The 57,671-nt window shown below is 38.8% G+C and carries 54 protein-coding genes and 1 tRNA gene (2 of these 55 only partly in view); 46 read left to right on the top strand and 9 right to left on the bottom strand.

What is annotated here, in order from left to right; genetic code table 11:
• Positions 1-781 carry the 5' portion of a chloride channel protein gene (locus CRN97_RS01960; protein ID WP_242961985.1) on the bottom strand. Its footprint begins 497 nt before the window's first position, so 781 of the gene's 1,278 nt are visible here — the first part of the coding sequence; the start codon lies at positions 779-781; its stop codon lies beyond the left edge, outside the window.
• 104 nt (positions 782-885) lie between these two features.
• Here CRN97_RS01960 and CRN97_RS01955 point away from each other — a divergent pair, with 104 nt between their 5' ends.
• The 19 genes from CRN97_RS01955 (at position 886) to CRN97_RS01870 (ending at position 21,298) form a co-directional block, all read left to right on the top strand.
• A complete protein-coding gene (locus CRN97_RS01955) occupies positions 886-1,827 on the top strand; it encodes a diacylglycerol/lipid kinase family protein (RefSeq protein WP_097075655.1) in 942 nt (313 codons plus the stop codon).
• A 140-nt stretch (positions 1,828-1,967) separates the two neighbouring features.
• Complete coding sequence (locus CRN97_RS01950) at positions 1,968-3,080, top strand: DUF5692 family protein (RefSeq protein ID WP_044937715.1); 1,113 nt, start codon at positions 1,968-1,970, stop codon at positions 3,078-3,080.
• A gap of 150 nt (positions 3,081-3,230) precedes the next feature.
• The gene (locus CRN97_RS01945) at positions 3,231-3,992 is read left to right on the top strand and encodes an MBL fold metallo-hydrolase (protein ID WP_097075654.1); all 762 of its coding nucleotides are present in this window, start codon (positions 3,231-3,233) and stop codon (positions 3,990-3,992) included.
• A gap of 1 nt (position 3,993) precedes the next feature.
• Positions 3,994-4,830, top strand: a complete 837-nt coding sequence (locus tag CRN97_RS01940; RefSeq protein WP_097075653.1) for a DNA-3-methyladenine glycosylase 2 — start codon at positions 3,994-3,996, stop codon at positions 4,828-4,830.
• Positions 4,831-4,833: 3 nt separating this feature from the next.
• The gene (locus CRN97_RS01935) at positions 4,834-5,763 is read left to right on the top strand and encodes a cobalamin biosynthesis protein CobD/CbiB (RefSeq protein WP_097075652.1); all 930 of its coding nucleotides are present in this window, start codon (positions 4,834-4,836) and stop codon (positions 5,761-5,763) included.
• 98 nt (positions 5,764-5,861) lie between these two features.
• The gene (locus CRN97_RS14080; protein ID WP_177175544.1) at positions 5,862-6,023 is read left to right on the top strand and encodes a hypothetical protein; all 162 of its coding nucleotides are present in this window, start codon (positions 5,862-5,864) and stop codon (positions 6,021-6,023) included.
• A 19-nt stretch (positions 6,024-6,042) separates the two neighbouring features.
• Positions 6,043-8,694, top strand: a complete 2,652-nt coding sequence (alaS, locus tag CRN97_RS01930; RefSeq protein ID WP_330400056.1) for an alanine--tRNA ligase — start codon at positions 6,043-6,045, stop codon at positions 8,692-8,694.
• A gap of 252 nt (positions 8,695-8,946) precedes the next feature.
• Positions 8,947-9,120 (top strand): 30S ribosomal protein S21, encoded by a 174-nt coding sequence (gene rpsU, locus CRN97_RS01925; protein ID WP_028236498.1) that lies wholly within the window; start codon positions 8,947-8,949, stop codon positions 9,118-9,120.
• A gap of 100 nt (positions 9,121-9,220) precedes the next feature.
• Complete coding sequence (locus CRN97_RS01920) at positions 9,221-10,810, top strand: peptide chain release factor 3 (protein WP_044937722.1); 1,590 nt, start codon at positions 9,221-9,223, stop codon at positions 10,808-10,810.
• Entirely contained in the window at positions 10,810-11,868 is a 1,059-nt protein-coding gene (locus CRN97_RS01915) for an acyltransferase family protein (protein WP_097075650.1), read from the top strand. The genes CRN97_RS01920 and CRN97_RS01915 overlap by 1 nt, the downstream gene beginning before the upstream one ends.
• Positions 11,869-12,035: 167 nt before the next feature.
• Positions 12,036-13,094 (top strand): recombinase RecA, encoded by a 1,059-nt coding sequence (gene recA, locus CRN97_RS01910; protein WP_044937726.1) that lies wholly within the window; start codon positions 12,036-12,038, stop codon positions 13,092-13,094.
• A 2-nt stretch (positions 13,095-13,096) separates the two neighbouring features.
• Positions 13,097-13,690, top strand: coding sequence for a regulatory protein RecX (locus CRN97_RS01905; protein ID WP_097075649.1), 594 nt, complete (start codon positions 13,097-13,099; stop codon positions 13,688-13,690).
• A gap of 160 nt (positions 13,691-13,850) precedes the next feature.
• Complete coding sequence (gene rny / locus CRN97_RS01900) at positions 13,851-15,389, top strand: ribonuclease Y (RefSeq protein WP_044937730.1); 1,539 nt, start codon at positions 13,851-13,853, stop codon at positions 15,387-15,389.
• 132 nt (positions 15,390-15,521) lie between these two features.
• A complete protein-coding gene (locus CRN97_RS01895; protein ID WP_097075648.1) occupies positions 15,522-16,328 on the top strand; it encodes a hypothetical protein in 807 nt (268 codons plus the stop codon).
• Between the two features lie 3 nt (positions 16,329-16,331).
• Entirely contained in the window at positions 16,332-17,057 is a 726-nt protein-coding gene (locus tag CRN97_RS01890) for a hypothetical protein (protein WP_097075647.1), read from the top strand.
• A gap of 24 nt (positions 17,058-17,081) precedes the next feature.
• Entirely contained in the window at positions 17,082-17,621 is a 540-nt protein-coding gene (locus CRN97_RS01885; RefSeq protein ID WP_097075646.1) for an NUDIX hydrolase, read from the top strand.
• 57 nt (positions 17,622-17,678) lie between these two features.
• Positions 17,679-18,017 carry a hypothetical protein gene (locus CRN97_RS01880; protein ID WP_097075645.1) on the top strand — a complete coding sequence of 113 codons (339 nt, stop codon included), beginning with the start codon at positions 17,679-17,681 and terminating at the stop codon, positions 18,015-18,017.
• 455 nt (positions 18,018-18,472) lie between these two features.
• Positions 18,473-19,117 (top strand): hypothetical protein, encoded by a 645-nt coding sequence (locus CRN97_RS01875; RefSeq protein WP_179670645.1) that lies wholly within the window; start codon positions 18,473-18,475, stop codon positions 19,115-19,117.
• Positions 19,118-19,156: 39 nt separating this feature from the next.
• Positions 19,157-21,298 carry a bZIP transcription factor gene (locus CRN97_RS01870; protein ID WP_097075643.1) on the top strand — a complete coding sequence of 714 codons (2,142 nt, stop codon included), beginning with the start codon at positions 19,157-19,159 and terminating at the stop codon, positions 21,296-21,298.
• 42 nt (positions 21,299-21,340) lie between these two features.
• Here the strand turns inward: CRN97_RS01870 and CRN97_RS01865 are convergent, their stop codons facing one another.
• Complete coding sequence (locus CRN97_RS01865; RefSeq protein WP_097075642.1) at positions 21,341-22,372, bottom strand: 3-deoxy-7-phosphoheptulonate synthase; 1,032 nt, start codon at positions 22,370-22,372, stop codon at positions 21,341-21,343.
• 24 nt (positions 22,373-22,396) lie between these two features.
• Positions 22,397-23,251, bottom strand: coding sequence for a shikimate dehydrogenase (locus CRN97_RS01860; protein ID WP_097075641.1), 855 nt, complete (start codon positions 23,249-23,251; stop codon positions 22,397-22,399).
• Positions 23,252-23,379: 128 nt separating this feature from the next.
• Between CRN97_RS01860 and CRN97_RS01855 the strand changes: the two genes are divergently transcribed.
• The 9 genes from CRN97_RS01855 to CRN97_RS01815 all read left to right on the top strand — a co-directional run bounded on the left by CRN97_RS01855 (position 23,380) and on the right by CRN97_RS01815 (position 33,723).
• A tRNA-Arg gene (locus CRN97_RS01855) sits at positions 23,380-23,453 on the top strand.
• A gap of 35 nt (positions 23,454-23,488) precedes the next feature.
• A complete protein-coding gene (locus CRN97_RS01850) occupies positions 23,489-24,748 on the top strand; it encodes an SH3 domain-containing protein (RefSeq protein WP_097075640.1) in 1,260 nt (419 codons plus the stop codon).
• Between the two features lie 63 nt (positions 24,749-24,811).
• Positions 24,812-25,546, top strand: a complete 735-nt coding sequence (locus tag CRN97_RS01845; RefSeq protein ID WP_097075639.1) for a pseudouridine synthase — start codon at positions 24,812-24,814, stop codon at positions 25,544-25,546.
• Between the two features lie 17 nt (positions 25,547-25,563).
• Positions 25,564-27,567, top strand: a complete 2,004-nt coding sequence (ligA, locus tag CRN97_RS01840; protein WP_097075638.1) for an NAD-dependent DNA ligase LigA — start codon at positions 25,564-25,566, stop codon at positions 27,565-27,567.
• Between the two features lie 52 nt (positions 27,568-27,619).
• On the top strand, positions 27,620-29,335 hold the full coding sequence (locus tag CRN97_RS01835; protein WP_097075637.1) for a GGDEF domain-containing protein: 1,716 nt from the start codon (positions 27,620-27,622) through the stop codon (positions 29,333-29,335).
• Positions 29,328-31,007 carry a GGDEF domain-containing protein gene (locus CRN97_RS01830; RefSeq protein WP_097075636.1) on the top strand — a complete coding sequence of 560 codons (1,680 nt, stop codon included), beginning with the start codon at positions 29,328-29,330 and terminating at the stop codon, positions 31,005-31,007. Before CRN97_RS01835 ends, CRN97_RS01830 begins: the two co-directional genes overlap by 8 nt.
• A gap of 68 nt (positions 31,008-31,075) precedes the next feature.
• The gene (metA, locus tag CRN97_RS01825) at positions 31,076-31,999 is read left to right on the top strand and encodes a homoserine O-acetyltransferase MetA (RefSeq protein WP_044937751.1); all 924 of its coding nucleotides are present in this window, start codon (positions 31,076-31,078) and stop codon (positions 31,997-31,999) included.
• Between the two features lie 512 nt (positions 32,000-32,511).
• On the top strand, positions 32,512-32,694 hold the full coding sequence (locus CRN97_RS01820) for a hypothetical protein (RefSeq protein ID WP_097075635.1): 183 nt from the start codon (positions 32,512-32,514) through the stop codon (positions 32,692-32,694).
• Between the two features lie 387 nt (positions 32,695-33,081).
• Positions 33,082-33,723: a PBECR4 domain-containing protein gene (locus CRN97_RS01815; protein WP_097075634.1), complete on the top strand. Its 642-nt coding sequence runs from the start codon at positions 33,082-33,084 to the stop codon at positions 33,721-33,723.
• Positions 33,724-33,788: 65 nt separating this feature from the next.
• On the opposite strand, the gene CRN97_RS01810 is transcribed toward CRN97_RS01815, so the two are convergent.
• The 4 genes from CRN97_RS01810 to CRN97_RS01795 are packed head-to-tail and all read right to left on the bottom strand — an operon-like array spanning position 33,789 to position 38,914.
• Entirely contained in the window at positions 33,789-34,952 is a 1,164-nt protein-coding gene (locus CRN97_RS01810; RefSeq protein ID WP_097075633.1) for a GTPase, read from the bottom strand.
• A 30-nt stretch (positions 34,953-34,982) separates the two neighbouring features.
• Positions 34,983-36,287 carry an Mbeg1-like protein gene (locus CRN97_RS01805; protein WP_097075632.1) on the bottom strand — a complete coding sequence of 435 codons (1,305 nt, stop codon included), beginning with the start codon at positions 36,285-36,287 and terminating at the stop codon, positions 34,983-34,985.
• Between the two features lie 12 nt (positions 36,288-36,299).
• Positions 36,300-36,965 carry a hypothetical protein gene (locus tag CRN97_RS01800; protein WP_097075631.1) on the bottom strand — a complete coding sequence of 222 codons (666 nt, stop codon included), beginning with the start codon at positions 36,963-36,965 and terminating at the stop codon, positions 36,300-36,302.
• Entirely contained in the window at positions 36,959-38,914 is a 1,956-nt protein-coding gene (locus CRN97_RS01795) for an EAL domain-containing protein (RefSeq protein ID WP_097075630.1), read from the bottom strand. Before CRN97_RS01795 ends, CRN97_RS01800 begins: the two co-directional genes overlap by 7 nt.
• 137 nt (positions 38,915-39,051) lie before the next feature.
• On the opposite strand from CRN97_RS01795, the gene CRN97_RS01790 reads away from it, so the two are divergent.
• The 8 genes from CRN97_RS01790 to CRN97_RS01755 all read left to right on the top strand — a co-directional run bounded on the left by CRN97_RS01790 (position 39,052) and on the right by CRN97_RS01755 (position 44,548).
• Positions 39,052-39,561: a GNAT family N-acetyltransferase gene (locus CRN97_RS01790; RefSeq protein WP_097075629.1), complete on the top strand. Its 510-nt coding sequence runs from the start codon at positions 39,052-39,054 to the stop codon at positions 39,559-39,561.
• A gap of 77 nt (positions 39,562-39,638) precedes the next feature.
• Positions 39,639-40,385 (top strand): ABC transporter permease, encoded by a 747-nt coding sequence (locus tag CRN97_RS01785; RefSeq protein ID WP_330400057.1) that lies wholly within the window; start codon positions 39,639-39,641, stop codon positions 40,383-40,385.
• A 4-nt stretch (positions 40,386-40,389) separates the two neighbouring features.
• Positions 40,390-41,208, top strand: coding sequence for an ABC transporter permease (locus tag CRN97_RS01780; RefSeq protein ID WP_143483227.1), 819 nt, complete (start codon positions 40,390-40,392; stop codon positions 41,206-41,208).
• Between the two features lies 1 nt (position 41,209).
• Positions 41,210-42,175, top strand: a complete 966-nt coding sequence (locus CRN97_RS01775; protein WP_242961983.1) for an ABC transporter ATP-binding protein — start codon at positions 41,210-41,212, stop codon at positions 42,173-42,175.
• Positions 42,176-42,177: 2 nt separating this feature from the next.
• The gene (locus tag CRN97_RS01770) at positions 42,178-42,693 is read left to right on the top strand and encodes a GNAT family N-acetyltransferase (RefSeq protein ID WP_179670644.1); all 516 of its coding nucleotides are present in this window, start codon (positions 42,178-42,180) and stop codon (positions 42,691-42,693) included.
• Positions 42,694-43,215: 522 nt separating this feature from the next.
• Entirely contained in the window at positions 43,216-43,527 is a 312-nt protein-coding gene (locus CRN97_RS01765) for a glutaredoxin (RefSeq protein ID WP_044937752.1), read from the top strand.
• Positions 43,528-43,586: 59 nt separating this feature from the next.
• A complete protein-coding gene (locus tag CRN97_RS01760) occupies positions 43,587-43,982 on the top strand; it encodes a hypothetical protein (protein ID WP_143483226.1) in 396 nt (131 codons plus the stop codon).
• A 284-nt stretch (positions 43,983-44,266) separates the two neighbouring features.
• Complete coding sequence (locus tag CRN97_RS01755; RefSeq protein WP_097075625.1) at positions 44,267-44,548, top strand: hypothetical protein; 282 nt, start codon at positions 44,267-44,269, stop codon at positions 44,546-44,548.
• Positions 44,549-44,641: 93 nt separating this feature from the next.
• Here CRN97_RS01755 and CRN97_RS01750 read toward each other — a convergent pair whose 3' ends face one another.
• Positions 44,642-45,265, bottom strand: a complete 624-nt coding sequence (locus CRN97_RS01750) for a hypothetical protein (RefSeq protein WP_097075624.1) — start codon at positions 45,263-45,265, stop codon at positions 44,642-44,644.
• A gap of 124 nt (positions 45,266-45,389) precedes the next feature.
• Between CRN97_RS01750 and CRN97_RS01745 the strand changes: the two genes are divergently transcribed.
• From CRN97_RS01745 to CRN97_RS01735, 3 genes are all read left to right on the top strand, one after another.
• Positions 45,390-46,802, top strand: a complete 1,413-nt coding sequence (locus CRN97_RS01745; protein WP_097075623.1) for an aldehyde dehydrogenase family protein — start codon at positions 45,390-45,392, stop codon at positions 46,800-46,802.
• A gap of 88 nt (positions 46,803-46,890) precedes the next feature.
• Positions 46,891-47,097 carry a hypothetical protein gene (locus CRN97_RS01740; protein ID WP_097075622.1) on the top strand — a complete coding sequence of 69 codons (207 nt, stop codon included), beginning with the start codon at positions 46,891-46,893 and terminating at the stop codon, positions 47,095-47,097.
• 38 nt (positions 47,098-47,135) lie between these two features.
• The gene (locus CRN97_RS01735) at positions 47,136-47,924 is read left to right on the top strand and encodes a nuclease-related domain-containing protein (RefSeq protein ID WP_097075621.1); all 789 of its coding nucleotides are present in this window, start codon (positions 47,136-47,138) and stop codon (positions 47,922-47,924) included.
• A 188-nt stretch (positions 47,925-48,112) separates the two neighbouring features.
• Here the strand turns inward: CRN97_RS01735 and CRN97_RS01730 are convergent, their stop codons facing one another.
• Positions 48,113-48,493: a PBECR2 nuclease fold domain-containing protein gene (locus CRN97_RS01730; protein WP_097075620.1), complete on the bottom strand. Its 381-nt coding sequence runs from the start codon at positions 48,491-48,493 to the stop codon at positions 48,113-48,115.
• 201 nt (positions 48,494-48,694) lie between these two features.
• Here CRN97_RS01730 and CRN97_RS01725 point away from each other — a divergent pair, with 201 nt between their 5' ends.
• From CRN97_RS01725 to CRN97_RS01695, 7 genes are all read left to right on the top strand, one after another.
• Complete coding sequence (locus CRN97_RS01725) at positions 48,695-49,351, top strand: hypothetical protein (protein ID WP_097075619.1); 657 nt, start codon at positions 48,695-48,697, stop codon at positions 49,349-49,351.
• Between the two features lie 140 nt (positions 49,352-49,491).
• Positions 49,492-51,369, top strand: a complete 1,878-nt coding sequence (locus CRN97_RS01720) for a DUF2075 domain-containing protein (protein WP_097075618.1) — start codon at positions 49,492-49,494, stop codon at positions 51,367-51,369.
• Positions 51,370-51,524: 155 nt separating this feature from the next.
• Entirely contained in the window at positions 51,525-51,824 is a 300-nt protein-coding gene (locus CRN97_RS01715; RefSeq protein WP_330372028.1) for a nucleoside triphosphate pyrophosphohydrolase, read from the top strand.
• Positions 51,824-52,948 carry an HNH endonuclease domain-containing protein gene (locus CRN97_RS01710; RefSeq protein ID WP_097075616.1) on the top strand — a complete coding sequence of 375 codons (1,125 nt, stop codon included), beginning with the start codon at positions 51,824-51,826 and terminating at the stop codon, positions 52,946-52,948. The genes CRN97_RS01715 and CRN97_RS01710 overlap by 1 nt, the downstream gene beginning before the upstream one ends.
• A gap of 183 nt (positions 52,949-53,131) precedes the next feature.
• Entirely contained in the window at positions 53,132-54,055 is a 924-nt protein-coding gene (locus CRN97_RS01705; protein WP_097075615.1) for a HamA C-terminal domain-containing protein, read from the top strand.
• A gap of 17 nt (positions 54,056-54,072) precedes the next feature.
• The gene (locus CRN97_RS01700; RefSeq protein WP_097075614.1) at positions 54,073-56,595 is read left to right on the top strand and encodes a DEAD/DEAH box helicase; all 2,523 of its coding nucleotides are present in this window, start codon (positions 54,073-54,075) and stop codon (positions 56,593-56,595) included.
• A gap of 28 nt (positions 56,596-56,623) precedes the next feature.
• A protein-coding gene (locus CRN97_RS01695; protein WP_097075613.1) for a DUF3800 domain-containing protein crosses the window boundary here: on the top strand, positions 56,624-57,671 show its 5' portion. 110 nt of this gene lie beyond the right edge of the window; 1,048 of the gene's 1,158 nt are visible here — the first part of the coding sequence; its start codon is at positions 56,624-56,626; the stop codon falls past the right edge of the window.

The raw sequence follows: 57,671 nt of genomic DNA, 5'->3' as shown, positions 1-57,671 counted from the left end.
TGATTTTGCCGCTAAGGAATTCTTCGTATTTGTGAAGCATAGTGCAGAACAAAATAGAAGCAAAACCACATATTATTGCAAATATACAGATGATAATTGCTGTTTTTATTGTAAACTTTGGAATAACTTCAATTGGGTAAATCTCAGCGCAAAGTCCAAAGTATGCAGCGATGTATCTTGCCACAAGAGAAGAAATAACGCATGGAACAAGTGCAGCGTAGTGCATGATTCCAACTGAAATAACTTCCATGGAGAAAATAGCAGCTGCCATTGGTGTGCCGAATAAAGCAGAAAATGCTGCGCTCATACCGCACATAATCATTGTCTTTTTGTTGGTATCACTAAGGTGAAGGACACGTCCAATACCATTTCCGATGGCACCGCCCATCTGTAAAGCGGCTCCCTCACGACCTGCAGAACCACCTACCAAGTGAGTAAGTAATGTAGCTATAAAAATAAGTGGAGCAAGTCTAAATGGAAGACGCTCATCTGACTGAATAGCAGCAATAACGGTGTTTGTTCCGCTGTCTTTTACCTTAAGAATCTTCTTATATATATATGTGATTATAACTGCGCCAACTGGCAAAAAATATATAAGCCATGGATTGGATTCACGGACAGATATGACTTTTCGCATGCTAAGTCCGAAGGCGGTAGCAAATAATCCTACTAGAACACCTATTATGATGGATGCGATTGTCCAGCTGAAAACAGACATTGCTCGATGACCATTGTGATCGATTTTGTGAAATAAAGTTTCTTTAAATTCTCTATTATCCATATTTTCCCTCTTTGAATTTTATATAATGTATGCTAACACAAATACATTGACTTTGCCTGATAAAATATACAAAATTATTATAGAAATATTTTTTGGGAGACAATATGGAAAACGTATTTATTGTAAACAAAGCGAGTAGAACAGGAAAAGCTGAAGGTGTTTGGAATAAGATAGAAGAATATCTTAAAAGTGAAGGCGTAGATTACGAGGTTCACTTTACAGCCAAGGCTTATGATGCAACTGAATTTGCAAAGAATGCCACATCTTCAGGAGAGGACGTTCATTTATTTGTTATGGGTGGAGATGGCACTTTAAATGAAGCACTTAATGGAATAGCAGATTTTGAACATACCTTATATACACCGCTGCCATCAGGCTCTGCCAATGATTTTGTTAAGGGCATAGGACTGGAAGGAAGCGCCATTGATATTTTAGAACGAGCCCTTAAGGATGATGGTTTCAAATGTATTGATATAGGAAAGGTTACTTATAATAAAGATGGAGAAGAGCAAAGCAGACTCTTTGGTGTTAGCTCTGGTATAGGAGTGGATGCCTATGTTTGCTTGCAGGCACTCACTAGTAAGCTTAAAACTTTCTTAAATAAATTTGGCCTTGGCTCAGCTACATACGGCCTTCTTACTGTTGGTGACATTTTTACAATGCCATTTTCAGATGCAGTTGTTACTACCTATTTTGATGGGAAAAAAGAGGAGCGAAATATTAAAAGCACCATCTTTGCGGCTGCTATGAATTGCCCGGCAGAGGGCGGTGGCATTCCTATGGCTCCAAAGGCTACAGCGGATTCGGGATATCTTACAGCATTTATAGCTCATGATATAAGTAGAATAAAATGCTTTGGATTATTACCATTTCTGGTTGCTGGAAAGCATGAAGGTAAGAATGGATTTGATTTATTAAAATTTAATAAATTAGAGATATCTATGGATGACCAAATGTGTGTACACGCTGATGGTGAACATGTTGGATTTTATAAAAAAATCACCTTTGAATGTTTGCCCTCAAAGTTGAAAATTAGGGGTTTTTAAGGAATACAAATTCTTAAAAATGTATTAAATTTTTATTAAGCAAATTATTGTTATTTTCTTGACGACCAAGTATAATAGAAACTGAGGGAAAGAGAAGAAGTTTCTCTTTTAATTTCTAATAATTATTAAGGAGGATGGATATGTTTTTCCAAATCACTAATCTTTGGCAGATCCTTGGCTGGTGCCTTGTATTTGCAGGATTAATTCTCATGAACGAACTCGGCCGTCGTACAAAGGTCGGCGGAATGATTATCTTTGTAATCATCCCATGTATTCTTACAGTTTATTTCATTCTTGCACACGTTGGTTTATTCGGCGGTGCAGCAAACCCAACTGTTGCTTATATGGATGGTTGGTTCCATTACTTCAAGCTCTACGCAGCAGATATCGGATGCGTCGGCTTCATGATGATCAAGTATAAGTGGGGCATTGGTAAAGAAAAATGGTTTGCTTGGTGGCCATGGTTCATCGTAGCAGCAAACATCATGATTGCTAATGTTTCAGATATGGAGTCTGCTCTTGCAGCATACTCAATCACAGGCGACCTTTCAGGTGCTTGGTGGTGCTCAAACGAAGGTGTATTTATCTACGGTGGATGGTGGAACGTTGTTAACGCTCTTGCTGGTATGATCAACATCTTCTGTATGACAGGTTGTGTAAAGCTTTACACATCAAACGACAAGAATCAGGCAGATATGATCTGGCCAGATATGACAATCTGGTTCATCATCGCATATGATGTATGGAACTTTGAGTACACATATCTTAACCTTCCTACACATACATGGTACTGTGGTGTTGCACTTCTTCTTGCTCCTACATTTGCTAACGCACTTTGGAACAAGGGTGCATGGATCCAGAACCGTGCTAACACACTTGCAATCTGGTGTATGTGGGCTCAGGTAGTACCTCTCTTCCAGTTAAAGGGTACATTCGCAGCTGTACTTCCACGTGTATACGGTGGCGCTACAGAGGCTGGTGTTACAACAATGGATCTTTATGAGAAGGCTATCGCTCTTTACAACGCAGGCCAGGGCAAGACAGCAGCAGCTAACGATGCTATCGCAGCAATGGGTATCACAGCTGATCCTTCAATGCAGGGATTCGTAGCTATGATGGCACTTGCAGTTAACGTTGTATGTATCTCTGTTATCATCAGAAACGCAATCAGAATCGGTGGAAACCCATATTCAAACTGCGTATTCGAAGGAACAAAGGACTTCGACGAGGCTATGGCTCGTGCAGCAAAATAATTCATGAGACTTTAAGGCATCCGCTCAGGCGGGTGCCTTTTTTGTGTTCATCAATATTTAGTGAATGGTATTTTAAATTCATCTAAATATAGGTATAATACTTACAAGAATATGAAAGACTGCGAGTGAGCAGCCTGTTGGGAGAGAATAATGTATAAAGTTTACTATATAATGCATAGTAGCTTCCTGGTGGAGCTTGATGATAGATATTTGTTATTCGATTATTTTGATAAGTCGGTGATGGCAGAGACTGTACAGTTTCATGGTTGCCTTCCTGAGCTTGATCCTGATAAATATCTTTATGTCTTTGCAAGTCATAGCCATAAGGATCATTGGTGGCTTGAAAATCTTCGTCTTGCTGATTCAAGAGATAATATCAAGTTTATTTTGTCGAAGGACATTAGATTAGGACGCAACTATCTTATTAGAAATGGCTTCGATTTATCCATAAAAGACAAGATTCAGTTTGTAACATCCATGAAGAAGTATCAGGTGGATGATATGACTATAGAAACCCTTCGTTCTACAGATGCGGGAGTGGCATTCGTAATCAGCGTAAAGGGAATGAACATTTATCATGCAGGGGATTTAAACTGGTGGAATGCTGAAGGTCGAGGGGAGCTATACGGCGAAGTATACGGTCGCGAGTACAAGCGAGCTTTGAAATCTATTTTAAATAAGCATTTTGATATAGGATTTGTCCCATTGGATTCTCGAATGGGGGAGGATGGATATTTCCTTGGCTTGGATTACTTCATCAAAAACATCGATTGCGACAATATCTTCCCGATGCATATGTGGGGAGATTACAAATGGATTGAGCGATTCAAAAGTCGTCCAGATATTGCAAATCTTAGGGAGAGAGTTGTGGATATAGACAGGGAAAATATGATTTTTGAGATAGAGGACTAGAATGGTTTTTAGCAAGAGTCTTACAGCGGAAGAATTTAATCCAGAGATTATCATGAATTCTGGACAGGTTTTTAGAATGAAGAAAGAGACTGCCGGTGCTGATGGCATGCCTGACACCTACAGTGCCTGCTCCGGTGATAACGATGTGTATTTCTACCTAAACAAGGAGAAGGACACATGGGATTTTGCCTGTGAAGAAAGTCAGTGGGATTTCTGGTGCAGATATTTTGATTTCGACACAGATTACACTTCTTACAACAATATCATCCGCAAAAGCGATGATAAGTTTTTAAAGGATTCATTGAAGGATGCTTTCGGAATGCGTATCCTCAGGCAGGATTTGTGGGAGGTTTTCATATCTTATGTGATTTCTCAGAATAACAACATTCCTAAGATAAAGAAATCCATCCAGATTCTGTGTGACAGATATTCAGATGGAATTCATTTTCCAAAGGCTGATGTGCTGGCGTTTATTCCAGAAGCTGAGCTGATGGACGGCACAGCCCTGGGCTATCGCGCAGACTATATAAAAGGAATATCGGAAAGAGTAGCAGCGGGAATGCTTGATATTCAAGCTATTAGCAGGCTACCTTACCAGGAGGCTATGGATGCCTTGCTTAAAATCAAGGGCGTAGGGCCTAAGGTGGCAAATTGCATTATGCTTTACGGATTCCATTTTATGGAAAGTTATCCAATTGACACATGGATGAAGAAGATTATCTCGGAAGATTACAGTGATTACACAAAAGATGCTTATCTTGATTATATAAATAAAGAGTATCCTGGTTTTCAGGGGTATGTTCAACAATTACAGTTTTATCATAAGAGAAAAGGCTGAGTAATGTTTAAATATCATATTATTGCACTTTTATTAGGAACCATATTGGATTATGTATTTGGAAATATATATTGCATGTGGAATCCTTTCGACACAATTAAAGATTGGGTAAAGTTTTTGGACAGAGCCTTGCTGGGAGATGAGATTATCCTTCTGGAGAAGTCAAAGCAGCGAAGCCTTGGGGCTTGGTTGATTATTCTCGTTATATTTCCAGTATTTGCCGGCATTACCTTTTTTACAATGCTTACATATGAAATCCACACATGGTTTGGTGTGCTTTTTGAGGCCTTGGCCACCTACTTTTGTTTGAATTTCAACAGATTATATTATGGTGGACTTGGCGTAGTTGCAGATTATTATGGAAACGGTGTAGCTGCAATGAAGCACACGGCCAGCATTTTGATTGGATGTCAGGTGGAAGTTGATACAGAAGAAGGCATAACATCCGATACTATCACTTACATTGCAAACGAAGCGTCGGATAGTGTGCTGTCACCATTGTTTGTAATGTTTTTGTTTGGTCCTGTTGGCGGATTCATCTACAGAGCCCTTGATATTATAGAAGGGCAGATTGGCACCTTCGAAACAGGCACATACAATGCTAGATACGATTATTTTGGTCAGCCTATTGTAAAGCTTAATTCAATAATTGATTATTTGCCATCAAGATTTAGTGGTGCTCTTGTAGTGTTTTGCGCAAGACATACTTTCGGCGGATTCAACGGCAAAAACGCCAGATTCATTCATCTGCGAGATAGAAAAAAAGCTATTTCTGCATTTGCAGGAGCTTTGGAAATAGGGTTGGATGATGGCAAGATAGGAGATTTTGATAAGCCAATCCAGGCATCAGATATAAATAAAGCAGTAAATCTACTGAAAAATAGTTTTATGGTATGCCAGGCAATTTTCGTGATTTTATTGTTATTTTTCTGAATTACGGGTGGAATTTAAAAATACTTTGGATTATAATCTAACCAAGTATGTAATATAGGTTTAATTGGCTATAAATATTGTGATTAGGAGGAATTGCTATGTCTGCATTTTTATCTAGTTTTGCAAGTTATCTGATTAAAATGATCATACTAGTTGCTATAGGTGTTTGTGGCGGTTTTATTGGAATTAAGCTCCGCCAGTCTAGCGACAGGAAGAAGGGTGTTTCTGAGCAAGTAACAGAGGCTTCTTCCGAAGAATAATATTTGGAGGACTATTGTTTTGAATACCGGTGTTAATGATTTACGACGCGCCTACTTGGAGTTTTTTGAGAGCAAGGGTCACCTTTGCCTCAATAGTTTTTCTCTTGTACCACATAATGATAACAGCTTATTGCTTATCAATGCTGGTATGGCACCACTTAAGCCATACTTTACTGGACAGGAGATTCCACCTCGTAGACGCGTTACAACATGTCAGAAATGTGTTAGAACAGGAGACATTGACAATGTAGGTAAGACGGCTCGCCATCTTACTTTTTTTGAGATGCTTGGTAATTTCTCATTTGGTGATTATTTCAAGCATGAGGCAATTGCCTGGTCATGGGAATTCCTTACAGAGGTTCTCGAACTAGACAAAGACAGACTTTATCCTTCTATCTACGGAGAGGATGAAGAAGCCTTCGAAATCTGGACAAAAGAAATCGGTGTAGCTCCAGAGCGCATCACTCGTTTCTATCGTGATCCAGAGACAGGCGAATGCGACAATTTCTGGGAGCATGGTGCTGGCCCTTGTGGTCCTTGCTCAGAGATTTACTATGATCGTGGAGAAAAATACGGATGCGGCAAGCCAGATTGTAAGGTTGGTTGCGATTGCGACCGCTACATGGAGGTATGGAACAACGTATTTACTCAGTTTAATGGCGATGGCCATGGCGGCTACGAAGAATTGGAGCAGAAGAACATCGATACAGGTATGGGTCTTGAAAGACTTGCTGTAGTTATGCAGGATGTTGATTCTGTTTTCGATATCGATACTATGAAGGCAATCCGTGACAAGATTTGCGAGATGTCAGGAAAGAAGTATCAGGTAGATGCTCTTGACGATGTTTCAATCCGTCTTATCACAGATCATATTCGTTCATCTACATTCCTTGTATCTGATGGTGTTACACCTTCAAACGAGGGTAGAGGATACGTACTTCGTCGTCTTATCCGTCGTGCTGCAAAGCATGGTCGTGCACTTGGAATCCAGGGCACATTCATGGCTAAGCTTGCAGAGACAGTTATCAATGAATGTAAGGATGGTTATCCAGAGCTTTGGGAGAAGAGAGAGTACATCTTCAAGACTCTTACAGCTGAGGAAGACCAGTTCAATAAAACTATCGACAAGGGTCTTGAGATTCTTGCTGGTATGGAAGAGAAGCTTGTTGCTTCTGGTTCAAAGGAGCTTTCAGGAGAGGATACATTCAAGCTTTACGATACTTACGGATTCCCTGTAGATCTTACAGCAGAAATCCTTGAGGAAAAGGGATTCAGCTACGATGCTGCTGGATTTGAAGCTTGCATGGAAGAGCAGAGACAGAAGGCTCGTGCTGCTCGTAAAGAGACAAACTACATGGGTGCTGACGCATCTGTTTACGATGATATCGATTTAAATGTTACTTCTGAGTTTGTAGGCTACGACAAGACTACATCAGAATCAACAGTTACTGTTCTTACAACAGAGACAGAAATCGTTGATACTATCGCAGAAGGAACAGTTGGAACAATTATCGTTCCAGAGACACCATTCTACGCTACAATGGGTGGTCAGATTGGTGATACAGGTATCATCAGCACACCAAACGGCGAGTTTGAAGTAAAGGATACTATCAAGCTTAAGGGTGGCAAGATCGGCCACGTAGGTCAGATGGTTTCTGGTATGATCAAGGTTGGCGATAAGGTTACTCTCAAGGTAGACGATGCTCGCCGAGCTCGTATCTGCAAGAACCACTCAGCTACTCACCTTCTTCAGAAGGCACTTCGTGAGGTACTTGGTACACACGTAGAGCAGAAGGGTTCTTACCAGGATGCTGACAGAACACGTTTTGATTTTTCTCACTTCTCAGCAATGACAGATGAGGAAATTGCAAAGGTTGAAAAGATGGTAAATGACAAGATTGCTGAAGGACTTGAGGTTACAACAGCTATCATGTCAATTGACGAAGCAAAGAAGAGCGGTGCTATGGCTCTCTTTGGTGAGAAATATGGCGACGAAGTTCGCGTAGTAAAGATGGGAGATTTCTCTACAGAGCTTTGCGGTGGTACACACGTTGCAAATACATCAGAGATCTCAGCATTCAAGATTCTTTCAGAGTCAGGTGTTGCTTCAGGTACACGTCGTATCGAGGCTATCACAGGTGCTGCTGTATTCGAATACTATGCAGATATCGAAGCTAAGCTTAACGCTGCAGCTGCTGCTCTCAAGTGTCAGCCAGCAGATGTTGAGGAAAAGATTGCACATCTTCAGAAGCAGCTCAAGGAGGCAAACTCAGAGCTTGAGTCTATGAAGGCAAAGGCTGCACAGGCTGCTGTTGGTGATGTTATGGATTCAGTTGAAGAGGTTAATGGAGTTAAGCTTCTTGCTACTTCAGTTGCTGGTGTAGATATGAACGGACTTCGCGACCTTGGCGACGACCTTAAGACAAAGCTTGGCGAGGGCGTTATCGTTCTAGCATCTGACTGTGATGGCAAGGTAAACCTTGTTGTTATGGCTACAGATGAAGCTCAGTCAAAGGGCGCACACGCTGGTAACCTTGTAAAGGCTATTGCACCTAAGGTTGGCGGTGGCGGCGGTGGTCGTCCAAACATGGCTCAGGCTGGTGGAAAGAACCCAGCAGGCATTCCAGATGCCCTTGCCGAAGCCAAAGCCGTATTAGCAAGTATGGTCTAAGAGTTGTATAAATTGCGTCCCCATATCCTTGGCAAGCGCGAGGAGGAAGGCTCCATATGAGCTAGGAAGGAACCCCGAAGGGGGAGATTGCCTAGCGAGGTATGGAAGGTGGCCTCCGGGAGCAAGATATACTTGGATGACGCAATAATATAAAAATATAGTTGACAAATACTTGATTTATGCTAAAATGCTTGTTAGTGCTTTAGAGTATTAAGTACAAGTCCCCAGATGGAGGGAGGTTAGGAATAGACTATGTCATATGTTACAGTTAAAGAAAACGAATCATTAGACAGCGCTCTTCGTAGATTTAAGAGAAACTGTGCTAAGGCTGGTATCCAGCAGGAGATTCGTAAGCGTGAGCACTATGAGAAGCCTTCAGTAAAGCGTAAGAAGAAGTCTGAGGCTGCTAGAAAGCGTAAATTTTAATTAAAATTTATGTTTAAGAATTTATGAAATCATGGCCTGTACCAGTTTTGGGTACAGGCTATTTTTCGGTTTACGTAAAGTATATTATTTTGGAGGTTATATGGCACGTTCAGTTGAAGAAGAGATTAAGAGACGTCGTACTTTTGCAATTATTTCCCATCCCGATGCAGGTAAGACTACCCTTACAGAAAAATTCCTTCTATACGGAGGACAGATAAATTTAGCTGGTTCAGTAAAGGGAAAAGCTACAGCAAGACATGCAGTATCGGACTGGATGGAAATCGAGAAGGAGAGAGGTATTTCTGTTACTTCTTCTGTTTTGCAGTTCGAGTACGATGGCTATTGCATAAATATCCTCGATACACCTGGACACCAGGATTTCTCCGAGGATACATATAGAACACTTATGGCTGCCGATTCTGCAGTCATGGTTATCGATGCATCAAAGGGTGTTGAGGCACAGACTAGAAAGCTTTTCAAGGTTTGTGTTATGAGACATATCCCTATTTTCACATTCATCAACAAGATGGACCGTGATGCAAACGATACTTTCGAGCTTCTTGACGATATCGAAAATGAGCTTGGAATCGCCACAGTTCCTGTTAACTGGCCAATTGGCTCAGGTAAGGGATTCAAGGGTGTATATGATAGAAACGAGCGCACTGTGCGTATGTTCTCTGACACACAAAAGGGTACAAAGCAGGGTGAGGAGCGTATTCTTTCTATCGATGATCCTTCTCTTAAGGATGAAATCGGACAGGAAAAGTACGATCAGCTTATGGAAGAGCTTGAGCTTATCGATGGAGCTGGTGCTGAGTTTGATCAGGAGCTTGTTACAAAGGGTGAGCTTTCACCTGTATTCTTTGGATCTGCTCTTACAAACTTTGGTGTTGAGACATTCCTTGAGCACTTCCTTCAGATGACATACAGCCCACTTCCTAGAAAGAGTGATGCTGGTGAGATTAGCCCATTCTCTGAGGATTTCTCAGCTTTCGTATTTAAGATTCAGGCTAATATGAATAAGGCTCATCGTGATAGAGTAGCATTCCTTCGTGTTTGCTCAGGAACATTCGATGCCACAAAGGAATATTTACATGTTCAGGGTGGTAGAAAGGCTAAGCTTTCAGCACCTCAGCAGATGATGGCTGATGAGCGTAAAATCGTTGATAAGGCTTATGCTGGCGATATTATTGGTGTTTTCGATCCAGGTCTTTACAGCATTGGTGATACATTCACATCTGCTAAAAAGCCATTTAAGTTCGAGGGTATTCCAACATTCGCTCCAGAGCATTTTGCCCGCGTACGTCAGATTGATACAATGAAGCGTAAGCAGTTCATGAAGGGAATCACACAGATTGCCCAGGAAGGTGCAATCCAGATTTTCCAGGAGTTTAATACAGGTATGGAGGAAATCATCGTAGGTGTTGTTGGTGTTCTTCAGTTTGATGTATTAAAATATAGATTGAACAACGAATACAACGTTGAGATTGCTCTTGAAAACTTACCTTATGAGCATATAAGATGGATTGAAGGAGACTACGATTTAGATAAGATTTCTGGTACATCTGATATGAAGAAAATCAAGGACTTAAAGGACAGACCACTTCTTTTATTTGTAAATTCTTGGTCTGTTGGAATGGTTCAGGATAGAAATGAAGGATTAGTTTTATCTGAATTCGGTACAAATTAATGACTATAAACGAAGCTGCTATTGATAGAAAAAATAACCTTAACATAATTCGACTTATTGCCAGTCTTATGGTTGTGTATATGCATGCCTTTGCGATTTGCATTGCTGATCAGTCAAAGGATGTGTTTTACACACTTACCAACCACAAGGCTTTGGCTGGTGGAATTGCGGTGTACATTTTTTTCATCATTAGTGGCTTTTTAATTTGCAGAAGTTTCGACAGAACGAAGAGCGTAGTGAAGTATTTCAAGGCTCGTTTTCTTCGTATTTGGCCGCTGCTTTTTGTGGTTGTGATGATTATGGCTTTTGTGCTGGGGCCAATTCTATCGGAATATAGCTTTGAGCAGTATATGCAGGGGGATATTCTTGGCTTCCTAAAGAATATTTTCTTTATTCACGCCACCACTACTTTGCCAGGTGTGTACAATTACCACTATAATCACAGCTTAAACGGCTCTTTATGGACTTTGATGTACGAAGTTATGTGGTATGTCATTGTGGCCGCTATTTCGCCTCTATGGAAGCGATTTAAGGCATCTGGAATACTTCTGGTTGTGGCTTTAGGTGGCATCTATATTCTTTACGCATACAACAGCCCTGGGGACATCGGTCCACTTACAGCAAGCTTCATGCTGAATTTTTCTAAGCTTGGTATGTTCTTTGCAATGGGAATGTGCTACTACCTGTTCGGGGATTATATCAAGATTTCCTGGAAGATAGCACTGGTTGCTATTGCAGGGCTTGTGCTTGGAATTCTCTTTGCAGATTTCATTATCACGTTTTGTATTTTTGGATCTTACATTATTTTTTATCTTGCATTCCAAAAGCGCTTTGTGGCCACCTGGTACGATAAAGTAGGAGATTTGTCCTACGGAATATACATCATGGCCTTCCCAATCCAGCAGACATTAGTGGAGTGCATCGGCACACCTACCGAGATATATCACACCATGTCTATGGATCCTTATTTAAATATGTTGTACACATTACTAATCGTTATACCGCTGGCTTGGATAAGCTGGCATTGCATCGAAAAGCCTTGTTTGAGGCTAAAATAAAGCTTGACGATGTTTTTCATACCGTGTATATTATTGGGCAGTGACTTATGTCACTGTCTTTTATTTTTTCGAATTTTTTTATCCCATTTTTTGTTGACATTTATAAACAGGTTCACTATTATTATATTAAAGAAACGAACAGTTGTTCCGAACGGAGGTTTTATAAAATGGCAAACGAAGATAAGCTTAAAGCATTAGATGCTGCGATTTCGCAGATAGAAAAGCAATACGGAAAGGGCTCAGTTATGAAGCTGGGTGAGGGAGCTAACATCCAGGTAGAAACAGTTCCTACTGGCTCAGTCAGCCTTGATATTGCACTTGGACAGGGTGGTTTCCCTAAGGGACGTATCATCGAAATCTACGGTCCAGAATCATCTGGTAAGACTACACTTGCACTTCACGCAGTTGCTGAGGTTCAGAAGCAGGGTGGTATCGCAGGCTTCATCGATGCAGAGCATGCTCTCGATCCTAAATACGCAAAAGCAATCGGTGTAAACATCGATGATTTATATATTTCACAGCCTGATAACGGTGAGCAGGCACTTGAAATCACAGAGACTATGGTTCGTTCAGGAGCTATGGACATTATCGTTGTGGATTCAGTTGCAGCACTTGTACCAAAGGCAGAAATCGACGGAGATATGGGTGATTCTCACGTAGGTCTTCACGCACGTCTTATGTCACAGGCTATGAGAAAGCTCACAGGTATTGTTGCAAAGACAAACTGTGTAGTTATCTTTATCAACCAGCTTCGTGAAAAGGTTGGTGTTATGTTCGGTAACCCAGAGACTACTACTGGTGGTCGTGCTCTTAAGTTCTATGCATCAGTTCGTATCGATGTACGTCGTATCGAAGCATTAAAGCAGAATGGCGAGGTAATCGGAAACAGAACACGTGCCAAAATCGTTAAGAACAAGGTAGCACCTCCATTCCGTGAGGCAGAGTTCGATATCATGTTTGGCGAGGGAATCTCTCGCGAGGGTGATATCCTTGATGTTGGTACAAACCTCGACATCATCCAGAAGTCTGGTGCTTGGTATGCATACCTTGGCGAGAAGATTGGCCAGGGCCGTGAGAATGCCAAGATGTACTTAAAGCAGAATCCAGAGGTTCGCGAGGAGATTGCAGAGGCAATTCGCGAGCACTATGCAGAAACTGACGAGAGCGAAGTTGGTCTTGTTGGTGGTGAAAAAGAATCTGATATTCCTACAGAGGTTATTGAATAATCATGGAAGTTTTATCTCTTGTTAAATTAACAAAGGGAAGAGCAAAAATCTGTCTCGCTGGCGGGGCAGATTTTGTTCTATATAAAAAAGAATACGAAAGCTACGGTATCGAAGAAGGGGCGGATTTACCGGAGGACAAATACCAGGAAATCATTACCGAAATCATCATTCCTCGTTGCAAGAAGCGTGCTCTTCACCTGCTGGAAAAGCAGGACCGCTCAGAGAAAAATCTCAGGGATAAGCTTCGTGAGGGCGGATACTCAGAAGATGTGGTGGATATCGCTATCGACTACATCAATGAATACGGCTATCTGGACGACGCCAGAATGGCTGCCAGTCACATCCGTTTCTATCAGGATTCCCGCAGCAAGCAAAGGCTCAAGCAGGACTTAATTGGTAAGGGCATATCTAGCGATGTTATCGACAGAGTTTTGGAAGCGGAATACACCGGGGATGAGTCAGCTCTTATAGAGCGTCTCCTTGAAAAAAAGCATTACGATAAGGAAAATGCCACCTACGAAGACAGAGCCAAAATATATCGCTTTTTAATGGGCAGAGGTTTCTCGTCAGATGCTATCAACAGGGTCCTAAAATAGTCCCTAGGCTCCACTATATATGGTATACACATGCTTGACATAGACCATTTATACAGTTAAACTAAATGTGTTGATGTTTATAAATGAGGGCATTATAGCTTTTATTTTATATTCCAATTAGAAAATTAAATAAGGAGGTGCTCCTGTGAACGCAGTAACGATGATTATTGTTGCACTTGTCGTTGCCGTTGTTGCAGTTGTTATCACTCTTGCTGTTTCAAACAAGATTCATGAGACACAGGGCAGAAACAAGATTGGTTCTGCAGAGGAGAAGGCTCGTGAAATCATTGATGAGGCAGTTAAGAATGCGGAGGCTAAAAAGAGAGAGGCTATGCTCGAGGCAAAGGAAGATGCCATGAGACAGAAGAACGATCTCGATAAAGAAATCCGTGAGCGCCGAGCAGAAATTCAGAGAAGTGAGCACAGATTATCTCAGAAAGAAGATAACCTTGATAAAAAGCTCGATGCAGTTGAAAAACGTGAGGCTGAATTCGCTCGTCAGGAACAACAGCTTAACAAGCAGCGTGAGGAAGTTGCAAAGCTTAATCAGCAGCGTGTGCAGGAACTAGAGAGAATCTCAGGACTTACCTCCGAACAAGCAAAAGAACAACTTTTAAAATCTGTAGAAGAAGATGTCAAATTAGACGCAGCAAAACTTATTAAGGAAAGCTTAGCTCAGGCAAAGGATGAGGCTGATAAAAAGGCACGTGAGATAGTAGTTAGTGCTATTCAGAAGTGCTCAGCAGATCATGTTGCAGAGACTACTATTTCAGTAGTACAGCTTCCTAATGATGAGATGAAGGGAAGAATCATTGGTAGAGAGGGTCGAAACATTCGTACTCTTGAAACTATGACTGGCGTAGAATTAATTATTGATGATACACCAGAAGCAGTTATCTTATCTGCATTTGATCCAGTAAGACGTGAGATTGCACGTATTGCTTTGGAGAAGCTCATTGTAGACGGACGTATTCATCCAGCTAGAATTGAGGAGACAGTAGAAAAGGCTAAGAAAGAAGTAGAACAGCAAATCCGCGAGGAAGGCGATGCAGCTGCACTCGAGGTTGGTGTTCAGGGTATTCACCCAGAGCTTCTTAGACTTCTTGGAAAGATGAAATTTAGAACCAGCTACGGTCAGAATGTATTAAAGCATTCAATTGAGGTTGCTCAGTTATCAGGATTACTTGCTGCAGAGCTTGGTCTTGATGTTAGAGTAGCAAAGCGTGCAGGTTTGTTGCATGATATTGGAAAGGCAGTAGATAGAGAGCAGGAGGGTACTCACGTACAGCTCGGTGCAGATCTTTGCCGCAAGTACAAAGAGTCTCAGACAGTTATCAATGCTGTTGAGGCACATCATGGCGATGTAGAGCCAGAAACTCTTATAGCTTGTATTGTACAGGCAGCTGATACAATTAGTGCAGCTCGTCCAGGTGCAAGACGCGAGGCTATGGAGACATACACAAACAGATTAAAAGAACTTGAAGAAATTTCTAACAGCTTTAAGGGTGTTGAAAAGTCTTTTGCTATTCAAGCAGGTAGAGAGATTCGTATCATGGTGGTTCCTGAACAGGTTACAGATGCCGATATGGTCATCATGGCGAGGGATATTTCAAAGCAGATTGAATCACAGCTCGAATATCCTGGACAGATTAAGGTTAACGTAATTCGTGAATCACGAGTTACAGACTACGCAAAGTAAAAACTTAGCGGGTGGATATCCACCCGCTTTTTTTGAACCCATTTTTAGGAAAAAATATTAAATTAGGGGTTGATTTAATAAATACAAAGTATTAGAATACTACCATAATGAAAAGCAACAGGGAGAATATGAATGAGTACTAGATTGAAATGTGCGATTTTGCTTTTATTATGTGTCTTGATGACTGCGGGAGCATATTATTGGAGCGCTAAATACACTAATCCTCAGCATGGCACGTCGGGATATGTAAAGGATATGATGCCGCAGGATTACGATATGGATTTTGATGTGGAAGCCAATAGAGGAAAAGTAGTTGAGGCATCTATAGGTGCAATTTATTATTATGCTATTGACATAAGTCCTACTGATGACATCTGTTATCAGGGTTGCGTCAAAGATAAATATGATGAGCAAGAGGGATATTTTCCTAGTTACTATATAGTCATAAGTGATTCAGATACAGATTCTTCCAATGAAATCCTGGTCAGGATAGATGATGACCTTTACGACGAATTAGAAGTTGGTGATTATGTTCATGGAGTTGGAACAGTTGAGTATTCATATGATTTAGAAAATCGTTATACAGATGTATGGGTAACATCTAGTTCATATAGAGCTAAGAAAGGCAAAGATGACCAATATCCTTCTAAGTATGGTTATAAATCTGTAAAAGAGTTACAAGAGATGATAGGGCAGCCTGTTAATCAGCCTGTATTCAAGACCACAGGAATTTTGCTTTTGGTGGGAGCGGAATATAGAGTATATCCGGATTTGGATAGTTTTAAGCAATCCCCAAGAGTGTATGTGACTGTCCAAGGTAACCGATACAGCGGAAGCGACGATTCCCTATATTCACTTCTGGGACAGGAAATCACAGTCCAAGGAATAATGGGAAGAGATGATGGCATTTATATGTATAAAGGATTTTTGGTTGAATAATAAATGAAAATAGCAAATAGATTAAAGAATATATTATTAATTTTTGTATGTGTCTGTATATGCATCGTAGCAATCCAATTTATTATATTAAAATTGGTGCCACCATACAGGGTGTTATGTGCAAGAGCATATTTTCAAATCAGATATGGTGAGCATACAGAAGATGCAGGACAAAATAGCAGAAAAGAATATTTACGTTTGGATGATGGAAATCTAATAACCTATAAAGAAAACTGGATTGGTATTGTAACTAGTGATAATTACAAAACTTATGCAAGCGGCAAGGAATTGGCTGAGGAAGTGCAGGCGGTGGCAGATAATTATTTTGAAGATTGCCATGTAGTCTATAGCCCATTTGCGTATTATGCCATTAATAAGGATGATTTCTGCACAATCTTATTGCAAATACCTGAGCAGGGGCCTAATTCTGATGAGGATACAGTAAAGGCTTGCCTGCAAGAATGTGGCGTATTGAATGCTGACATCCAATACGAAGTAAATTGCACATTGTTGCCTCAAAACATATATGACGGTACAAAGGACATTACGATTTACCCTGCCGATGGGTTTGTAGAATATGGGAATTATAGTAATTCCGATATTTACATGAGTATGATAGAGGAATTTGGAACAGCAGATTTTATTTCAGTACGTCGAAATGGCTTTATTTGTGGCTACGTTGAATCAGAAGACGGCGAGCCACACACAATGTTTGAAAAATATGATTAATATTAGAATATAAGGAGAATGATTATGGAGAAAATTGAAAGAGTAAAGAGAGAGCTAGTACATAAGGGGGCAATCCTGGATATTTACGAGGACACTGTTAGGCTTCCTAATGGAAAGGAAGAAAAGTGGGATTTTGTCAGCCACAGAATGGGAGCAGCTTGCGTATTGGCTGTTCATCCTAGCGGCAAAATCATCATGGTGCGCCAGTACAGAAACGCACTTGATAGATTCACACTTGAGGTGCCAGCTGGAAAGCGTGATTCAGTAGATGAAGATACCAGCATTTGCGCAGCCAGAGAGCTTGAGGAGGAGACAGGATTCAGAGCAGGAAAGCTAGAAAAGCTTTTATCACTTAAATCTACAGTAGCATTCTGCGACGAATTTATTGATGTTTATTTGGCTACAGATTTGAAAGAAATCGGAGAGCAGCATTTGGATGAAGCAGAAGATATTGATATCGAGCTTTATGACTTGGAAGACCTTCTTGTTATGTGCTATTCAGGCAAGCTCCAGGATGCCAAGTCTGTTGCAGCTATCATGGCATATGCAGCGAAGATGAACTAGATATCTTCTTTAAGGAAGCGCTTTTGCTTCCTTAAGTTTTAATATGGGAGAAACAATATGTATGAAAGAGATGAAAATAAAGCTGGAGTTCACCGAGTTTTTATATTTTTAGTAGGATTGCTTGGAGTGGGAATTGTTTTATTCGGAGCTTACAATACTGTGCTGACTTATTTATATCTAAAATGGGGGCTTTGGAATAACAATTACTTCGCATTTACGATAGGCATCTATGGGGCCATATCCATTATTGGATTGATTACAATATGGAGTGCAGTCAAGCTTCGTCATAAGCTACTTCCTGATGAAATTGATATTGAAAGAAATCTGGAAAAATCAGAAAAGATTGCAGACATTAGAGTAGCCAGGGAGAAAAAAGCCTTGGAAAAGCGTATGTGAAAGCTGTAGGGTAGCTTCTTAGGGGAGATGCTTATATAAAAACTGGCGCATACCTAAGTGGGCAAGCAAATAGGTATACGCCATTTTCATTTCTGAAGTGGGCAAGCAAATCAGAATATGAAAAAATGGTGCCAAAATAGAATCCCCGCTTAGGGACTCTATTCTGACACCATTGTCTGAAAAAATATTACTATATCAGATAATTAAATGCAAGAATAAAATGCCTATACACTTTGTGGGCTCCAAAAGTATTAAAACAGCCATTTTTTTTAATTTAATACTTTTGTAGGGATGACATCTTGAATATAGGTTGGAAAAATAGTGAAATAATTTTAGATATTTTATATAATTGGGTAGTATGGCAATAAAGTGTTGCAATTGGGGCACAAATAGACTGTGGAGTATGTAAAATGATGAGAAATAAAACAATAATAGTATCTTTGATAAGCATAATAATGTTAACTTCCTGTGGAAAATCTGAGAGTGTTCATATAGAGGCAGAAGATAATAATTTTAAAGAGAACGTAGTAACAGATAATAATCAGCAAGAAGACGTTCAGGAAGAAGTTGTAGAGGATAATGCTACAAAGTCATTTAAGGATTATTTTTATGCAGATGAGGATAATGAGTACACGTATAAAGTTATAGAATTCTTAGATGAGGATGTTTCCGAGGTTTCAGTTGAAATTAAGAAATTAGATGAATATGACAATGGAAATGTATACGCAGTAAATATTGAGTATGTTGACTGCCCAGGCAGATATTATTGGGGAACAAGCGATAGATTTAATATTGGTACTTTTTATGTAACAGAAGAGAGTATCTATGTGTTGTTTGATAGAACAGATACACCAACTGAAGAGGATTTTATTGAAAGTGGAAATATTATCTGTTCACAAGATATGGAACAAAACGTAGATGGTCAGTTAACAAGAATTACAAATGATGGTGATACATGTACGTGCTTATTAAGTAATACATTAACCGAAAGCGGATTTTATTCTGAATATGAATGGACCAAGGGAAAAGGTTTGACATATTTCAGGTCAGGATATGGTGCAGAGGGTGAACCGATTGAGATTAAGATGCAAAATGAATAAAAACCAAAAAACAATTTAAATTTATAAAGAGGGAGCAAAATGGAAGATTTACAAAGAATTCAGGAGCTGGAGGACAGAGTCCAGAGGCTTGAAGCAGAAGTGAAGGAGCTGAAGAGTGCTGTTACTGTAAAGCCTGCAGTAGAAGCCATAGTTAGGCCACAACCTCAGGCACAGCCACAACCTCAAGTACAACCTCAGCCTATAATGCGGGACAGCCACCCGGGACAGTACTACAATCAGTATATTCCACCAGTGCAGCAAACCCCACAGCCGGCCCCACAGCCAACACAGCAGTACTATCAGCTACAGCAGGCAAGGACACAGGCCAGCAAGCAGAGCATGGAGTCATTTATTGGAAAATATGGCATGGCCATTGGCGCATCGCTGCTTATTTTCATAGCCATAGTTATGTTTGCTGTTTGGATTATTCCAGTGCTGGGAGATGCTGTAAAAATCGCGGCAATGTTTATTTTCAGCGGAGCCTTTATTGTGGCAGGAGAGCTGAATGCTAAAAAGAAGGGCGTAAATAAGTGGAATACATCACTGACAGGATGCGGAACAGGTGCTGTTTTTGTTTCGCTGTTTGTGACCTATGGTTACTTTGAAGCAATCAACATAATTGCACTATATGTGCTGCTTGTATTATGGGCGGCAGCGTTGTGTTTCCTAGGCAGAAAGAAGTCATTCGTGTTTACAATAATCGGCCAGACAGGAATATTTGTAGCAGCAATCTTTAGCGCTATTCAGATGCACACCTTGGATGAATGCCTTGTAGTGCTAGTGATGCTTGTTCTTGCGGAGGTATCGTTCTTTATAAATGACCTATTGGTAAAGAACTACTGGAGTTCATTCTCCACATGGTGCGGAACGATTATCGCATTTACGTTAGTTACAATCAAATACCTGGCAGGTGTCTATGGATTTGGTGGCAATGAAGTAAACCCAGTGGACATAATAATATTAGTATTCACACTTGTGGTAATCATGTACTCATCATTGGTGCAGATTTTATTTTTGGAAAACGAAAAGCATACCATTACCTTTGTAGTTCAGACAATCCTAACACTATTCCCAATGGAATTTATGTTGATCTATTCATTAGATGGGTACATTGGAAATCTGGAATCAGAGAGAATAGGAGATTTGCTAATACTTACAATTGCACTTATCGACTTCTTTGTTGTTGAAAGATTCATTAAGCTTGAAGCTGCAAAGATTGCTGCATACACAGCTGAAATCATTTTTGCATTGTTCATTTTCATTGCAAACTTTAATATCGTGGTTGCCGACCCGGAATACCTAGCAATTGTAGGAGGTATTCTTGCAGTATTGATAGAGATAGGGGCGTGTGTATATTCTAGATTCAAGCGCAATTTGGTTGCCAGATTCTACAGCCTAACAATGATTATATTGATTATTGTTGCTGAATTTGATAATTCGGTATTTGGACTGATATTGGTTGTTACAATGCTTGCGTTTGCAGTAGCAGAGAGAATTACCGAGAAAGAAGAGCATGTTAATGTGGTCTATGATAACGTGTTCTACCTGTGGATTATAGGAATGATTGCATATACTTTCCATTTAATTAATGACATCCACAGAATTCCTGGATCATTAGAATTGTTCTGTATTATCATGGTGGCGCTGCAGATATTTGCTTACAAAAAGAAATTTGCAGCTATTAAAGTGTCGTATGAAAAGACTTGCAATATCATGTTCTATATTGTTAATGTCTTCCTGGTTTTATTCTACACAACCGAAATGATGATATTTACAAAATCGCCATTTGCAATTCTTTACGGACTATTGATTGCTGCGCTCATATCAATCAATGTAAAGAATTTGCTGGAAAATTATTCATGGGCAGGAGCATACGTTGCTTTCAAGTACACCTATGTATGCCTGATGTTTTTGATTGCATATGAATCATATGGCATCATGCTAAGCGTGGCATTCCTTGTGATAGCGCTGGCATCGATTATCCTGGGATTCAGGATGAAGTACAAGTCCATGAGACTGTACGGCCTGGTGCTTTCAATTGCAAGCATTGTGAAGCTTGTGTTGATTGATGTGAACTATGAGGATTTGCTCCTTAGAGCAGTAGGATTTTTGATTTGCGGATTCCTTTGCTTCGGAATCAGTTATATTTACAACAGACTAGATAAACAAGAGATTCAATAAAGAAAACTCAAGTCGGATTTAATCTGACTTGAGTTTTTTATTTTAGTTTCGTTCTGCAATTGTATAAAGAAGATGACGTGTGTCTTCCCAACCAAGGCATGGGTCTGTGATGGACTGGCCGTATGTCTGGTGGTCGGAGATAGGCTGGCAACCTTCGATAAGGTAGCTTTCTATCATGACACCCTTAACAAGATTCTTGATATCATCTGAATGATTTCGATTGTGCATTACTTCCTTCACGATACGAATCTGCTCTTTGTACTGCTTGTTTGAGTTTGAGTGGTTGGCATCGATGATGCAAGCAGGATTAACAAGATCCATTTTTTCGTACATGTTGTGAAGTCTGATTAGGTCTTCGTAGTGGTAGTTCTGCACGCTGTTGCCGTGCTTTGATACGGCACCGCGGAGGATGGTGTGGGCTAGTGGATTTCCTGTGGTGGTCACTTCGTATCCTGAGAATGTGAAGTGATGTGGATGCTGAGCCGCATATACGGAATTGAGCATTACAGAGAAATCGCCAGAAGTAGGATTCTTCATTCCTGATGCTACGTCGAAGCCTGAAACAGTAAGACGATGATGCTGATCCTCAACTGAGCGGGCGCCGATTGCTACGTAGGAAAGAAGATCATCAACGTATCCCCAGTTTTCAGGGTAGAGCATTTCATCAGCAGGAGTAAGCTCTGATTCTGTCATGGCACGGATGTGCATCTTTCTCATGGCGATAAGGCCGGCTACCATATCAGGAGCTTCGTTTGGATCTGGCTGGGAAGCGATACCCTTGTAGCCACTACCGGTGGTACGAGGCTTGTTGGTGTAGATTCTAGGAACTACCAAAACCTTGTCTTTTATATCCTCAGCAACACGTGCAAGCTTTTCGATGTATTCGCAAACTGCATCCTCGTTGTCAGCAGAACATGGACCAATTATGCAAAGAAAACGGTCATCTTTTCCAGTGATGATGTCGGCCACTTCTTTGTCACGCTGCTTTTTGATTTCCTGAACCTTTGGTGGAACAGGAAGCATCTCCTTGATTTCCTCTGGAGTAGGCATTTTCTTAAGATAATTGAAACTCATTATATTCCCTCACTTCTCTAGATTTTAGTCAAAACATGTCTCTTTAATTAAGTCGATTGGCATATCCTTTCCAGTCCACAGCTTAAAGGCTGCAGCCCCTTGATATAGAAGCATGTATTTGCCGTTCATTGTCTTGCAGCCGCAGGCTTTTGCATCCTTTAAAAGTCTGGTTTCAGCAGGATGATAAATAACATCGCAAACTGTAAGGCCAGGATGTAAAAATTCCTTTGGAACAAGGGAACGGTCGTCATCGCCCATACCAACATTTGTACTATTAATAAGGATATCACTTTCTTGAAGAGAAAAATTCAGAATATCCATGTCTTCCATGTCGTAAACAAAAAGATCGCAGTTGGTAGATTTTGTAAGTCGGTCTGCAAAATCTACAACTTTTTGGAAAGAAGCGTTCTTTCTTTTGAAGATATTAATTTTTTCAACGCCTTCCATGGCAGCCTGTGTGATGATAGAAGATGCGGCGCCACCAGCACCGAGAATAGTGATAGTAGTACCAGCGTATTTGATTCCGCAGTCCTTCATAGATTGAAGAAAGCCTATGCCGTCTGTGGTGTAGCCCACCAATTTTCCATCCTGACAAACGCAGGTGTTTACTGATTGAGCAAGCTCGGCTGCTTCATCGATTTCATCCAGAAGTGGGATGATAGCAGTTTTTAAAGGCATTGTTAGATTGAAATTACAGCAGTTGATTTTTTTCAAACCCTCAACAGCTGTAGGCAAATCTTCCTTACTTACATCAAAGGCCATATATGAAAAATCAAGCCCTAAAGCATCAAAGGCTGTATTATGCATCGCCGGTGAGATGCTGTGTGAAACTGGACTGCCGAGTAAACAAATTAAATTAGTTGAACCTGTAGGATTCATATACAGTTACCTCCTTATGTAAGATTTTTCATATACTTTATCACTTTTAATAACTAAAGTACATAAATTTTTGACGAAAGGTGTATTTAGTTTGTAAGTTGTGTTAAAATAAATCGGCAAGTAAATACGTAGGCGTAGCGTAGCTGGATAACGCATCGGACTCCGACTCCGAAGACCGCCGGTTCGAATCCGGCCGTCTACAGTTGTTCGGCAAACTATTTGCAGCATGGAGGGCACATGAACTTACAAGATTTAAAAACTAAATTTAAAAATATAATAGAGATTTCAAAGGATTTCATTATTAATTATAAAAGATACTTTTTGGCAGGTGGAATTTTCATCGTCATGGCGCTGGTTCTTTTCCTTGGAACAAGCAGCAGCGGCGATACCAAATCCACATCGGGAGTTTACAAGAGCTTCAAAAAGAATAACAATTCTGAGCTGACCACTCTTATCAATAACTATTACACAGCTTATGCAGAGGGAGACACAGACACAATCGCCACTCTTGCAACACCTGTTAGTGATCAGGAAATCAGCTACATTGCTTTCTATAGCCAGTACATCGAGAGCTTCAACGATGTTCAGATTTTCACAAAGCCTGGTCTTACAGATAATTCTTATCTTGTTACTACACAGGTTGAGCTTAAGTATAACGACATCGATACAGCAGCTCCTGGCTTGGATTTCTTCTATGTTGAAACAAACGAAGATGGAAAGCTCTTCATCAACAACATTTACGGTTCATTCAACCAGAACAACAACATCTACGAGATGGATACAGAAATCTCTGATCTTATCGCAGTTTACATTCGTCAGCAGGATTTGCTTGATTTAAAGGCAGAGGTTGACGAGGCATACGAGTCAGCGCTTGAAAGTGATGCAAATCTTTCAGCACTTATGTCAGATACATTGCCAGCAGCTATCATCCAGTGGAACACAGATTACACTGCTGAGGTAGAGGCAGCAGCAGAGGAAGCTGCAAAGGCTGAGGAAGAAGCGGCAGCAGCTGCAGAGGCTGAGGCACAGGCAGCAGCAGATGCCGAGGAGGAAGCAAACTCTTACACAGGCACAACAAATGCAAAGGCAAATGTTCGCTCAGAAGCAGATGCTAGCAGCGACAAGCTTGGTTCTCTTGAAAGTGGCACTCAAATCACTATCTACGGTGAAGAGGGAGACTTCTACAAGTTTGATTACAACGGAACAAAGGCATATATCACAAAGGATGCAGTTAATGTAGGCGACGCTGAGGAAGAGACTACAGAGGATACAGACGAGGAAGAGACAACAAACGCTGCAGCTCTTACAGCTGGTGACAAGATCACACTTACATCTACAGTAAATATTCGTTCAGCAATGGATTCATCTGCATCAAAGGTTGCAGTTGCTTACGCAGGCGAAGAGGTAGAGGTAGTTATGAGCTATGCCGAGGGCTGGACAAAGGTTAAGTACGGAAAGAAAGAAGGCTACATCAGAACAGACCTTTTACAAGAGTAATTTAGATTAACGATTGATGATTAATTTTAATGGAGACCAAGTTTTTTTGGTCTCCATTGTATTATGGAGGCATACTTGGAAGAGAGTATTAGATTAAATAAATATTTAAGCGATGCCGGAGTTTGTAGCAGGCGAGCGGCGGACAAGGCCATAGAGGAAGGCCGTGTTTTGGTAAATGGCAAGCCGGCGGAAATGGGCATGCGCATAAGCTCAGCGGATGAGGTGCTGTTCGATGGCAAGCCTGTATCAAACGCAGATAAAAAGCCGGTGCTTATCGCATACAACAAGCCTGTTGGGATTGTTTGCACAGCGGAAAAGCGTGAAAAGAACAACATAATTGACCACATCAATTATCCAGAGCGTATTTATCCTATTGGCCGCTTGGACAAGGATAGCAATGGTCTGATTCTTCTTACAAATCAGGGTGATTTGGTTAACAAAATTATGCGTGCTGCAAATGCTCATGAAAAGGAATATATTGTCACTGTAGACAAGGATATAGACAGCGATTTTATTAAGAAAATGTCATCTGGCGTATATTTGGATGAGCTTGAAGTGACCACCAGAAAGTGTCAGGTTGAAAAGCTTTCCAAAAGGACATTTAAAATCGTTTTGACGCAGGGGTTGAATCGACAGATTCGTCGCATGTGTCAGATGCTTGGCTACAGGGTTCGCAGCCTGAAGCGAGTGCGCATTATGAATATTGAGCTAAATGACCTGCAGGAGGACACCTACAGGGATGTTACGGAAGCTGAGCTAAAAGTGCTCAACAAAATGCTTGAGGGCTCAAGAAACTAGGTAAAAGGGGTAGAATAATGGAATTAAATGAATACAAGAAACTAATCGACGAAATCGATTATCACATGGATAGATACTACAATCAAAACGAGCCGGAAATCAGCGACTATGAGTACGATCAGCTGATGCAAAAGCTCAAGGCGGCAGAGGCAGAGCATCCGGAATGGGTGACACCTGATTCACCTTCTCAGAAGATTGGTGGCGTTGCCATGCGTGAGGCTGGTGTAAAGGTTACTCACGATGTGCCAATGCTTTCTATTGAGGATGTTTTTGACAAGGCTGATGTTACAGCCTGGATAGCAAAAGTAAAGGCTGTTCATCCTGATGCTATGTTTAGTGTGGAGGCTAAAATCGACGGTCTTAGCATGACACTCCGCTATGAAAAGGATTCAAAGGGCAAGCTAAAGCTTAAGATGGGTGAGACTCGTGGTGATGGACTTATCGGCGAGGATGTTACCGCAAATGCGTTAGTTATCCCAGATGTCAATCAGTATCTTGATTTGCCATATGATAGCCTTCAGCTTCGTGGCGAGGTATATATGTCACATGAGGATTTCGACAGATACAATGAGACTCAGGAGCTCAACGGTGGAAAGCTTGCAGCCAACCCACGTAACCTGGCTGCCGGCACACTTCGTCAGCTAGATGCCAACATCACCAAGGAACGTGGATTAAAGATGTTTGTATTTAACGTACAGCAGGGCCCAGAGGAGCTTACAAAGAGCCACTGCGACGGCATGGATATTCTTGAAAAGGCTGGGGTTGCCACTGTATTCCACAAAAAGTGCGAAACAGCTGAGGAGGTTCTTGCAGTTATCGATGAAATCGGTGATTTAAGAGGACAGTTCCCATTTGATATTGATGGCGCGGTTGTAAAGATTGATCAGGTTTCATACCGCAACGATTTCTCTACCAGCGCTAAATACACTAACGGCCACATCGCCTACAAGTACCCACCAGAGGAAAAGGAGACAAAGCTTCTTGATGTGGAGCTATCTGTTGGTAGAACAGGCCGTGTTAATCCTACAGCTATCTTTGAGCCAATTCGTTTATGCGGTACTACAGTTAGTCGTGCTACACTTCATAATCAGGATTTTATCGATGATTTAGATATCGGTATCGGAGATACGATAGTGGTTTACAAATCTGGTGAAATTATTCCAAAGATTAAAGAAGTGGTTCACGCAAAGCGTCCAGAAGGTACAGTCACATACAAGATTCCTAATGTTTGCCCTGTATGTGGTGGCCCAGTTTCCAGGGATGCGGACACAGCAGATATGAAGTGCCTGAACCCATGCTGCCCAGCTCAGTTAGTTCGTCACATCATTAATTTTGTATCCAGGGATGCAATGGATATTAAGGGCTTTGGCGAGGTTTATATTGAGGACCTTGTGAGCCAGGAATATATAAAGGATATTGCGGATGTATTCGCTCTCAAGGAGAAGAGAGAGGAGCTTATCGAAAAGGGAATCATCGGCAAGGAAAAGAACACAGACAAGCTTCTTGGTGCAATCGAGGCCGCAAAGCAAAATGATGCCTACAGATTGTTTACAGGCTTTGGTATTCCTAATGTTGGAAAGGCAGCTGCAAAGGCCCTTCTTTCCCAGTTTAAGGACATTGAAAAGATTATGAGCCTTACAGTAGAGGAGCTTATCCAGGTCAACGATATCGGCGAAATTAGCGCCAATTCCATCTATGATTACCTTCACGACGAGACTAACATCGATATTATCAATCGTCTGAAGGCAGCCGGTGTAAACATGGTAGAAGAGGAGAAGGAAGGGGCAAGTGACAAGTTTGCAGGACTTACATTTGTTATTACCGGTACTTTGCCTACTATGGGAAGAAAGGAAGCGCAGGAGCTTATCGAGCTTAACGGCGGTAAGTGCTCTGGCTCAGTTTCTAAAAAGACTAATTATGTATTGGCAGGCGAGGCTGCAGGCAGCAAGCTTGATAAAGCCAATGCTTTAGGGGTAAATGTAATAAGTGAGGAAGAGTTAATTTCCATGTTAAATAGTTAAATGGTAACCATTTTTCTATAAATAAAACACATATGGATACTATAATGTGTGTATGTTAGATTTATCCCGTTTAAAAAATATAAAAAAATTCTTAGTGCTTCCATTGCTAATAGCATTCGTAACAGTAGTGCTTTTAGTATTTGGAAGCTCTAGATTCACAGTGAATTCAGAATCCAAGATCAGTCCTATCGAAGAAGGCTGGTCTGTTTTTCGTGGGGTTGAATCTTTACGTGATGTAAGACTTGCAGATTACTATATAGGCGAAAGCAAGCGAGGAGAGACTATTATCACTGAAAATGAAATTTCAGTGGAGAAACAAGGCACAACCCTTATGTTTCTCAGCAAGCTCAACACAGTGGATGTGTATTTGGATGATGAATTGATTTATACATATGGCAGAGAGTACCTGAAAACAGGAAGCTTTGTTCCAAAGAAATACAATATTGTGACTCTTGATACAAGGCCAGGAGTTCATAAGCTTATCATGGTGTATACCTTTACCGAGAATAATTCCATCAGAAGGTTTATGCCTGTTTTTTATGGCCAAAAGAGTGATTTAATAAAAACATTTTACAGTCACCACAGAATATCTATTTTCATTGGGGCCTTTCTTGTGATGTATTCCTGCATTATTTTTGCATTGTGGGTTTATTTGTTGCTTACAAGAAAGAATGATATCGAAATTCTGGTAGGAGCAATTTTTGCAAATCTGCTAGGAGTATATATATTTGCCAGAAATGACATCTTTTGTTTTATAGGCAATCGAGAGATGTTTTTCTCTATGATAGAGTATACTTCCTTTTACTTGATTCCATTGGGATTCAGTATGCTGATTTATTCTATTCATAGTCATAATATTCAAAATAAGATACGTGTAATTGCTGCTGTTAATATAATTTTCCCTATTGTTATATGGATTTTGCACGTTTTTAACATTGTACATGTAAACCATTTTTTAAATGCTGTGGGTGTACTTGATATTATCGAAATGTTTATAATTCTGCCATCTCTTATTAAAAACCTGGTAGTTTACAGAAGAGAACATGCAGATAGTGATGTAAGTGTAGGAATGGACGCTGAAATATATCTGTTTATCGGTTTCATAATAATGATGGTAATGTCACTTCTAGAAATTGGAACCAAGCCTAGCGTTAAGGTTAATGAAAGTGTGTATATTTCCCATACAGGACTGTTTACTACTATTAATTTCCTTGAGCTTGGCATGCTGTTTTTCATCATGTGTCATTTTATCTACTACTTCATGAACAGCATTAATCACATCAGTGCAAATCGCATCAAGGAACAATTGGAAGGTTTGGCCTATACAGATGCTTTGACAGAGCTTAAAAACAGAGCGGCTCTCAGCCAGTTCTTTGGGTCACTAAGAGGAAACTTTGGAATTGTCAGTATCGATTTGGACCGACTAAAGTATGTTAATGACAATATGGGACATATTGCAGGCGATAAGATGCTTGTCATGTTTGCTCATGTTTTGAAGAAAGCATTTGGACCTGCGGATATTATTGCTAGAACTGGCGGAGATGAGTTCATTGTAGTTTTCCAGAATTCAAATGAGCTTCTTTGCAAGAAATGTATTGATGCAATGTCCAAGGAAATGGCCAAGTATAACGAAATGAATGATGAATTCACACTTTCTGCATCTGTGGGATATGCCTTTAATCATGAGGTTAAGGGTGGCAGATATCAGGATGTCTTTTATCTTGCAGACCAGCGTATGTATAAGATGAAGGAGGCTCACCATGGGTAAAAAGATTTTATGTCTAAGCATAGCCATGGCAACATTTATTATGTTGATGATGGTGGGCCATTTTTTCCTGAAGCCTCATAATTACGACAAAGTTGTGGTGCTGGATGAGGGATGGAGAGTTTACTACAATGACACCGTATATGAAAATGTGGCATTGTCAGATTTAAGAAAAATAATTGGTGACGGGGCTCACATAGGGGATGTGATACATATGGTGCATCCTGGCGTGGAAGTGAACAAGTTTGTGACACCTACCATTATGTTTGAGTCCCGATTTAGCGCGTGGATTTTGTACTGCAGTACAAAAGAAGTACAAAGTGGATTTCTGGATTCATATAAGGCTGGAAAGTTTATAGGATGTGAGAATAATTTCGTAAACCTTCCAAAAACAGATAGGCCAGTGGATATTTCTATTTCACTTATTGTGACAGAGGATGGTGCCTACAATTACTTTGAAGCGCCAGCGTTGGCTGGTTATTATACATTGCTTTTATATAGCATTCATAATAATATGTTTATTTTTATGTCGGCGGCATTTCTTGTCATATTTGGACTTATGTTTTTCGCTATCGGACTGGGATTTAGAAGCGATATGCCAGAGATAAACATGCAGATGTATTCTTCACTTGTGTTTATAGCCCTTGGAATATGGCTTTTGGCACAGTTTAGACTTTTGGATTTGTTTGTGGAGACTAATGGTCACCAAACAGAGATAGAATACATTTCTTTGTATATGGTTGTACCGCTGATGTATTTGGTAATGGGGTCTATGAGAAATTACCTTCACAAGACTCTGTTCCAGTTTTTCTTAACAATCGGAGCAATCATTCCTTTGGTTTTGATAGGGCTGCATTTTGCAGGTATTGCTCATATTAATCATTATTTGTTTATTTATCAGATAGACGCCATGGTTCTGATTGTATTCATGTTTGTAATGATTTTAGTTAAGGATGCTAGCTCAAATCTGATAACACAGACTCAGTATATACAGATTATGGGACAGGCTATGCTGGCCATATCCTTTATCTTTAATATTTTCTTCTACTACATGGAAGTGCTGGGATATTCAAAGCAGATAATGCTTTCGAAAAAGGCTGTGCCTCTTGGGGCAATCAGCATGGTATTTGCAACTTTGGTGAACTACAATATCTTCATTTCAGAGTCAATTGCTAGAAAGAAAGAGTACGAATCTCTGGCGCATTTGGCATATGCCGATGAGCTTACAGGCATAGCAAATAGATCAAAGTATGAGAAGTACATTAAATCATTATCAGAAAAAGAGGATGACTATTGTATCGTAAGCATTGATTTAAATGGATTGAAGGGAGTAAACGACAATCAGGGACATTTGATGGGAGATAAATATCTCTTTGAATTTGGCGGCGAGCTGGAGAAATGCTTCGGAAACGAAGGCTTCATAGCCAGAATAGGTGGAGATGAGTTTGTGGTTATCCTTACCGGAGAGAGCATGTCTCAGGTGGATTATTTGATAGATGAAATGAAGCATGCACTTGCAACTCTCAACGAAAAGGACCCAATCATCAATCGAAGTGCAGCTATCGGATATGCGTATCGCCACGAATGCGAGGGCAAGGATGCCAATGCGGTATATCTGCTGGCAGATGAAAGAATGTACAAGAATAAACAATTGATGCATGGCGCAAGAAGGTAGGTTGTGTTATTATTAGAAATTATAAATTGAGAAGGATTTTTTAATAATAACAGAGGAGAATAATAGGTATGCCAATCAGAACACAAAACGATCTACCTGCAAAGGCAATACTTGAGCACGAGAATATTTTCGTCATGGACGAAAATCGTTCTACTCACCAGGACATCAGACCTATCAGTATTGGGATTCTTAATCTGATGCCATTAAAAGAAGCCACAGAGCTTCAGTTGTTACGTTCTCTTTCAAATACACCTTTGCAGGTGGATGTGACTTTCCTGACTGTGGGAAGCCACGAAAGCAAAAACACAAGCAAGACTCATCTGAACAACTTCTATGAAAAGATAGAAGATGTGTACGACAGATATTTCGATGGACTTATCATCACAGGTGCTCCACTTGAGCAGATGCCTTTTGAAGAGGTGGAATACTGGGATGAGATGTGCAAAATCTTTGAGTGGACAAAGACACATGTGACATCCACTTTGCATCTGTGCTGGGGATGCCAGGCGGGGCTTTACTACAGATACGGTATCGATAAATACGATTTGGATGAAAAGAAATTTGGCGTGTTCCCACACAGGGTTTTGAACCGAAAGATACCACTCGTACGTGGTTTTGATGATGTTTTCTATGCACCACACAGCCGCCACACAGGCGTGCGCACCGAGGATATCGAAGCCTGCGAGGATTTGGTAGTGTGTGCAAAGGGCGAGGAAGCCGGAGTATTCCTTTGTATGTCTAAGGATGGTAGCAACATCTTCGTGATGGGCCACCCTGAGTACGACCGCTACACACTGGACAGCGAATACAAGCGCGACTTGGGCAAAGGCCTTGAAATCGCAATGCCAGAAAACTACTACCCAGACGACGACCCAGAGCAGAAGCCACTGCTTCAGTGGAGAAGCCACGGTAATATCTTGTATTCGAACTGGCTCAATTATTACGTATATCAGAATACACCTTATGAGTGGAATAAGATTAGTGAAAAATAAAAAGGAAACTTCTGTGGTTGACCACAGAAGTTTTTTATTTATAACGTAAATACGTTATAATAGTTGCGGTAGATTAGATTTATGTTAACAAATTGAACTTTATCTATATCTTACAATATTGAGTATTCCATAGAGCGGTAATTAATCTATGTAATTCTTCATAATGCATCCTAAATATCAATTTATTCTTTTGGGCTGCATGTGGGATTAGTGAGTAATAGAGATGTGCATCCGAAATTCATGTATAGTGGTTTTAGGCTGCATGTTTTTTGATTGAGCTTTGGAATAATACATCCCTAATATGGATTTTAGGCGATAGGGATGAATGCTTTTGAAAATGTGGTCTACTTGTACGCATCCGTAATATTCAAATTTATTATTTGGGATGCATCTTCATTTTATACTATGCATCCCAAAAGTATAATTATATGATTCGGATGCATAATATAAAAATATGGTGTAATTTTGGGTGTAGAAGATAGTAAAGCCGAATTTATAAGGGGGAATAGACAATGAACATTGGAGCTTGGATGTGTGGCGTTTTAGTTTTACCATTTGCTATTGTAGGAACAATTCTTTCATATGCCATTACAACATATATGGCTATTCCAATATTTATTATTTGGTGCATCTTGTTCTTCAAGGATACTCATATAGATGTTCATAAGGCTTTTGACAAGTATTTATTGAAATAGTTGACGCTAGATATTATTATATAGACAAGAAGAGGCAATGATGCTTCTGGGCTGGTCGAAAGACCCAGGTCCACCAAATAGCGGGTAAGACACCCGCTATTTTTACCTAATAAAGCTAGTTTTTTTGTGAAATATATGTATTGTTTTTTAGGTTAGACCGATATAATATATAGTTAAGAAAGGCGTATGCCTTGGTGGGTTGACACCTAAAATCTGATACTTTTTCCAGACATAGGTGCTGGAGGTTGGCAGGCAACGGAAAAACCTGATATTTTCCAGACATAGGTGCTGGAGGTTGGCAGACAACGGAAAAATCAACCACTAAATGGGAATGTAATTGCTGCGGCGATTGCATTCCCATTTTAAATGTTAGAGGAAGAATGTGTTATGGATAAGAAAAAAGTAATATCAATTATTACAAGGGCAGCAAAGCTTTATCATGAGAATCTTGAGGATCAAAAGGTTCTATTTGTTTACGGAACTCCTTCTGAAATAAAACCGCAAATTGATAATGGTAAAGATACAATTGAAGGACTTGATTTATATGAGGTCGTTTTTTATAGATCTAATTTTCTACACCTGACTGGCCTTAAGTTAAATAGAAGAAAAATAACTTCTGCAATTAACTTTTATTCAAAATGTCTTGATGGAAGATTATCAGAAGACGATTTTATAATGGCTAAAGATGGTTCGTCAGTTCAGAAATTGGAAGTTCTTGAAAACATGATGAATATAAAGAAGACGGCATCAATGATTGGTGATTTTAGCGATTTTGGATTGAAATTGTATTCAGAAAAAATAGCTGGAAATACATTTGCTTGTATGGGATTTGTTGAAGACTCGTATACAAATTTAAATGTTCCTAATACCCTACTTAAGAAGGATATTCGAGATGTTTCATCTAAACCGCAGAAGAAAATCTATGCTATATTAAGTAAAGCATTCGCGGAAGAGAAATATTCTGTTATTGAAAAATGTGAGAGTAACTTAGAACTTTCAAAAATAGTGGCGTTAAAAGACTATATGTAGTATAAAGCGTACCACCGCTCAAAGACTGTATTTATGCGGGGGTGAAGATGTAGGACTCTGAGAAATCAGAGTCCTTTTGCTTTTGGTATACTTCCTTTGATGATTTTGGCGATTTGTTCTTTGGAGGTGCCGTTTGTTACCTGGTCGAGAACGTTAGAGATCAGGTCGGTGAGGTTGCCGGAGAGGGCAGCTTCGGTTAGTTTCTTAATCCAGTCGATGTCGCCGATGGATTTCTTGCCCAGGTAGATTTGCTCGAAGGCGTAGGTGGAAACCTCGCCGATGGCAGCAACAAAGCATCCGGAAACAACGCCGTTGATTACGGAGCCGGCTACGTTGATGCCGGGGATGACTTTTATGCTGCTGAGGACGCTCTTGGCGGCTGTACTGACGGTGCCCATTTCTATGATTTTATTAATGAATTCTTTGCTGTTGTCGTCCTTTTTGATGCCGTAAATGCTAGCGATGGCTTTAACCTCGGCTAATTCTGTCTGGGCGAGCCATACTGCATCGGTAAATGGAATATTTGGAAGGGCACCCACCACGATGCCGGCGGTACTTGCAGTTCCGATAACCGATTGGGACATAATACGGCGGCGCATGATTTTGTATTTCTTCATGTCGGTCTGGGCGGCCTGCTTGCCGTCTGGAAGAAGAGAATTTGTTCTATCAATGAGTTTTGTAAGTCCGAAAGGCGCTACAAATACATCTTCCCCAATTACATATGGATTGGAAAGGACAGGGATGATATCCATGAGATTGCCGCTGACCTTTTTCTGTTGTCCAAAAATGTAGCGAACCTTTTCGATATTCTCCTGGCGCTCTGGCTCAGAATAGGAATTGGTGATAACCACGATAATTGGCACAGAAGACCAGACATTGGCGGCTTTTATAAGGTTTTTGATGGTGCTGTCGAAAAACTCGCTGGCAGTGGCATCCAAGCAGAACCAAATCATGTGAATGGCATGATCCTCGTTGTTAATGGATGCTTTGGACCACTTTTGAACGTCGCGAATGATTTTGTCTTGCTTGAGAATGGAAGGCTCAAAGCCTGGTGTGTCCACAAAACGCAGTTCGATGTCGTCTGAGGTGTAAATTGTAATCTCTTTTGTGGCGCCGGTGTAGCCCTTTACTGTAAGGGTAGAAGTGGTGCCAGTTAGAGCATTAATAAGGGCAGATTTACCTACCCCAGAATTACCCAATACTAGAACATTACCATATTGTTCACTCATATTTGCTCCCGAAAATCTAAACAAAAAAGGTTAATAGTATAAATCGTCGCCGGTGTTGTACAGCGGTCTGATTCTTATCATTTTCTTTGAAATTAAAACCAGTAAATCAAACAATTCCAAGTGCTTTTTAAGGAATGTGATGAGAGTTTCTGGCGAACGACGTAGCTTTAGGATAAACAGGACAAGCCGTGGGCGTTTGCCTATGAAGCGCATTAACAGGGAGTGGTTGGTGACAAAATTGATGGCTCCCACCATTCCAGTGTTGAATCCGTTTTGCTGCATAATATCTTTGACGGATTCTACCATTTCAGGCTTCTTGGTTTTGTATTTTAATATGTAGGCTGTAAGCTGTGCGGCGCTGTCTGAGTAGCGCTGATCGGAAATGGTGTTTACCAATTTGTCGGTGTCGCCACCCTTCGCATTTACGATAAATGCCCCTAGCATGTTTGCGATATTTTCCCTTGAAGACATTTGGATGGAACGGATAAAGCTGTTGAGCATTTTGTCCAAATCAGTCATTTTCTTGTCCTGGCAAGGCGCTTCCCAAACGGACATGCCGCCGATGTCATCATAAAATACAACGGCGTTGGCACAATGGTTCTCGGCAAAGCCAAGACGGCCACAATTGGTTCCAAGGTAAAATTGCTTTTCCCCAACATCATTAAGGAGAATATTAACGAAGTCGCTTTCTTCGATTATATTAAATATCTTGTGATTGTTATTTTTAATCTCCTGAGAAAATGTCTGGACAAATTCATCGGAGAAGCCCTGGCCATCGAAGGAGTAGCAGCTGTCGATTCTGTCATCCATGATGGTGATATATTTGGCTTTGTTGCCACCTTTGGAATGACCGGTGACCGTGATGGTGTCAATGTCGGTAAAATCAAGGGACCTGAACCAGTTTAAAGCATTGGTCTGGAAATCAGTTGGAACCATATAGAGGCCGGCAACATTATCAATCCATTCCGCATCGCTTTGAGTGCCTTTGAAGGCTACGATGGCTTCGTTGAACTGGGGGTCGTATAGAAAGGCACTGCGACCACCGCCGGCTCCGTCGCTCTCATAGTGAACCTGAAGGATGATGATATTTTTCAGATGCTCATTTGGACGGATGGACCACATGATTTGTTTGTATTCGGCGCCAGTGACGCCGGTACTGTACTCCTTGTCATTTTCTATGAGGGCAGCATTATCCAAAACTCCCTCGATGAAATCGCCTATTGTTCTGGATTCCTGGCTGGTGGAAAGAAAGGTGCCCTTGGGACCGCCAAGATTCTCGCAGTACAACAAATTATTAATCAAGACAATCTCTTCAATAGACAAATTACTCTTCATAATACACTCCAATTATTTATTCAACGAAATACTCTGAGAAAACAGCCTGCCTCTGGCTGGATCAACGTTTGCATTCCTAAGGACCACAAGGTATATTTCGCCAGAAATATGCTGTTGCTTGAAAAGCTCTGCAACATCCTGGGCAACAGATTTATAGTCCGTGGTGTTAAGCTTTGAGGCATCTAAGAAAATTTTGAAATCATTGTCGGCTTGGATTTCGCCGGAGAGAACCTGCTTTGGAACCAAGTTTTCTCCATAGTCCTTGCCTAGGTATTTCCAAAAGGAAACAACAACATCGATTACCGGATATCCGTTATCCGAAAGAAGCTTTGAAATGTCTTCTTTGATAGGAGTACGGATTACCTCGCCGTAGAAATCGTCCTTGATTTCCAGTGCATCGTCGGTGTTTTCAACGGTGGCGATGAAGGCAGAGTCACGGTCAATCTGCTTCGATTTGTAATACCACTCGTTGTATGGGCGGATGGTGCCTTCCTTTGGCTCGCAGCCTGTGATTTCAAAGGTGTAGCTAGGATATTTCTCAGGCAAGTACTCAGCCAATCCACGCATCTCGGTCAAAAGCTCCATGTCGGAGTCGCAGAGATTGCCGCTTTCAATTTCCTCGGTGTGAAAGGTGATGCCTGATAGGATTTTCTTTTCAGATTCAGATAGTGTTAACATATTTTCGACCTTTCTAATTCGATGGCTTCACAATACTTCAGGAACGCATTTTGGGTGATAGGCTTCGAAAAATAATAGCCTTGCAAATAGTCCACTCCCAGGGCTTTCAGCCTGTTGATTTGGCTGTCAGTTTCCACGCCCTCCACCAGTATTTTTCGTTTCATCTGTCGAATCATGTGGACGCAATTTTCCAGGATGATTTGACCAATCTCGCTTTTTTCCGCATCCCAGAGAATGCTCTTGTCGATTTTAACGATGTCGAAATCCAGCGAGAAAAGAGTGTGCATATTGGAATAGCCAGTGCCGTAATCATCCATTGAAAATAGGAAGCCATTGGATTTTAATTCCTTGATAACGTCAGCAAGAAGCTCGTAATCGCTGGCCGAAACGGACTCTGTGATTTCAAAGTTAATAAAATTCTTTGGGATGTCGTATTGATTCACGATACCCAGAATCTTATTCACGAAGCCGTTTCCCATGCACTGGAGGACAGATAGATTGACGTTGATGCAATCCATACCCAGCTTCATAGGTACCCCGGTTTTTATAAAGGCGCAGACCTGATTGAGAACGAAATCATCGATGTCGTCAATGAAGCCGGCCTGCTCAGCAATCGGGATAAATTCATCGGGATAAAGGTCGCCGATTACATTGTCGTGAAGTCGAATCAGCATCTCGGCCCCGTGTAGCTTTAGGTCGCTTAAGTTATGGGTAGGCTGATAGTAGACCTCGAAGCGGCCATTCTTTAATCCATTGGAAACAGCAGCTTCCACGGCAGCTCGCCGGATGAAGAATTCCAAATCCTCCTCCAGCAGGATAGAGTTTTCAAAATCCTTTGGCACAGGGCTATCTATCATGTACAAGAGGTTTTCCAGAGATTGAATCTGGGTTGGAATGTCGCCAATCATAATGACAGGCGTCAGTTTTATGTCCACCCCGTGGATGTCCCAGTCATTCTGAAATCTATTGTAAATATTCTCCGCAAAATCGATGATATCGATGTAGTTTTTGTTGTAAGAATCCAGCTTCTGCAAAAGTACAATGGTGTTTACATCGGTGTGATAGAGGACTTCTCTTGGCACAAATGTCTTCAGATAGGTTGCCACGTCCTCCATGATTTCATCGGAGTTTGAAACGCCTGTGATTTTGCTGATCATATCGATGTTGGTGATTTTCAGGCAAAGCACATTCATGGAATGCTTCTTTGCCAGAAGGTGCTTCACATCGCTCTTCAAAGCGTTTCTGTTGTAGATGTTGGTGGTAGCGTCCAGACGATCGTCCTCATTTTCCACGGTAAGCATCAGGCCAACTAGAGCCAGGGCTTCGCAGAAAAGCTCGCTTTTTATGTCGATGTCGATGAATTGGACGATTACGCCAAAGACGGTAAGGCAGAAGAAGTAGGTCATGGCGTAGCGATTGCGGCGCCTTAGAGCGTTCCAAGACAACATCAGATTCACAAATGCCAGAACGGTATAAATGAATGCTGCAATATAAATAGAATTCTCACCCCAGTTTCTATGGAAGGCATAATTCTCGTCATGCCAATAGACGAAATGAGTGAACGGGTTAAGGACCACTAGTATTTCAGTAAAAATAAATGGGAATAAACAAAGAAATTTAAGATATTTAGGCCTGTCTAAAGAAGTCCTTGTAACATTCATGACATAGTAGAACAAGGTAGGAGCCAAGGCGCAGTGAACTATGAAATAGAAAAGCTCCAATGCAAAACGCAGCTGATGAAAGGCTGCATTAATCTGAGTTAATGGCTGTAGACCCTCTGCAAAAAAGCAGGTCAGCGCATTAATCAGTACGATGTAATTCATCAAAAGAAACATCTTGTTATGAGACAAATCAGTTCTCTTTTGGAATATGGTGAACGCTATTGAAGTGAGGCACACCAAAAGAGCAGCACAATAAAACGCCATGTGAAACAGAATAGTGTATGTCATATATACATCCCCTCATGGTTTGTTATGTTGCATCTGTTATTTATTATAACGTCAAAAGTGCAATTGCGCAAATGCCCCATCATTGTTTATTTCGTAAATATTTAATAAAATATTTTTAGGAGGATGGAGAGTAGATAATGATGATATTGAGAGATTTCAAAAAAGAAGATGCTCAGATAATAACCGGGTGGCTTAGATCGGAGGAGGAATTATACAAATGGTCTGCTGACAGATTTAATAAGTATCCGCTTTCAGGCGAAGATATTAATGATAATTATGCCTCTCAGCTTGAAACGGGGAGATTCATTCCTCTCACTGCAGTGGATGATAATGAGGATATTGTTGGACATTTCATCATAAGGTATCCGAGAGATGATGATGACAGTTCTGTTCGATTTGGTTTTGTAATTGTGAGTCCTGAGTTTCGGGGAAAGGGATACGGAAAAGAGCTGCTCAAGCTCGGAATAGAGTATGTAAAGGAAAATCTGACCGCCACAAGAATTGACCTGGGCGTATTCGAGAATAATGAGAGCGCAAGGCATTGTTATGAAGCGACAGGGTTTAGGTCGTATGCAAGAAGAGAGTGCAAGCTGCCAATCGGCATCTGGAATTGTGTGGATATGGAGTTGTTTATAAAAAGGACGTGAGATGGGATACTGGCTTATGGGGGATTATTTTGCAGAAAAAGTATTTATACGTAATCAAAACTCAAATAATTAGAAGCATGGCGTACGAGTTTAATGTTTATGGCAATATTATTATGCAGACCATAATCATGATTACCTCGGCTTACTTTTGGCGCGCACTATACAAGGGGCAGACTATGGTTGGAGATGTGGATGTTGATAGTATGCTTACCTATGTCATTATGTCTTCGATTTTGTCGGTGCTTTTTATTACGAATGTTGAGAGAAGAATTCAAAATAGTGTTGAAAAAGGCACGGTTGCTGCGGACTTGATTAAGCCGATAAATGTTTTTGGTGTTTATTTTGCTGAAGACATTGGAAATATCATCGCGCTAGTTTTTCAAAATATGCTTCCAATTTTTATTATTGGCTCACTTATGATTAAACTTCCGGAGATGGCGAATCCAAAGGATATTCCACTATTTGTTATTTCTGTTATCGAATCGTTTCTGATTAACTGGCTGGTGGCAGCGTTGTTTGGAATGATTGCTTTTACCGCTGTAAATATTGATGCGCTTATTCAGGTGAAGAAACATTTGTTAAGGCTGCTTTCAGGAAGCATTATTCCAATTTGGTTTTTCCCGGTGGGAGTGCAAAAGGTTTTAGAAGGACTTCCATTTGTGTATATCTACCAGTTGCCACTTAGCATTTATATTGGCAAAGGCAGCAGTGTAGAATATTTATTGCAAATGCGAATTCAGTTTATCTGGCTCGTGGTTCTTTCAGTCGTTTTCTTTCTTGTGCAAAACAAGGTGATAAGAAAGGTAATGGTTCAAGGGGGATAGAGTGTTGAGATTTTTTAAAGAGTTGTGGCATTATCTAGATGTGACGGTTCATGTAATAAAAATGGCATTCATGACCATCATAGAATATCCATCCAACATTGCGGGATGGCTGATTTCAAATCCACTGCAGTTTATCATGGGATTTGCCATTATAAAATTTGTGGTTGAATCCTTTGGACAAATTAATGGATGGACATACGGCCAGTTGGCGTTTTTATATGGACTATCAGTCATTTCTCATGCACTTTCAATGATCTTTTTTGTGCAGGGATGGTTCATGGGGTATTTTGTTATTGAGGGGGAATTTGATCGATATCTGACGAGACCACTCGGGGTTTTGTATCAGTTCTTTTTTACCAACATTAACATCTTTGGTATAACCGATTTAATTCCTGGAATTTTAGTTTTTATATATGGATGCGCGAAGTGCCATGTAGTAGTCAGTCCACTGTTTGTAATTCAAGTAATTGTCATGCTGGTTGGCGCCACATTTATTAGAGGAGGCATATATATCCTGCTTGGAAGCACTAGCTTTTACACAAGAAGTGCCGTAGATTTCGGCCAGTATACTCAGGAAATCATGGATAAGACTACGATGTATCCACTTTCCATGTACCCAGAGAGCCTGCAGTTTATCCTGACGTATCTTATTCCAATCGGCTGGGTAAGTTTTTATCCGGTGTCATCATTGCTTGGAGTGGAGGCAAAATTCAGTGGATTAGTTATTCCATTTGTAACATTGGCAGTTGGTTTTATTGTGATGCTGATTGCTGGAGTATATTTTAATTTTGGACTACGTAAATACGAAAGTGCAGGTAATTAAAATGATAGATATAGAAAATCTTTGTAAAGATTATGTGCTAAAAAGTAAAGAGCCTGGCCTTAAGGGGGCAATGAAGGGGCTGGTTAAGCCTAATCATAAGATAATCCATGCAGTAAAGGATTTGTCATTTCATATTGATACAGGCGAGATCGTAGGATTTATAGGTCCTAATGGCGCGGGAAAAAGTACCACAATAAAGATGATGTCAGGAATCCTTACGCCAACGCAGGGACAGGTGTTGATTGACGGCCGTAATATTTCAAAGCACAGGAAAGAAGTGGTAAAGGATATAGGCGTTGTCTTTGGACAGAGGTCTCAGTTGAATTGGGATCTTCGTCTTGGAGAAAGCTTTGAGCTTTTGAAGCATATTTATCAAATTAACCAGAAGGAATATGATAAAACTCTTGATGAGCTAGACCAGATTCTTGGCATAAAGGAGCTTTTAGATAAGCCTGTTAGACAGATGTCTTTGGGCCAGAGAGTGAAAGGCGATTTAGTTGCGTCTATGATTCATTCACCTAAGGTTTTATTCCTTGATGAGCCTACCATTGGATTGGATGTTTCGGCAAAATATGCTTTGAGAAAATTCATTAAAGAGATTAACAAAGTGAGACAAACAACAGTTATTCTAACCACCCATGATCTAGGTGACATTCAGGAACTATGTGAGCGACTTATAGTAATCAATAGCGGAGTGCTGATGGAGGATGGTAATTTGTCGGAAATCGTTGATAGAATAGCTCCTTACAAGACACTTGTTGTGGAGTACTATGATGAGGCTGCGCCGGAGCATAACCGCTGTAAATTGATAGAGCAAGATGGTAATGTTGCTAAATATCGCTTCATGAAAAATGATGTTACCGCAGCGGAAATCATTGCTGATCTTTCAAAGGAAAAAACGATAAAGGACGTTTCAATTGAGGAAACAGGAATTGATGATATTATCAAGATTGTTTACGGAGCGTAGAAATGGAACATAAAATTATATTGGAAACAGATAGATTATTCCTTCGTGAAATGAATATGGATGATTTTGATGCATTATACAAAGTTCTTGCTGATAGGGAAATCATGCAGCATTATCCCTATGATTTTGATGAAGAGAGAGTAAAAAGCTGGATTGAAAGAAATATGAACCGATATCAAGAGAATGGTTTTGGGCTATGGGCGGTATGTTTGAAAGATACAGGAGTGATGATAGGTGACTGTGGACTAACACTTCAAAACATTGAGGGAGAGATTCTCCCTGAGATTGGTTATCACATTCGAGCAGATTATCAGCGTAAAGGTTATGCTAAGGAAGCGGCTATTGCAGTACGAGACTGGGCATTTGCTAACACAGATTACCCAGCGCTCTATTCATATTGCAAATATACAAATGTCGGTTCCTATAAGACAGCGGAATCGATAGGTATGCATTTTGAGAAGGAATACCCTGATCCTGACAACAAAATTACGCATGTATCGGTTATCTTTAGAAGATAAACAACACGCAAAAAATGCGTGTTCAGGTGCAATTAACACTTGGGACCAAGCCGAGCGTAGAGCTTGGCTTTTTTACTTTAATGAGATTGTGCCGACGGTGTCGACACAATTTAGTTATGGAGACTTCTGCTGGAGACGGCAGAAGTCTCTTCCTATTTCAGCCAGAATTCTGTATATACAGTGTTTATGGGAATAAGTGAAAAAAACACTGTAATAGGAAATGTCTACATACAGTTATTTTTAATGATGATGCGATAATAACTGTATAAATGTATTAGATAACTTCTGTTTTAGCAATATTGGATAGATTTTTTAGCTTCTAATAACGGTCTAATAACTGATAGTACAGTGATTTTTATAATTATAGAGAAAAAAACTGTATGAGGTCAAATTTGAAAATATTTTTGTACAGTGATAATGGCATTAAGTTCAAAATAAACTGTAGAAGGTACTATGCATTTTTTATTTTACCCAATTAAGTGTATAATGCATTTATAAATTTTTTAATTAGGAGGACATACTATGATTAAGATATACGGAATGCACACATGCCCTTACTGTGACTTTTTGCAGCCACAGATTCAGGGAAAGGAAGATCAGTATAAATATATAGATATAGGCCAGCATGTTCAAAATATGCATGAGTTTATGGATATGAGAGATAACAGACCTGAGTTTGACCATTCAAAGGAAATTGGAGATATAGGAATTCCATGTTTTGTATTTGAGGATGGAAGAATCAGCCTTGACCCAGCAGATGCCGGACTTGTTGAATACGATGGTACATCGTCTTGTTCTATCGAGGATCATAAAGCAGGCAAAAAGGGCTGCTAGTTAAATGGCAGAATAATACGTGGCATTAAGGGAGAAATGAGATGAAATTAAAAGGAATTTTGAATACTGTACTATCCGTATTTGGAATTGTTTTGATGTGTATAATAAATTGGGAGTCTGTAGCATTATTATCCAATTATGGATTGAAATGGAGTAATCTTCCAGTATATGCTGTGACAGAGTTTAGCTTCACTTTAACTATCGTTTTACTATTCATCTTTCTTGACTTTACGAAAAGGCAGATATTATCAAAGCTTGGATTGCTGTTTCTGGTAATTGATTTAGTATACAAAGCTTTTGTTTATATTCCTAATCATTTGGTTGAATTCGAAGCTGATAGTGAAAGCTATGCAATCGTTAAATCAAATGTATACTTTGAATTGATTTGCTCGATTTTAATCGCTGGTTTATTTATCCAGTATATTTTTGTAAAGAAAAATCGAATGCATTTTTGAAATTTAATATTTTTCTTGCCCCAGTATTATATGCTGCTCCTTATATACAATGGCTTTTTAATACGTCAGGTAACGATTTTTTTAAAGATTTGATGGAGCTGATATTTGGTGGTTACACGGGAGAGATGTGCATGGTGTTGATTGCAGCGGGGCTGGTTTTGTATACGAGGTATAGGCTGGACTCTGAGTAATGAGCTTCCTTTTCTCTTCGTAAATACGATATAATTGTGAGAGGAGTTTGAAAGTATACTTTTGAGAGATAGAATTATAAAGAGGTAGTGATTATGAAAAACAAAATACAGCGTTTAATTCAAGGTTTACTGTGGGTTATCACAATTGTCCCAGCGGCTTATGTAATGAAGCATTGTATAATTGCATTTTTTAATGGAACATATCATGGATTCAATAGTGATGAAAAGATTTATGGTTTTAATGCATTTGTAGATGTACTACTCAGTTTTATAGCATTTGAATTTATATTTTTTGTTATATGGTTTATATGCCTTGTTATTACTATCGTATATACGATTAGGATACATAAGAGTTTTGAACAATTACACGTCTGATTTGAATCTTGATTGAAAGACCTCAATCTCCCAAAACGAGAGATTGAGGTCTCCTTTCTTTATTGGGGGAGATGAGAGATTTTTTATTTATAATTAATCAGTATAAATCATTTCGATTTCTTCAGGTGTACAGCCGTAATCATCAATTAACATTTGTCTTATATTTTCAACTGTTTCTTTACGATCATCCCAATTAATATCAAATAATTGTTTTTCATAGCTGATATCCATTGAATCATCAACGTTTACATCATATATATAAACCCGTGATAAAGCACCGTCTCCCGCACAGCCATAAGTTAATACAACCACAGCCTTTCCTGGCTTTAGCGCTCTTAGTTTTACACCACTTATTTCATTTAGAGAAAGCCCGAAAGAAAAATGTTCTATTTCCTCTAAAACCAAGTCATCTTGAGAAATGAAATAATCGTAATATTGCCCTCCAGACATAGAGGCTTTAAATGATAATGTTATTTCATCACCGGAAACATGTTCTCGATAAGGGATTTTTGTAACTATATCCTTGGCAATATAGAATCCGCTAAATCCAAAGCCTAATAAAAATATAAGAAAACAAGGCCAAAATATTATTCGCTTGACCCATAAGAAGAATTTTAACTTTGTAAATTTCCATGTAAAATGAAGAATCCCAGTTATTATTAATACTGGTATAAAGTAAAATATTGAATAAGTGAAAATTATTCCTATCGGATTCATAATATAATCCCCCCACTAGATATATACTCATAATATTAAAAATGTCCAAATAAGGCAAATATTAAAATTTTATCATATCAGTCTATGTTATACTCACTATAGTTAATTATGTAGAGGAGGGACTATGAATTCCAGAGAAGAAATCAAAGCAATTGTTGAATCACAACGTGCTTTCTTTAAAACCAATACAACTTTAGATTTAAGCTATCGCATTGATGCTCTTAAAAAGCTAAAGGCGATGGTTATTTCTCATGAAAAGGAAATGGAAGAGGCCCTTGAAAAGGATTTGGGGCGCCACTATGTGGAGGCTTATTTGTGCGATATCGGCAGTATCATTTTAGAGATAAATGAAACTATTGCAGGCTTAAAGAAATGGGCAAGGCCTGAAACGCATTTTAGTGGATTGGCATGTTTTCCAAGTATTATCACAAATGTTTATAAAATGCCTTACGGAAATACGTTAATCATCAGCCCTTTCAATTTTCCATTCTTACTATCGCTGGGCGTTTTAATCCCAGCTGTAGCAGGCGGAAATACTGCTGTCATCAAGGCCAGCTCAAAGAGTGTCCATTGTACAGCCTTGCTTAAAAAGATGGTGGCCGAAACCTTCCCATCTAACTACATTACAGTTATTGACGGCGGCCATGATGTAGCTGACTTCTGCTTGGAAGAGCGCTTTGATAAAATCTTTTACACTGGTTCTCCAAAGGTAGCGGTGCATGTAATGGAGATGGCCGCCAAGAATCTCACACCAGTGGCCCTGGAACTTGGCGGCGAGAATGGAAATTGGTGCATAGTTAGAAAAGATGCTGATATAAAAGATGCTGCTAGAAAGATTGCATTCTTCAAAGCTCTTAACAGCGGCCAAATTTGCATCAACATCAATCAGGTTGCCGTTGCAAAAGAAATTGCTGATGATTTTATAAAAGAGCTGAAAGCAGCCTTTAATAAAAGCTTGGGGAATGACCCTTTAACAAATCCAGAGTATCCAAAGCTGATTACAGCAGGAGCTTATGATAAATGCGAAGCAGAAGCAAAAGAATATGAAGATAGAATTCTTTTTGGTGGAAAGGGTAATCGCGAGACCCAAAAATTTGAGCCAACCATCATCTACCCAGTGACCACCAACGAAAAGATTGTTAATCACGAATTATTCAATCCACTGCTTCCAATCGTCCCATACGAGGATGACAAGATTGATGAGTTGATTGAAGAAATCTCAAGAAGAGAGCATGGACTTTCACTATACATTTTCACACGAAATAAAAGATGGGCTAAGCGCATGTTTGCGACCATGCAATATGGCGGTGGATGTCTAAACGAAGTGTGTGTTCACTTGATGGTAAAGGGTGTACCATTTAATGGCGTGGGCCATTCGGGAATGGGAGCGTACCACGGTCATGCTGGATTTAGAGAGTTCACTCATTCATCCACTGTTTTATACGGAAAAACAAAAGGCAACTTATCACTGCGAGAGCATCCTTATTCAAAGGGAGCCGAGGGCAAGATGAGATTGCTAAAGCTATTTGAAAGATAATTAAGAAATATGATTTTGATTGGAGGATGAAACATTTAACGTTTTAATCACAGGCAGGTGCTATCATACATCCATGGAGGGGTGAGCTATGGATGCTATGGTACCAGTTAAAGATGATCAAGAAGCTGCAAATGAATACTTCGAAGTATATATGTCGCTGCGAGCTGCACTGAGAGAGGGCAAGATTGAAACCACAGATGTGGAAGAATATCTGGCTTATAAAGAACGAATGCTTCCAAAGAAGGCTAGGGAAATTGCGCAGGAGATGATTTTAAATGTTAAAGACTACCAATAGGTGGTCTTTTTGCGTTTAGAAAGCATGGAGAAATATATATGGGAGTATTAATTATTATTATAGGACTAATTTCAATATTTGTACTTAGTGCAATAAACAGTACACCTGAAGCTATTGGAAAAAGAGGCGAAAATGAAATCGCAAAGGACCTTTATAGCATATATTTTTGGGGATACGAGGGTTATTGCCTAAAGAATATTTATGTTCCTAGAGAAGATGGCTCTACTTCGGAAATAGATTTGTTATATATAACATGCAAAGGTTTCTTTGTTATTGAAAGTAAGAATTATAGCGGATATATTTTTGGTAACGATCGAAGGAAGGAGTGGACCAGTACGCTTTATGGTGGAAGAGCTTGGTTTGGCCGTAGTAAGGTTAATAAATATAAGTTTTATAATCCTGTTTGGCAAAATAATACTCATATTAAAGCTTTAAAACATTATTTAGGAGATATATCTGCAATATCGATTATTGTATTTGGCAGCAACTGTGAATTAAAAAATATAAATGTAAATGCGAATAATGTATATATCTGTTACGAGAATGACCTTAAGAAATTAATAAAGAGTATTTGGAATGCAACACCTACAAGATATACTAGGGAAGAAGTAGAAAGGTACTACAATAGGCTTTTGCCATTGACGGGTGCTACTACTGAAGCGAAAAGAGCTCATGTTCAAAAGATTTATGAAAAACAACAAGGGGAAAAATGTCCGCGTTGTGGAGGAACTTTGGTATTAAGACAAGCTAAAAAAGGAATATATGCAGGTAATCAGTTTTACGGATGCTCTAATTATCCAAAGTGTAAATATATAAGAAACAATTAGGCATGAAAAACGCCCAAGAGAAACCTCTTGGGCGTGATTATTTATAACAAGCAACAAGGATTTTGGGCGGGCGTCCAATAGCTCCCGCATCTCTCGGAGTTACCTCCTGTCAAACCATCGGCGTGTAGACGTGGACGAATTCTTCTACCTCCAAAACCCTTGTATTTGTTATTATCATAATATCATGGCTATTTTTTTTTGTAAAGAATAGCCTTATTCTTTAGAAGTCTTTTCCATTCTTTTTCACGAATGGTTTGGAATGTAATAACAGAGTTTTTATACTCAGGATTATCAGTAGATGTTGCGAGTCGAACAACAGCTTTTAGATGAATATTATCATCAATTAAAATATCTTTTAATGCAACAGCACTATTGGGTTTATTAGCCTCAATAATGTAGTCTGGCTCTTCAACAGTGGTTTTAATATATTCAAGATAAAGCATGTAGTCATCAGGATGACGTTGCTTTATGTGTTGTAGTCGTTCATTAGTTAATATTACATCATCTGTTATTATATCTTCTGTGACACAGTTATAAATAGCTTTATGTAGCTTAGCTATAATATTCATTTTTGGATTCTTTCTAGTAGCTGATTTATCAAGCTACTCATATATTGTAACATATAAGACACGAACATAAAATCGAAAAGTGTTCGGGGGAATGTTCGAAATTGAATACATATTTTAAAGGGTAGTAGAAAAAAACAAATAGGATTATTTAACGGTTTAATCACAGTAGAGTGCTATCATACATCAATGGAGGTGAAATAAATGAAAAAAATAGTAAGTATATTATTAATATCTCTAATGCTTAGTATAGCAATGGGGTGTGGCAGTACAAATTCTGAAAAAATACAAGGCGATTCGCAAAGTGCCACAAATCATACAGATGAAGAAGATGTTAATAATGATACTAATCAAAAGGTTGAGGTAGACGAAGGTTTGCTTGAGGTTGAAGTAACTCTTCCTGCTTCATTTTTCTCTGATTCAGAGGAAGAAGTAACTCAAGAGTCATTAGAGGAAAAAATAAAGGATGAAGATGGCATTAAATCAGTAAAACTAAATGAAGATGGTTCAGTCACATACGAAATGACAAAAAAGAAGCAGAAGGAAATGCTTGATGAAATAAAAGAAAGTATTGATGAATCTTGTCAGTCGCTGGTTGATAATGAAGATACATCATTTGTTTCAATTGAATACAATGATGATGTAACAGAATTTACTTGTGTTATGACAAATACAGAACCTAATTTATCGGAAAGCTTTTCAGTTATTTCTATTTATTTACTTGGCGCTTATTATAATACATTCGCCGGGGAAAGTGATTTTGATGTAAAAGTTCAATATGTAAACGAAGAATCTGGTGAAACAGTTTACGAGGGAAGCTATCAAGAATGGTTGAAGAAGGCAGAAGCATCTGGTAATTAGGATTAGAAATGTAGAATGTAACTAAGTATACAAAAGTGGCGGAGCATTTACTCTGCCACTTTTATAATGTGTTATAATATCCCTAGTTATTCAACAAACAAAATATCGTATACACGATTTTATGTAGGGAGCTATTTATAATGATTGTTTACGATGGGGTAAAAACAGATTTTCTAAAAAGCTGTGAGAATGATTCTATAGCACTGGAGATAGAGCAGAATATTCTTTCAAAAATGGGGCGCCATACTCCTAAAGCCGAATTCAGATCTTGGGAAAACTCGCTTAACTATATGTACAAGGTTCTAAATGATGATGAGATTCCTAATGATTCCGGCATAGCTATCGAGTTCAACATTCCACAGACTTCTAAACGAGTTGATTTCATTATTTCTGGTTACAACGATTCCCAGGAACCAAATATGATTATTGTGGAGCTCAAACAATGGGACGAGCTGAAAGCCGTAGAGGGCGTAGATGCACTTGTCGAAACTTATATTGGCGGTGCAGTCAGAAAGATGGTGCATCCGTCGTATCAGGCTTGGAGTTATGCGCAGTTAATCAAAGATTATAATGCGTCAGTTCAGGATAGGCGAGTGAAATTGCATCCTTGTGCTTGTATGCATAATTATGTTCGTCAGAAAGATGATCCTGTCGATGCAGAACAGTATAAAGACTATTTAGAAGATGCTCCTGTATTTACAAAGGGACATGCTTCTGATTTACGAAAATTTATAAAGCAATCTATTGTTTATGGTGATAAGAAAGATATTTTATATCTTGTTGATCATGGTAAGATTCGTCCATCCAAGAGTTTGCAAAATTCCATTGCATCAATGCTTAAGGGCAATAAAGAGTTCATTATGATTGATGAGCAAAAGGTTGCATATGAAGAAATTTTGCGACTTTCATTGATGTGCCAGAAGGATTTTAAGAAACGTACTATTATTGTAAAAGGCGGTCCTGGTACAGGTAAATCTGTTATAGCTGTAAACCTTTTGGCGGAACTTACATTAAGAGACCAGATGGTACAGTATGTTTCAAAGAATAGTGCACCACGTCAGGTTTATCTGCAGAAGCTCAAGGGTGAGATGAAGAAAAGCTCGGTTGATAATATGTTCAAGGGCTCTGGTACATATACTGAAACAGGATTGAACGTAGCTCATACATTGTTGGTTGATGAAGCTCATAGATTGAATGCAAAATCTGGTATGTTCCATAACAAAGGAGAAAATCAGATTAAGGAGATAATCCATTCAGCATATTGCAGCGTATTCTTTATAGATGAGAGTCAAAGAGTAACAATGGATGATATTGGTTCTGTTGAAGAAATTGAAAAATGGGCTAGAGAAGAAGAGTCAGAATTGTCATATTTAGAATTGCAATCTCAGTTTAGATGTAATGGTTCAGATGGATATTTGGCTTGGCTGGATGACGTTTTGGATATAAGAGAAACTGCCAACTATGATCTAGAAGGAATTGATTATGATATTCGAATTCTAGATTCACCAATGGAAGTTCGTAATTTGGTTATTGAGAAAAATAAATCTTCTAATCGTGCACGAATATTGGCTGGTTATTGTTGGGAATGGTTAAAAGCAGAGCAGAATAATACGAATTATCATGATATCAAGATTAACGATTTTGAAATGAGTTGGAACCTTGGAGGAGGCGAACCATTTGCAGTGAGTGATACTTCGGTAAATGAGGTTGGATGTATTCATACTTCTCAGGGGCTGGAGTTTGATTATGTTGGTGTTATCATTGGTGATGACATGAGATATGAGAATGGAAAAGTTGTTACAGACTTTACTCGTAGAGCTAAGACAGATCAATCACTAAAGGGAATCAAGAAACTTTACAAAGAAGATCCTGAGCTTGCAAATAGTAAGGCAGATGAAATAATCAAAAACACTTATAGAACATTGCTTACTAGAGGAATGAAAGGGTGCTATATATATTGTACCGACAAGAATATGGAAGATTATTTAAAGAAAAGGCTAGAGATGTGCCATAAATAATGAATATATAGTATCTAGTAAGCTGAGAGAGTCTACGGACTCTCTTTTTTATATACTTAAATACAAAAAATTGAGGTATAATTACCTTCTAAAAAGCATTTTATATGCTATAATTTTCTAGTGTCTATTGATAATAATACACATGGAGAATGATGGTGGGAAAATTAGTAAGGGATAAGATTCCACAGATAATCCAGGCTGATGGAAAGAGTCCAATAATTAGGACTTTGTCAGAAGAGGATTACTTACAGGAATTGGATAAAAAACTAAATGAAGAAGTGGCAGAATATCAGGCTGACAAATCCATAGAGGAAATGGCCGATGTGCTGGAAGTGCTTTATGCTATATGTGAAGCCAGAGGACATTCTTTGGAGGAGCTTGAGCAAGTACGTAAGGAGAAGTCTGATAAGCGCGGAGCTTTTAAAGAACGCATTTATTGGGAGGGGAACCGCTGATGAATCTGCCATATTCTGATGAACTTCATATTGAATATCTGAGTCGACTTTTTGATAATACTAGCGAGTGCTATAAGTTCTTTTGGTTTAAGGCTATTCTTGAAAAAGTGGTTGCGGGCCATACTGAGATAGCTTTCGAAGAGCTGGTAGATGACATGATTGCTAGTGCCTGGTACATGGTTACAGAGTATCATCTGAACCTTGGACCAAAGGATACGTTGGAAAGTCTGGTCAATCTCATAAAAGATAAGAATCCAAGCTTTACTTCAAACATCAAAAAGCCTGAGCTTATCGCATATTTATCTGAGACTCAGGATAAAGAAATAAATTCAAAGAAGAGAACATTGATATTAAATGTTCCTTATCGTTTACAAGCACCTTTTGTTCCTGGAATAAAAGGCAAAGCTTGGGATGTTCCAAAAGATATACTTATTGAAAATATTAATAATCACAACGGCATCATGTATTACTTCTTAGGATTGAATGGCCTGTTATCCAAAATCATTGTGAAGGATGAATGGGTTAATTACTTTGTGAAGAATCAGGAAATTATTCGAGGCTGGCTTGAGTACAATATGATTCTATATTTGCAAAGAAGAAATCCAAATGTGCCAGGCATTGCTGACAAGCTGTACCCACCACAGGAACGTAAACTTGATGATGTGAAGAAATACTGGAAGCTGATTCTGACTGTATCGCCAGAACCAGTGGAGGAGATATATGGTAAGACCATACTGACTCCAAACGATATTTCCATAGATCACTTTGTGCCTTGGTCATATGTTGCGCATGATGAGATGTGGAATTTGAATCCTACTACTAGGAGTATCAATAGTTCAAAGAGTAATAACCTACCTGAGTGGAATACCTACTTTGAACGATTAGCGGAGCTGGAGTACCGTTCATATAGAATGATGCGTAAATACGATATAGTTCGTAAGGAATTTAAAAAGTGCGCCAAGAAGCATTTCAATGATGACAAAATTAAATATCGCATATACGAATCAGAAATAGAGTATGAACAGTTTCAAAAAGAGCTTGAAGCGGTGATACTTCCGGTATATAAGTCGGCACAGAATTGCGGATTTATGGAGTGGAAGTATCCAGAAAATGGAAAAATTTAATTTGGTCATTTTTAGTTTAATTTAGTCATTTGAGGGTCAAATGACTAAATTGAAAGGGTGGAGTGTTACCATTATTTTTATGGCTTGGCGTTTGTTTTTTAATCCAAAGAGATTGACGTTTATACTGTGGGTCGATGGATTACAGTCATATTTTTTAAAAATATTGAGGAAAAAGTATATAAGATGATAACTGAAGAAGAGTTAAAAGGAAAACTAATTAATAATGACGACTTGTTTGAAAAAATAGTAGTGTTCAATGCAGATTTTGATATTGTACCGCATAATGGAAATCACATGGGGGCGTATATAACAATAAGAGATACTAAGGAACTGCGAGATCAATTTTTAGGTTCACTTTACGATACGATAGTGGAATACGTTTATAGTAAAGACAAGTATTGTGCTTTAGTTGATAGAGAAATTAATCGAAGTAATAAATCTATGCCAAATGCCTTTTCTTATGTGCAAAGGAAAGCGGCACATAAATTCCGTGGTAAATTTGATGATAATAATATGCTTATACAGGGGCAACTGGGTGAATTGTTGCTGTTTCATTTTATTCAAAGATTTAAAGGAGCTGTTCCTTTATTAAGGAAAATGCCTGTTACAACATCAGATTCTTTGGAACGAAATGGATGTGATGCGATACACTATAAGTACGAGAATAAAAAGAATATCTTTTATTTAGGAGAAGCAAAAACTTATTCTTCAAAATATAAATTCAAAACTGCATTTAAAGAAGCATTAGAGAGTATCACTACTACATACATGAACATAGATGATGAATTAAAGCTATATGTTTCTGAAGATTTTTTAGATAAGGATTTAAATGATATAGCAGATGATTTTATAGAGGGGAGATTGCCAAATTCAGAAATCTATCCGGTTATTGTGATTATTTATAATGAGAATAATAAAAGAAAAGGAGATAATGAGGATTCAATTAAGAGAGAAATTGAAAATATAATAAAAAAGAGATTCAAGGATTTTGATGATAATTTAATTGATATTAAAAATCCTGTAATTCAACGAATTACATTTATTGTATTTCCGATATGGAGACTTGATGATTTAGTCGAAAAATTCCAGAAAATGATTGTAGATTAATTGGGTGGTTATTAAGAGTGAAAAAAGAATACAAAGATTTATTAAATTATTGGTTAGAGATTGATTTTGTATACATTGCAAATAAGGCAGGTTTTTTATCTAAAAGATTAGAAGTTGACGAAGTATATGTAAATAAAACTATACATATCCTGGATAAAATGACAAGGGATGAGAATATTGATAAGAATATAGTAATCACAATATTAGCTCTGTTGTGGGAGCATGCTGATAAGGAAAGGTATGATATTCGTCAGGTCGCTTTACTCTTTTTGTCGAGAATAGGATATCCTACGTCTGCAATTATTTGTGATGAAGGATTTGATAAAAAGAATTGTTTATTTTCGCCGGTTCATAGTCTTATTCAAGAACTATCTATTATGGCTCATCAAGAAAAAAATGAAGTGAAAATTTGTAACAAGAATTTTCTTTTAACAGATTATCAGAAAAAAATATGGGATGCTTTTGATTCAGATAAAAAGATTGTTGGAATATCGGCACCTACATCTGCTGGAAAATCATTTGTTATAGCTCTGAAAATAATGTATGAATTATCTCGAAAAAATATGGATGTCGTTTACATAGTACCGACTTTAAGTCTAATTAATCAGGTTACTGAAGATTTTAATTCATTAAGGAAAGAATTTGGGATAGAGAACTGTTTAATCTCTAGTACATATCAGAGTAATCAATCAGATTTTAATTATATTTATGTTTTAACACAGGAAAAAGCGATTGCTTCTTTTGATTTAAATGAAAATGCTTTCAATAAAAACTTAGTTTTTGTTGTAGATGAAGTTCAGAACATTGAAAGAATGCAGGATGAAAATGATGAAAGAGCGAAAGTGTTATTTGATGCACTTTTAGAATTTAGTTATAAAGAAAATGTTTTAAAAGTTATAGTTTCAGGGCCTAGAATTGAGAATATTGATAGCTTTGCGAGTGATTTCTTCAAGGACGAAGCTGTTGATTGTTCTACGAATATAAGCCCAGTGTTAAATATAACATATAGTATTGCAAAATATGGTAGGGATTATTATTTTAAACAGTATTGTGCACTTACAGCCAAAGCTAATCAGTGTAAAATAGAAGATTCTTCTATGATTATAGGATATGGTAAATCTAAATATGACGAGTCTTATTTAGAATATTTAGGTTTGATTGTGAATAAGCTTGGTTCGAATAATCAAAATCTTATTTTTGCGCCTACTGTAGCAACTGCAAGAAATATTGCACTTTCATTAAAAGGGAAAAAGAATGGAGAAGTTCAAGCACTTGTGGACTATTACAAAGAAACAGTACGAGATAATTATGCATTATCTCAGGCCTTAAATAACGGTGTTGCATATAATCACGCGAGACTACCTATGCATGTTAGGAGAACTGTTGAAAAAGCTATAAGCAATAAAGTTGTTAGTAATGTAGTTTGCACAACTACATTATTGCAAGGCGTAAATCTACCTGCACAAAACATCTTTATAAGAAACCCTCATCTTTATGAGAAAAAGAGTGGACAGACACCTGAGCTTACTAATTACGAGATGGCAAATTTACGAGGTAGAGCAGGCCGATTATTGAAAGATTTTGTGGGAAGAACTTTCGTCTTGGATGAGAATTCCTTTGGAGAAACTGAAGGATATGAGCAGGAGGAGTTATTTGATAATCCAGAGAAGGAGTTACCTACAGGGTTTGAAGTGCAGTACGAGAATTATTCAGCTGAAATTGCAACTGCTTTAGATAATAAAATGGTCGTAAATGACGAGATGCAGGGTTACGGACATCTTGTTTCGTATATTCGTCAAACTGTAATGCGTTATGATAGTGGAGCGAAAGCACGACTGGACAATGTTGGTATACATCTTACCAAAGAACAAGTTGCAGCAATTATTCTTAAAATGAATGAATTGGAGGTCCCTAGAGAAATATGCAGTAAAAATAGATATTGGGATCCTATGATTCTTAACGAAATATATACTAGTGATATTTGTGATGTTCCTAATTCTCCAATAGACAGAAAAGCGAAAGATAAATTAGCAAATGTATTGAAAGAATTACGAAATAATCCTTGCACGTCATATATGTATAATAAGTATATTCCAAGAGAGTATCGTAACGGTAGAATGAGGCATATAATGTGTGATGACGCAATCAAATGGGCAAAAGGAATAAAGCTGTGTGATTTATTGAAGGGCAGTTATTATGATGGACCAGATGGAATGGATCATATAGATAATACAATTGATATGCTTGAGAGGACAGTTTCGTATAAATTACCACTTCTTTTGAAACCAATTTATGATATGAAATTGCCTGAAAGTACATTTTTAAGTACACTACAAGTTGGAGCAAATATACCAGGAATTAGACATATGATAGAGATTGGTATTCCTAGAGAGACAGCCATTTATTTATATGAAAAGTGTTTTGCTTCAGAGGAAGGCTGGGAAGATGAAGTTGAGGAAAAAAAGATTAGACAATTAATAAAAGATAAATTCAACGAATTACCATATTGGATTCAAGTTCAGTTGAATTATTTGATTTAAAGGACAATGGGGGCAGGAAAGGCTGGAAATGGATAGAGAATTATCGAATGATTTGAAAGGTAATATTTTTCAAGATGATTTATTGGCTGATTTATGGGGAGTAAATTTAGAAGAAAATCTTCATTTTTACTATGATGAAAGTAACAATTGTAGAAAGTTTTGGATAGATTCAGAAAAGGGAGATTTTAATCATAATCCAGAAGCTGACTTTGTTTTGGCAGGAATTGCATGTGAAGAAGAATTACAAATACCATTTTCTGAGTTGATTGAACGGTTCAGATTACAAAAAAATGTGACTGAACTGAAAAGCAAAAGTTTGTTTAAAGGAAAAGATTTTCTAGGGTGCATGGAGGTGCGGTATACAGCTGCATTATTTAAATTAATCGACGACTATGATTTGTATGTGCATTATAAACATATCAATAATTTTTTCTATACAATAGTTGAGATAATGGATTCAATAACTGATCCAGAGGAAATAGCTGAATTTGGCTTTGATTATTTTCAATTGAAATCAACGCTATATAATATGCTTGTACCTAATATTTCTGCAGTCAAAGAAGTAATGATTAAGTATCATTATCCGAGCATAAAAAAAGAAGAAATTGGTAATTTTTGTACGGCTCTGTTAAGCACAATGGAGATTAGATTTAATCAGAGTCCAGATGAAAAGTTTTTATCAGGAGTGTTAAAGCGAGCATCTGGTAGGGAAGAACTCCTATTTATCCAAGACGAAGAAGAATATCTATTGCAAGAAGATTTTTCGCTTTTTTATGCAGAACCAATATTGAAATTTACAAAATCATATCATCATTTTGATGAGGAATTATCTATTCAAGAAAAAATACTTGATATTGTTAACATGTATTCTTCAAATTTAACGAATTATGAGTTTGTTAATTCTAAAGACAATACTATGGTTCAGATTTCTGATTTAGTTGCAGGTATAATGGGGAGATTCTTTTTATTCATAAATGCAACACAAAGTGCAGATTTCAGACGTATAATACGTGGATTGAGTGATGTTCAATTAGTCAATTGCTGCAAGCTTAATGAACTTATTAGTAAGTCAGATA

This window comes from Pseudobutyrivibrio ruminis DSM 9787 (assembly GCF_900218035.1).
GTDB classification, from domain to species: domain Bacteria; phylum Bacillota; class Clostridia; order Lachnospirales; family Lachnospiraceae; genus Pseudobutyrivibrio; species Pseudobutyrivibrio ruminis.
The sequence above is the reverse complement of the archived record's forward strand: the minus strand, read 5'-3'. Positions and strand labels throughout refer to the sequence as shown.

What these genes read in the sequence shown, in the direction of transcription:
- CRN97_RS01880 (WP_097075645.1), top strand. Translation starts at nt 17,679, where the DNA reads ATGTATGAAAGAGATGAAAATAAAGCTGGAGTTCACCGAGTTTTTATA.
- CRN97_RS01795 (WP_097075630.1), bottom strand. Translation starts at nt 38,914, where the DNA reads ATGACATACACTATTCTGTTTCACATGGCGTTTTATTGTGCTGCTCTT.
- rpsU (WP_028236498.1), top strand. Translation starts at nt 8,947, where the DNA reads ATGTCATATGTTACAGTTAAAGAAAACGAATCATTAGACAGCGCTCTT.
- CRN97_RS01850 (WP_097075640.1), top strand. Translation starts at nt 23,489, where the DNA reads ATGAACTTACAAGATTTAAAAACTAAATTTAAAAATATAATAGAGATT.
- CRN97_RS01920 (WP_044937722.1), top strand. Translation starts at nt 9,221, where the DNA reads ATGGCACGTTCAGTTGAAGAAGAGATTAAGAGACGTCGTACTTTTGCA.
- rny (WP_044937730.1), top strand. Translation starts at nt 13,851, where the DNA reads ATGATTATTGTTGCACTTGTCGTTGCCGTTGTTGCAGTTGTTATCACT.
- metA (WP_044937751.1), top strand. Translation starts at nt 31,076, where the DNA reads ATGCCAATCAGAACACAAAACGATCTACCTGCAAAGGCAATACTTGAG.
- CRN97_RS01770 (WP_179670644.1), top strand. Translation starts at nt 42,178, where the DNA reads ATGGAACATAAAATTATATTGGAAACAGATAGATTATTCCTTCGTGAA.
- CRN97_RS01750 (WP_097075624.1), bottom strand. Translation starts at nt 45,265, where the DNA reads ATGAATCCGATAGGAATAATTTTCACTTATTCAATATTTTACTTTATA.
- CRN97_RS01740 (WP_097075622.1), top strand. Translation starts at nt 46,891, where the DNA reads ATGGATGCTATGGTACCAGTTAAAGATGATCAAGAAGCTGCAAATGAA.
- CRN97_RS01705 (WP_097075615.1), top strand. Translation starts at nt 53,132, where the DNA reads ATGATAACTGAAGAAGAGTTAAAAGGAAAACTAATTAATAATGACGAC.
- CRN97_RS01890 (WP_097075647.1), top strand. Translation starts at nt 16,332, where the DNA reads ATGAAAATAGCAAATAGATTAAAGAATATATTATTAATTTTTGTATGT.
- recA (WP_044937726.1), top strand. Translation starts at nt 12,036, where the DNA reads ATGGCAAACGAAGATAAGCTTAAAGCATTAGATGCTGCGATTTCGCAG.
- CRN97_RS01755 (WP_097075625.1), top strand. Translation starts at nt 44,267, where the DNA reads ATGAAAAACAAAATACAGCGTTTAATTCAAGGTTTACTGTGGGTTATC.
- ligA (WP_097075638.1), top strand. Translation starts at nt 25,564, where the DNA reads ATGGAATTAAATGAATACAAGAAACTAATCGACGAAATCGATTATCAC.
- CRN97_RS01905 (WP_097075649.1), top strand. Translation starts at nt 13,097, where the DNA reads ATGGAAGTTTTATCTCTTGTTAAATTAACAAAGGGAAGAGCAAAAATC.
- CRN97_RS01710 (WP_097075616.1), top strand. Translation starts at nt 51,824, where the DNA reads ATGAATCTGCCATATTCTGATGAACTTCATATTGAATATCTGAGTCGA.
- CRN97_RS01805 (WP_097075632.1), bottom strand. Translation starts at nt 36,287, where the DNA reads ATGAAGAGTAATTTGTCTATTGAAGAGATTGTCTTGATTAATAATTTG.
- CRN97_RS01860 (WP_097075641.1), bottom strand. Translation starts at nt 23,251, where the DNA reads ATGAATCCTACAGGTTCAACTAATTTAATTTGTTTACTCGGCAGTCCA.
- CRN97_RS01845 (WP_097075639.1), top strand. Translation starts at nt 24,812, where the DNA reads ATGGAGGCATACTTGGAAGAGAGTATTAGATTAAATAAATATTTAAGC.
- CRN97_RS01720 (WP_097075618.1), top strand. Translation starts at nt 49,492, where the DNA reads ATGATTGTTTACGATGGGGTAAAAACAGATTTTCTAAAAAGCTGTGAG.
- CRN97_RS01895 (WP_097075648.1), top strand. Translation starts at nt 15,522, where the DNA reads ATGAGTACTAGATTGAAATGTGCGATTTTGCTTTTATTATGTGTCTTG.
- CRN97_RS01945 (WP_097075654.1), top strand. Translation starts at nt 3,231, where the DNA reads ATGTATAAAGTTTACTATATAATGCATAGTAGCTTCCTGGTGGAGCTT.
- CRN97_RS01865 (WP_097075642.1), bottom strand. Translation starts at nt 22,372, where the DNA reads ATGAGTTTCAATTATCTTAAGAAAATGCCTACTCCAGAGGAAATCAAG.
- CRN97_RS01835 (WP_097075637.1), top strand. Translation starts at nt 27,620, where the DNA reads ATGTTAGATTTATCCCGTTTAAAAAATATAAAAAAATTCTTAGTGCTT.
- CRN97_RS01725 (WP_097075619.1), top strand. Translation starts at nt 48,695, where the DNA reads ATGAAAAAAATAGTAAGTATATTATTAATATCTCTAATGCTTAGTATA.
- CRN97_RS01870 (WP_097075643.1), top strand. Translation starts at nt 19,157, where the DNA reads ATGGAAGATTTACAAAGAATTCAGGAGCTGGAGGACAGAGTCCAGAGG.
- CRN97_RS01915 (WP_097075650.1), top strand. Translation starts at nt 10,810, where the DNA reads ATGACTATAAACGAAGCTGCTATTGATAGAAAAAATAACCTTAACATA.
- CRN97_RS01775 (WP_242961983.1), top strand. Translation starts at nt 41,210, where the DNA reads ATGATAGATATAGAAAATCTTTGTAAAGATTATGTGCTAAAAAGTAAA.
- CRN97_RS01950 (WP_044937715.1), top strand. Translation starts at nt 1,968, where the DNA reads ATGTTTTTCCAAATCACTAATCTTTGGCAGATCCTTGGCTGGTGCCTT.
- CRN97_RS01765 (WP_044937752.1), top strand. Translation starts at nt 43,216, where the DNA reads ATGATTAAGATATACGGAATGCACACATGCCCTTACTGTGACTTTTTG.
- CRN97_RS01955 (WP_097075655.1), top strand. Translation starts at nt 886, where the DNA reads ATGGAAAACGTATTTATTGTAAACAAAGCGAGTAGAACAGGAAAAGCT.
- CRN97_RS01735 (WP_097075621.1), top strand. Translation starts at nt 47,136, where the DNA reads ATGGGAGTATTAATTATTATTATAGGACTAATTTCAATATTTGTACTT.
- CRN97_RS01730 (WP_097075620.1), bottom strand. Translation starts at nt 48,493, where the DNA reads ATGAATATTATAGCTAAGCTACATAAAGCTATTTATAACTGTGTCACA.
- CRN97_RS01800 (WP_097075631.1), bottom strand. Translation starts at nt 36,965, where the DNA reads ATGTTAACACTATCTGAATCTGAAAAGAAAATCCTATCAGGCATCACC.
- CRN97_RS01875 (WP_179670645.1), top strand. Translation starts at nt 18,473, where the DNA reads ATGTTAACTTCCTGTGGAAAATCTGAGAGTGTTCATATAGAGGCAGAA.
- CRN97_RS01745 (WP_097075623.1), top strand. Translation starts at nt 45,390, where the DNA reads ATGAATTCCAGAGAAGAAATCAAAGCAATTGTTGAATCACAACGTGCT.
- CRN97_RS01790 (WP_097075629.1), top strand. Translation starts at nt 39,052, where the DNA reads ATGATGATATTGAGAGATTTCAAAAAAGAAGATGCTCAGATAATAACC.
- CRN97_RS01810 (WP_097075633.1), bottom strand. Translation starts at nt 34,952, where the DNA reads ATGAGTGAACAATATGGTAATGTTCTAGTATTGGGTAATTCTGGGGTA.
- CRN97_RS01820 (WP_097075635.1), top strand. Translation starts at nt 32,512, where the DNA reads ATGAACATTGGAGCTTGGATGTGTGGCGTTTTAGTTTTACCATTTGCT.
- CRN97_RS01940 (WP_097075653.1), top strand. Translation starts at nt 3,994, where the DNA reads ATGGTTTTTAGCAAGAGTCTTACAGCGGAAGAATTTAATCCAGAGATT.
- CRN97_RS01935 (WP_097075652.1), top strand. Translation starts at nt 4,834, where the DNA reads ATGTTTAAATATCATATTATTGCACTTTTATTAGGAACCATATTGGAT.
- CRN97_RS01885 (WP_097075646.1), top strand. Translation starts at nt 17,082, where the DNA reads ATGGAGAAAATTGAAAGAGTAAAGAGAGAGCTAGTACATAAGGGGGCA.
- CRN97_RS01830 (WP_097075636.1), top strand. Translation starts at nt 29,328, where the DNA reads ATGGGTAAAAAGATTTTATGTCTAAGCATAGCCATGGCAACATTTATT.
- CRN97_RS01785 (WP_330400057.1), top strand. Translation starts at nt 39,639, where the DNA reads ATGGCGTACGAGTTTAATGTTTATGGCAATATTATTATGCAGACCATA.
- CRN97_RS14080 (WP_177175544.1), top strand. Translation starts at nt 5,862, where the DNA reads ATGTCTGCATTTTTATCTAGTTTTGCAAGTTATCTGATTAAAATGATC.
- CRN97_RS01815 (WP_097075634.1), top strand. Translation starts at nt 33,082, where the DNA reads ATGGATAAGAAAAAAGTAATATCAATTATTACAAGGGCAGCAAAGCTT.